The following is a 43,588-nucleotide window of genomic DNA, read 5'->3' as shown; positions in this document are numbered from 1 at the left end:
ATGCCCGCGCGTTCGACGGCCTCCCAGGAGGTCTCCAGCAGCAGGCGCTGCTGCGGGTCCATGGCGGCGGCCTCGCGCGGGGAGACGCCGAAGAACGCGGCGTCGAAGCCCGCCACGTCGTCCAGGAAGCCGCCGTGCCGCGCGTACGAGGTCCCCGGACGCTCAGAGTCGGGGTCGTACAACCGCGCCAGGTCCCAGCCCCGGTCGGCGGGCAGGTCGCCGATCACGTCGCGTCCGGCGGCGACGATGTCCCACAGTTCTTCCGGCGTGGTGACGCCGCCGGGGTAGCGGCAGCCGATCCCGACGATCGCGATCGGCTCGTCCGCGGCCCGGACGGCGGGGGCCGGCACCCCGGTGTCCGGTTCCTCGCCGAGGAGGTGTTCGATCAGGGCGGCGGGGTTCGGGTGGTCATAGACCAGGGTGTTCGGGAGGCGGACGCCGAACGTCTCGGCCAGCCGGGTGCTGAGCTCGACGCCCAGGACCGAGTCGAACCCCAGATCCTTGAACGGCAGCGCGACGTCCAGGGCGTCGGGGTCGTCGTGGCCGAGGACGATCGCGACGTGGGCGCGCACCAGTTCGGCCGTCCGCCGCCGGCGGTCCTCCTCCGGCGGCGCGGCGGCCGCCGGATCCGGCGGGTCCTCGGCGGCCGGCGGGTCCTCGGCCGCAGGATCCTCGGCCGCCGGTTCGGGCGCGCCGTCCAGCCAGAAGCGGCGGCGCTCGAACGCGTGGCCGGGCAGCCGCACCCGCTCGGGCGCGGGGCCCGTGAGATCGTCGAAGACGGTGTCCCAGTCGGGTTCGGCGCCGCTGTTGTGCGCCCGGACGACCGCGTCCAGCAGCGTCTCGAGCTCCGGCCGGTCGCGGCGCGCGGTGGCGATGACCGTGTGCGCGCCGTCCAGCGACGCGTGGGCGAGCGGGGCGAGCACCGAGTCCGGACCGACCTCGACGAACCGGGTGGCGCCCGCCTCGCGCAGCGCGCCGACGCCGTCGTGGAACCGGACTCCGGCGCGGATGTGCCGGACCCAGTAGGCGGGCGTGGCCAGCAGGTCGCCGGCCGCGATCTCGCCGGTCACGTTCGACACGATCGGGATGTCCGGGGCCCGGTAGTCCAGGCGTTCGGCGACGGCCGCGAACTCCTCCAGCACGTCGTCCATGTGCGCGGAGTGGAAGGCGTGGCTCACCCGGAGGCGGCGGGTCCTGACGCCGCGCTCCGCCCACCGCCCGGCGACGGCGAGGACCGCCTCCTCCGCACCGGAGATGACGGTGGCCTCCGGGCCGTTGACCGCCGCCACCGACACCCCCTCGGGCAGGTCGGCGGCCACGTCCGCCTCGGCGGCGCGGATCGAGACCATCGCCCCGCCCGTCCGGGCGGCCTGCATGAGGCGACCGCGCGCCGCGACGAGGACCGCCGCGTCCGGCAGCGACAGGACCCCGCCGACGTGCGCGGCGACGAGCTCGCCGACCGAGTGGCCGATCAGCAGGTCCGGGACCAGCCCCCAGCGCTCCAGGAGCCGGTGCAGCGCGACCTCGTGCGCGAACAGGGCGACCTGCGTCACGGCGGTCTGGTCGAGCCGCGCCGCCTCGGGACTGCCGTCGGGGGCGAAGAGCAGGTCGGTGAGTCCGGGTTCGAGGTGCGCGGCGACCTCGTCGAGCGCGGCGGCGAAGGCGGGCACGGCCGCGTACAGGTCGCGCCCCATGCCGCCGTGCTGCGAGCCCTGCCCGGAGAACAGGAACGCGGTCGCCCCGGCATGGGCCGCGCCGCGCAGCACACCGGCCGCCGGCAGCCCGTCCGCGAGCGCGCCCAGACCGTCCAGCAGCGCCTCCCGGCCGGCCGCCAGGACGGCGGCCCGGTGCTGGAACGCGGTCCTGCCCGTGGCCAGCGAGCGCGCGACGGCGACCGGATCGAGGTCGGGCGTCGCGTCGCCGAACCCGCGCAGCCTGGCGGCCTGCGCGCGCAGCCCGCTCGCGGTCCGCGCGGACACCAGGAACGGCAGCGCCGGGACGGCGGCGGCCGGACGGCCCGTGGCCGCCCGCTCGCGCTCCGGCGGGGCCGACAGCACGACATGGCAGTTCGTGCCGCCCATCCCGAAGGAACTGACACCGGCGACCAGCGGCCGGTCCGGCCGGGGCCAGCCGGTCAGCTCCGTCTGGACGCGCAGGTTGAGCTCGTCCAGGGGGATGCCGGGGTTGGGACGTTCGAAGTTGAGGCTCGGCGGCAGCAGCCGCCGGTCGATGCTCAGCGCGGCCTTGATGAACCCGACGATCCCCGCCGCGCCCTCCAGATGCCCCACGTTCGTCTTGGCGGACCCGACGAGCAGCGGGGACTCCGCCGGGCGGTGCGCGCCGAGCACCGCCCCGAGCGCGGCCGCCTCCACGGGGTCGCCCCGGCGGGTGCCCGTCCCGTGCAGTTCGACGTACTGGACGTCCTCGGGGGCGACCTCGGCGCGCTCGACGGCCAGCCGCAGTGCCTCCTCCTGCCCCCGGACGCCGGGCACGGTCAGCCCGTCGGTCGCCCCGTCGTTGGTGACGGCGGTGCCCCGGACGACGCAGTACACCGGGTCGCCGTCGGCCAGCGCGGCGCGCAGCGGCTTGAGGACGACGATCCCGCCGCCCTCGCCGCGCACGTAGCCGTTGGCGCGGGCGTCGAAGGTGTAGCAGCGGCCGTCCGGGGAGATGCCGCCGAACCGGGCCGTCGTCACGGCGCTCTCGGCGAGCAGGTTGAGGTTGACGCCGCCCGCCAGCGCCAGCGTCGACTCGCCGCGCCGCAGGCTCTCCACCGCGAGGTGCACCGCGACCAGCCCCGACGACTGCCCGGTGTCCACCGCCAGGCTCGGGCCGCGCAGCCCGAGCGCGTAGGAGACCCGGTTCGCGATGACGCTCCGGTGCACGCCGGTGATCGTGTGCGGCGTGATCGCGGACGGCCCGCGCCCGTAGGCGAGCACCCCGTAGTCGTCCCAGATCGCCCCGACGAACACGCCCGTACCGGTGTCGCGCAGCGCGCCGGGCCGCGTCCCGGCGTCCTCCAGCGCCTCCCAGGCGAGCTCGAGCGTGAGCCGCTGCTGCGGGTCCATGACGGCGGCCTCGCGGGGGGAGATCCCGAAGAACGCGGCGTCGAAGGCGTCGACCCCGTCCAGGAACGCGCCGTGCCGGGGAGTGTCCGCGGCCCCGCCCCAACGATCCGGCGGCACCTCCGTCACGGCGTCGCGGCCGTCCCGCAGCAGCCGCCAGAAGGCCCGCGGGTCGGGCGCTCCGGGCAGCCGGCACGCGATCCCGATGACTGCGATGGCGTGGTCGTCGGAGTTCATGCCACCAGGCTGGCGGCGCACCCATAAGGCGCTCTTGCCGCGGTCTAAAGCCGGACCACCCGAGCGCTAAAACCAGGTCACCAGGGCCGGACCAGGCGGGTGCGGGCCCGCTCGGCCCGGATCAGCGTCCCCAGCACCGCCCGGTGCGGCCCGTGCGTGCCGAGTAGCTCCAGCAGCGACCGGACGATCCACAGCCGCGTCTCCCGGAAGTGCCGGGGCGAGCCGTGCACGTCGTCGTTCTCCACCACCCGCAGGTCGGAGACGTGGCGGCGCAGCAGATCGAGGTCCGAGCCGGGGATGATCTCGTCCCGGCGGCTCGCCAGGTAGCGGACCGGGACCGTCACCGCCGCGAGCCGGTCGGCGTCCAGCGCGAGCCCGCCGAGCCGCTCCCGGACGGCGCCGGCCGGGACCCGGCTCAGGTGCGCGAGGGTGTCGACCGTGATGCGGGGGAGCCGGCGCTGCCAGGCGTCGTCGGTGAAGAAGGCGCCGACGGGCGCGCCCACCGTGACGATCCCGCGGATCCGCCGGTCGCCGGCCGCGACGTGCAGCGCCAGGTTGCCGCTGAAGCTGAGCGTCACGGCGATCGTGCGGTCCGCCTCGGCTCGGCCCGCGACCGCGTCCAGGATCGCGGTGATCACCTCGGTGCTGCCGGTCCCGTAGCGCGCGCTGTTCTCCCCGACGCCGGGCAGCTCGGCGACCACGCCCGCCAGCCCGAGCCGGCGGGCCTGGACCAGCACCGGGGCCCACTGCTCCTTGATGCTGACGATGCCGCCCATGACGATCAGCAGCGGGCGGCGGTCGGTCGCCGACAGGCCGCTCGTCCAGCAGCGCATCCGGCCGCCGTCCAGGTCGACCTCGAGCGGCTCGATGCCGGTGTCCGCGCGCCAGCGGTCGAACGCGGCCAGGCACCGGTCGAACGCCTCCTGCCGGGCTGGGCCGTCCACGTAGGGGAACCGGGCCATGTTGAAGCGGCGGCAGGCGTCGAGGAAACGGCCCCTGCGCTCCATCCGCTCGCCCGCGCGCGTCCACCCGGCGACCCAGGAGCCGGGCGCGTCGCCGTCGTCGGTGGTGATCGCGTCCAGCAGCGGCCGGTACTCGCCCGCCGGGATGCCCTGGGCGCGCGCGTGCACCACCACGAACTGCCGCAGTTCGGCGATGTCGTTCATGCGACCGCGGCGGGCTCGGGGACCGACTCCAGCGCGTCCTTGATCTCCGCCAGCACGTCCGCGGCCTCCGCGCCGTCGATCACCCGGTGGTCGAAGGCCAGGCTGAGCCGCAGCGTCGGCGCGGCGAGCACCGCTCCGCCGCGCACGACCGGGCGCTCCCGCACCTGCCCGAGCCCCAGCGTGACCGTGGTGCCGCCGACCGAGTGGAAGCCGTCCACCGGACGGTGCCCCAGCGAGCTGACCGCGAACGTGCCGAACCGGTCCGGCCGGTTGCGCAGCGGCCGGACCACGCGGCGGAACGCCGCCCGCCCGACCGGCACCGGCAGCCGCTGCAGCGTGCGGATCCCGGCGAACTCCGGCATCGTGTCGGCGTCCCCGTCCCGGAAGCGCTCGATCTCCCGCTGGATGTCGTCCAGGCCCGCGTGCTCGACGTCGCGGAGCACGGTGGACAGCACCACCCGGCGGCCGCCCAGCGCCTTGTCCAGCGCGATCTTGGCGTGCACGCCGTCGCACCGCGCGACGCGCGGGCTGAACCGGCCCGCGATGGCGGAGTTCGCGTCCGGATGCCGAGCCAGCACCCGCCCGGCGGCCCAGACCACGTACGTCACGATCGAGCGCCGGCGCTCGGCCCCGGACCGGTGCGCGAGGACCCGGCTCATGTCCGCCTCGGTGTCCAGGAACACCGGCGAGAACCCCCGGATCTCCTCCAGGAAGTGCAGGGTGTGCCGCCGCTGGCGGGGGAAGGCCGTGCCGCTCACGCCCGCACCGCCGCCTTGAAGATGCCCTCCAGGCTGCTCGCCTCCAGCAGGTCGGGCAGCCGGACCCGCCGCCCGGTGGCGCTCTCCAGCGACACCGCCAGCGTCAGCAGCAGGAGCGAGTCCCACCCCTCCACCTCGTCCAGGCTGCGGGCGGCGTCGGCGGCGGTGACCTCCAGCCCGAGTTCGGCGCGGACGAGTTCGAGAAAGTCGTCGATGCTGGTCACAGCCGCCCTCCGCGGGGTAGTCCGGCCGGTCTCACCCGCGCTCCAGCGCGAACCCGGCCTTGATCCACTTGCTGGACTCGATGGCGATCCCGATCGCGCGCTCGCCCCGGTCCAGCTCCGGCAGCAGCCGTTCGAGCTGGAAGAACGCCAGCGCGTTACCGCAGTTGCCGGTCTCGGCCACACAACCGATCTCCTCGGCGAGCAGCTCCGACCCGGCGGCGATCCGGGCGGCGATCCGCTCGCTCATCCGCCCGGACAGCTGCGGCGGGAGCAGGTAGTCCACCTCGGAGTCCTTCCAGCCCAGCTCGTCCAGCAGCGCGCGGAGCGTCTCGGCGGCCATGACCGGAACCCGCTCCTCGATCGCCTTGTAGTCCTCGGCGACGGCGGCCCGGACCACGTCCCGCTCGGCGCGCCCGAACCACTCGACCACCTGGCCCGGCTCGCGCCCCAACCCGACGAACCGGGTCAGGACCGTCCGCAGCGCCACCGCGCCCGGCACCGGATCGGCCGACAGGACGGCCGCTCCCGCCCCGTCCCCGAACACCACCACGTTCACGAGTTCGGCGGGCGGCATCGCCCGCAGGTCCGCGCCGACGTCGAAGTGCTTGGCGCAGCTGTCGCCCGCGATCACCAGGGCGTGCCGGTGCCCGCCGCCCGCCAGGAGCAGCCGCGCCACCTCCAGTGCCTGGACCGCGCCCGTGCACCCGGACTGCAGCTGGTAGGTCGGGATCCCGTCCACGCCCAGCCGGTCGGCGACGACGTTGACCGTGGCGGGCATCAGCGTGTCCGGCGTGGCGGTCCCCATGACGATGACGTCCAGATCGGCCGCCGCCACCCCGGCGGAGTCCAGCGCCCTGCGCGCCGCCCGCTCCGCGAGATCGGCGAGCGTGGTCCGGATCTCCCCGCTGGCGAGATCCACGGACAGATGCCGAGTCCGCGTCCCGACGAACGTCTCGACCCATTCCTCCCACAGCTCGTCCATCCCGAACCGCCGGGCAAGGTCACCGTTGCCGACGGGCGGCCCAGGGAGCGCCGTACCCGCCGCCAGAAGGCGAACTTCCGAAGCTTCCATGCCGCTCCCTCCAACCACCGTCCACCCATGCTCCGGCCCCCGCCTAAAGCCCTCCTAATGCCACAGAAATCCCGACAGAGACGGCAGACTCCCGGCCTCGCTATTTCCAAAGGGTCTGGGTTGCGTCACGGAGGTGGTGTATGAGCTTGCCTGGTCAGAGGGCGTGGCGTCGTGACGTGAGACGGCCACCGCGTGATCCTTCGAATCGACAAGATCAGAAGGAGAGGACCGCGATGGCCGAGGCGCTCATGAGCGCGGAGGCCGATGCGGTGTGCGGCGCCGGCTACGGGCAGCGCTCGGACGAGCCGGTCAACCGCCGCAACGGCTACCGGTCCCGGGACTGGGCACGCAGTTCACGGCATGAACCGTCGGGTTGTCGCCGTCCCGGACGGAGCCATCGTGGGGTTCGGGACCGCTACCCGGCTCCGTCCACGGCAGAACTCACCGCCGTTCTCCCCTTGGTGCCTGCAAGTGACGCGCCGTACGTTGCCCGGCTGATCCAGATCGCTGAGCTGGCCACCGACCAGACCTGAGCCTGTATCACATTCCGGTTCTCGTTCCTCCTGCTGTCTAGGGGAGACTGCGTCGATGTCGAATCCCCAGGGCCTTCGTCCAGCTGCGGAGATCCGTGGCTACCTCGTTGACCGGCTCAACCTGGCGCTGCGCCGACCCGGCATGTACGGCGGCGAGACGGCCATCCGCCTCATCCTCGACCATCTCGAGTACGCGGAGCGCAGGGACGGGGCTGGGCTTCTCCGCCTGCTCGAAGAGCGTGGGGTCTGGACGTCCCTGGGCGTGACCGGCGCCTTCGCACGCGTGATCCCCGGCCGCTATGAATCAGGCATCGCATCTATCTACGCCGAGTACGCCCAAGCACAGGGCTGGCTCAAGATCGACCGGACGCTCACCACAGCGGAGTACTCCTCCCTCGCGACCGAACATCGCCGATGGACGGTGCACGATCGAAGTCTGTCCGACGTCCTCGAGACCTTCGGCCCGCCCTCGATCCACTTCGGCGGAACCAACCCGCTCTACGGCAAGACCCTGAGCTACACGAGCGGGTCGCCTACCGACCCGATGATCTCCTTTTACCTCTGGAACGGCACCGAATCCGACGCCGAACCCACCTGGCCACCCCTCCACAGCGAAGCCGTCCTGCTCGCCGTCCGCTCCAGCGGCCAGACCTTCGAAACGAGTCTCGCCTTCACCCCCGAGGGCATACGCCGCCGCCCTTCGTAACCGTCCGAGCAAAAGGCCGGACAGCCAACGGCCTCTGAGGGCGTCGCCCAGCACGCGCTGACCTGGGTGAGCGTCTATGCGTGTATTTCATGAGAGCTTCGTTACCGACACCCCCGCTCCCGATGCAACGGCGTCTGGCCATTCCGGATGTCGGGCTTTGGGCCGCTGAGGTGGTCATGAGTTGGCGGGTGTCCTCGCTGGGCTCTGCGTCGATCTCGTCGAGGCGGCTTCCCGGGAGCTGGTAGGTGCGCCGGACAGCGTCCGGACGGCCGAGCCGAGCTTGGAGGCGCATGACCTCACGGTAAAGAGGCTCGGAGTACGGGTCGTAAGTGAGTGCTCGTTCGAGGGTGGCGAGTGCTCGATCCGGCCGCTCTTGCTGCATCATCGCCAGGGCCGTCCCGGACGACCCGCGTCCGCGCCCCACCCGAGACGTCGAACGTGCCGCAGAAGACTTCCCGTTCTCCATCAACGAGGCACTGGAGATGAGTGCGGCGCAGTCCGCCCAAGGGGCGACTCAGCGTCGAACGTCGCCCAAGACGCCCGACCGGAACCGCCGACGCAACCTCTGAACTTTCTGAACGCGAAGGACACCAAGAAGATGACCGCCCTTCTGAACAGCCCGTTCTTCTGGCTCGCACTGATCGGCCTGCTGGCCGTCCTCGCGGTACTGCCGACGCTCATCGCGCTCGCCCGCGGTGCGGACGACATCGGCTACATCATCCTGGTCAACGTCATCTGCACCGCCACGGTGTTCGGCTGGCCCATCGCACTGATCGCCGCCATCGCGTGGCCCCGCCGCCACCCACCCCATCCGTGGGGCTCCGCGGATCGATGAAGCCTTGGCTGCCCTGACGGGCCGTCGTCTTGCGCAACCGAGCCCATGCGAGCTCCGTGCCCATTGGTTCAGACGTCGACTTCGCCTGCGCGGACGCGGCCGGCCAGCTCACGCCAGTTGCTGTGAGCGAGGAGGAGCTTGGGGCCGTCGGGGTCCTTGGAATCGCGGAGGGCGACCACCCCCGGGACCCGTGCGATTTCGACGCAGTCGCTGCCACTGGCGCTGCTCCGGCTGGCCTTGCGCCAACGAGCCTTGGACAGATCATCGTGGAGGCTCATGGGATTGCTGGTGCTCCTTGGCGATGTCGGCGATCAGGGCGAGCGAGTCCTCCTCGGCAAGGGCTTGCTCGCAAATGCGGTCAAATCTCACGTTACCGCGCGCTACCTGGCCGACGTCTTCGACATAGATCTCTCCGCCCATACCTTCCAGGTAGATGACGTCCTGGTCGAGTTCCCCTGCGAAGCTCAGCGCGACGAAGGGGCCGTCCATCCCCGCGTGCTCACCCACCGAGATGGGCATGACGCGAATGCTGATGTTGGGTTTGGCGGAGGCGCTCGCGAGCGCCTCAAGCTGCCGCGCCATGATCTGCGGCCCGCCCACCGCGCGTCTAAGCACGGATTCGTCCAGGACGACCGTGTACGACGGAGCGTTCTCCCGCTCCAGGATCGCACGGCGTGCCATACGCGCCTGGAGGCGTCGTAGCAGCACATCTTCGGAGTCTTCTGGACTCAGGACCCGGATGAGAGCCATCGCGTAGTCGCTGGTTTGCAGCAGACCGGGTATGAACTGGACCTGCCAACTGCGGATCGCGATGGCGTCATCCTCAAGCTCGGCGAACGATCCGGTCAGTACGTCGTTGAACGCCGACCACCAGCCCCGCTTGCGGATGTCTCGTGCCAACTGCATGAGCGCGAGCTTGATGCCCTCGTCCCCTCCGTAGAGGTCGAGCATCTCCTCGACGTCCGAGGGCTTGGGTCGCGTTTTGGCCGTTTCGAAGCGGAGCAGCTTCGGACGACTCCAACCCAGCGCGGCGGCTGCCCCCTCCATCGTCAGCCCCGCCTTCTCACGCTGCTGGCGGAGTTGGCGAGCAAGCCGACGGTGCCTGACTGTCGGACTCTGCGCGTTCGGCATGTCGCTCAGTGTCGCACGACGATCTAGGTGCTTAGCGCCGATCACCTGAAACAGCGCCACAGAAATCTGAACAAGTACATAGACAGATGCGCTACGTGTAGGCATGATGGCCCTGGGTTACTCCGCTGGGTGATCCTTTCGCGCCTGTGTGTGAGCGCGCAGAGGTCATGCAGATGCCAGCGGGGATACCCGGCCGGGGCCTGGCAGGCCCCACCTGACCGGAAGGTTGGGCGGTCTCGGACCGGTGCTGGCACACCGGTCCGAGACCTTGATCGGACGCTGGAGGTCCAACCCATGCATGATCGTACGAATCCATCACCGGTTCAGGTGATGCCACCCACCGCAAAGTGCGGACCCATTGTCGAAGGGGCGCCTGTCCGTACCCCGACACCGCCTGCGATGCCGCCCGACCCTTGGGTCACGTCCGCCCAGGACTCCGACCGAGCCACCGCCGACCTCAGCGGCCGGTTCCCGTCCGCCACCATCTGGTTCGGCGAATACACGGGGAGCTACTGGGCCTTCATCCAGTTCGAGGACTGCGCACCGCGACTCATCGAGGCCGCCACGCCCGCTGACCTGGAGCGGCAACTCGACTCGTTTACCCCCTGCCCGCTGCGGCGGCCGTCGCCCAGCCTGCTCCACAGCAACATCACGAAGCCCACGACCCCCTGCCCGTCGCCGGACGAACCGCCCTCGCGGCTTCGCAGGGCCTCACGAGGACGCGTCCGATGCTGCGGCCGTCACTCCATGCCCAGGACCCTGAGCCGGAGCGGTCGATGCTGACCGGTGGCCCGGCAGACATCCCGGCCGGCGGCGCCTGCGCCTTCCAACTCCCCGGCGACCGGAGCGCCGCCTCCCACGCGCGGTCCCTCGTCGCGGCGACTATGCGCCAGTTGAACTTCGCCCCTGACCCGATCGAAGACGCCAGGCTCGCGGTCTCCGAACTGGCCACCAACGCACTCGCCCACGCATCCTCGACCACGCGGCCCGAATTGTGGATCTGGGCGCGCACCCGCCCAACCCCGCAACTGGTCGTCTCGGTCTTCGACGCCCACCGCGACGCCTGGCCGAGCCTCTCCCACAATGACCTGCTCGACGAACACGGCAGGGGCTTGTCCATCGTCTTGGCCTTGGCCGTCCACGCTGGTGCGAGCTTCACTCGCTCCCGGTTGGCCGTATCGACGGGCAAGCGTGTCTGGTTCACGCTCCCGCTGCCGGCTGCGTGGTCGGCTGCGGGCCATGTCATAGCCCCGGGCTTGGCGGCGAACCGGCTCTGCGAGGCGCTTGCGGCTCGCGGCATTCCCACCTCGTGCCGCAGCGACGACAAGGGCATCTCGGTCGTCACCGCAGGAGCCTTGGACGTCTGGGTCGAGCCGAAGGCGTTCTCCTGGCGTGACGGGCAGGGCTACTCCCGCCAGCCCCTCATTGATCTACAAGAGACCGCCGAACGCATCGTCGGCCACCACGAAACACACGCCTCGAAAACGTCGACCTGACAACCGTCCCCGGCGTCCAGCCGGCCCCGTCCCCGGGGACGTGGTGGCCACCTCCCGTCCACCGCGTCCCCGGCTGCCGCCGCCACCCATCAGGACAAAACGCCATGCCCGCTGCCACCGACCGCCACGCCCACATCCTTCGTGGAGCCGAGAGCATCCAGCGACTCGCCGAACGAGCCGACCCTCAAGCCATCGAGCGCCTGCTCACCCAACCGGCCGCCGCCCACCTCGACGATGACACCCTCGATTTCCTTCACCGCGCCCGCAACCTGGTCTCCATCACCGCACAGGCCCTGGTCACGGTCCTAGAGAGCACGGCCTCGTCCACCATGCGCGGCTACGAGCAAGAACAGACCTCCGCCAACTGCCCCACCCCTTCGCTGGCTGCCCAGCATCCAGGCCCCCTCGACGCTGCGGAGGCCTGGCGTCGCGCTCGCCTCTACTTCTCGCGCCAGCATGAAGACCCGATCCTGGTCCACATTGAGGAGTTCGATCACGGCTACCAAGCGATGCCAATCGTGCTATCCCTGCCCGAGTTGCCATCCAGCCCCACCATCGAGACTCCGACAACCCTTGTCTTTGACAAGACCACCGGGGCTGCAACCCTCTGGCCACTGCTTCGCCTTGACGTCCTAGCCAGTCACTACCGAAGCTACAAGCGCCAAGCACCCATAACCTGCGAAAGCCAGTCCTGATGACGGACCTTGCGCGCTCTCGCACACCTCCTCGCGGGCGACTACCCGTAGGCGCGAGCCCGGGACGAGTTTCGACGGCTCGGCACGGACTAGGAGGGAAGCGCGGCCGCCGCCTTTGCCCGATGTCTGATTTGTCCGAACCTGCAAAAGTGCTCCAAATTCGCCTTCCCGCTGTCTAAACTCCCAGGTCAGCGAGTGTGCTCCCCGCGCACGCGGGGATGGTCCCCTCCCGTGCGTCGGGGGACGTGATCGACCGTAGTGCTCCCCGCGCACGCGGGGATGGTCCCTCGTCACACCGGCACTGCCAGGCGTGCATGAGGTGCTCCCCGCGCACGCGGGGATGGTCCCCCGAGGAGCGTGCCCTGTGGGACCGGTCGCTGTGATCCCTGCGCACGCGGGGATGATCCGCAGAACGCGGCGAGCTCATGCGAGTTGCGGATGTGTTTTCCGTCAGGAGTGGTCCCTACGGGTGGGTCTGTGGGTTGTGTCCACGGAGGTGGTGTGTGAGTTTGACCTGGTCTCGCCTGGGGGTCAGTTTTCACTTGCCGCCGACAGCACCGTCCCGGGTTGTGACGCGCACGGGATCCCGGGGACCATCCTCGCGTGCGCGGGGAGCACCGACCTTCCTCCCGCGCCGCGCGGACCTCGGCGGGACCATCCCCGCACAGGACGCCTGGATTTGAACCAGGGGCCTCCGGGGGACCATCCCCGCGTGCGCGGGGAGCACTGCGGCGCCGGTCCGGCAACTCGCGGACGACTGGGACCATCCCCGCGTGCGCGGGGAGCACGCCTGCGCCGTCACGGGGACGTACCGGACCGGGGGACCATTCCCGCGTGCGCGGGGAGCACCCGCTACCCGCGGGACGCCGACCAGCTCTGCGAGGGATCATCCCCGGGTGCGCGGGGAGCACGAATTGCTGGACGGGTTCGACGGGTGGTGGCGGGGACCATCCCCGCGTGCGCGGGGAGCACCGGACCGCCGTGCCCGCGTACGCGGTCGTGCCGGGACCATCCCCGCGTGCGCGGGGAGCACCAGCCCCGCCCCGGCGGCGAGGCGCTGGAAGCGGGACCATCCCCGCGTGCGCGGGGAGCACTGGTCCGGCGGCTGGTGGTCCAGGACCGTGACGGGACCATCCCCGCGTGCGCGGGGAGCACAGGTCGCCACGTTGAATTTTGACGGCCACGTGGGGACCATCCCCGCGTGCGCGGGGAGCACTCTGGCTGACCTGCGGGTTTATCGGCCGGCGGCGCTGTTGGAAGCACTTTGTGAGATTCCGACATTTCGGGCGTCGGTCAGCGTTTGCCGTAGCGGCGGCGTTTGGAGGCTTTGCTCCAGCCGGCTGCTGGGGGCTTCGAGGAGACGACCGGCTTCGCCTTGGGGCGGCGGATCAGTGTGAGTCCGTCGTGATCGATGGGTTGCCATTTGTGGTCGCGGGTTTCGAAGGTGAAGCCCTGCTCGTTGTTCGTCGTGTAAGCGAGCAGCGCGCGGCCGGTGTCGGCGTACTGGTGCACTTCGTCCCAGAGGGCTTGCCTGATCCGGGCGGACGGGCCGCCGATGAAGACGCCGGGTGAGATCTCCATCATCCAGCGGGTGAGGAAGCCGCGCAGGCCGGCGGGGCAGTTCGTGAGGACGATGATGGTCACCAGTGCACGTCTTCGGCGTAGTTGCGTCCGGATTCGATGTTCATGCCATGGTCGCTTTGCAGTGTGACCTGGTCGGTGTCGTCGGCGGTCGGGTCGCCTGCCGCGTCGTCGGGGAGGAGGAGCCGCTTGATGTCGTGGACACAGCGTCGGAGTAGGCCGACCTCGTTGACGCGGTCTCGGATGGCGCGGCGGGTACGAGAGCCGATGTCTTCTGGACTGTCAGTGGCGGTCTCGAAGGCGACGGGGATGGCGATCTCGGTCTTGTAGAGGTCGGCGATGTCCAGGACGAAGGCGAGTTCGTGTCCGGAGTGGATGAATCCTAGGCCGGGGGAGCAGCCGAGAGCCGCGACGGTGGTCTGGGCGATGCCGTACATGCATTGTGCGGCGGCCGTGACCGCCTGGTTGGCGGCGTCGCCTGAGTCGAAGTCGCCAGGGACGTAGTGCCTGCCGTTCCAGGCCAGGCCCACTCGGGCGGCCTCGTAGCGGTAGCGCTCTTTGACGCGCCGCCCCTCGCGGCCGAGGAGTTCGTGGCGGCTGAGGCCGGACGGGTCTTCGCCCGGGAAGCGCATCCGGTACATGGCGCGGGCGACGTTCAGGCGGGTTCGGCGGTTCGCCCATGCGGTGGCTTGCGCTTCGACGAGTGCGGAGGAGCGGTTGAGGGACCGGCCGCCGGAGTAGAAGCGGACTCCTTGCTCGCCGACCCAGACGACCCCGGCGCCGCTGTCGCCCAGGACGCTCATGGCCTGGTGCGTGACGCGGGTGCCGGGCCCGAGCAGGAGCGTGCCGATGGTCGCGGACGGGATATGGGTGATGCCGTCCGCGTCCTCGGCGGTGATGGCGTTGTCCTCGCGTGCAGTGTGCAGCGTTCGAGGTAGATGAAGGACAGCCGGTCGCTCATCCGGGTGAGTTCCCGGGGTGAGGACGCACCTCGCTTGCCGACGGTCGACATGGTTACGGCTTCGCGAGGGTCATCAGCCCGCACCCGTATGCCTTGGCCTTGCCTATGCCGTGAGTGAGCGCTCGGCGGAAGGCGTCGGGGTCGGTGACTTCGAGACGGCCGTCAAAGGTGGCAGTGACCAGCGTGACCGGTTTGCCACCCCCCTTCTTCTTGAAGGCGAGGTCGCGACGGCTGTGGACGATCAACTGGTGCCGGTCCAACTCGTCTTGGGTGCCCGATGGTGCGGGCTTTCTGGCGACGGCGAACCCGGCGCCTTCCTGGCGTTGCAGGAGCCAGCGCGCCTGGTTGCGCGGGCCGATGTGCGCGGTCGTCTTCGTCGGTGCACCGTCCTTGTTGCGGACGGAGTGCACGGGGTTGGCGGTCAGGCGGAACGCCCACTGGTCGCCGGTACTGAGACGGTCGAGGAAGGGCCCGTAGTCGTAGGTTTCCCAGCGTGCGGTCGTCGGCCAGCCGGCCTGCTCGACCAGATGCGTCAGGTCGGGCTTGTAGGGACTGACGATGCACAGGTGGGTGCGGGATTGGCTGTCGCGGTCGAGCCGCCAGAGCACCCGCGGGCCGTCCTGCCGGTCGACGGGGAGTTCGGCGAAGGAGGACATGACGGCCGCGTGCAGCACCTGCGGAGACGACAGCATCTTGCGGGCGCCGATCCGTTGCGGATTGATGCGAAAGCGCGTCAGGTACATCACTGGCCTCGTAGGACGGCGGTCGGGTCGTGGTCGACGGCGGCGCGTCGGGTGGTCGGCGCGGGGATCTCCACTCGTTGGTGAAGGACCCCGCGCAGTGCGTACCGGCGGTGGCGGGGGTCGAAGCTGAGCGGCTGGTCGCGCAAGGTGTCGATGCGGCCGTCTCCGCCCCTGCCTTCGACGATCGTCTCCAGGGTCACCTTCGGTTGGCGGTTTCTGCGCTGGTGCCATGCGGCGGCGCGCCAGGGTTCGTCCTTCAGACGCTCGTCGAGGGTCTGGTCATGGTGCACGGCGAGTTCGATCGGCCGGGACGGCGGGCATGACCGGCGCCCGAGATACGGCAGGAAGGCCGGGCTGCGTACCGCGTCGTGTAGCCGGTCGATCAGGTCGCCGTCTCCTTCGAGCACGGCGACGAACACCGCGTCGGCCAGGTAGAACCGTTCGGAGACCGGCATGGAGGTGCCGTTCTCGAAGTGGTGTGCGGTCTGGTAGTCGCGGACGAGTGTGCCGCGCTGGTCGACGCGGACGCCGAAGCGCAGGGCGGCCAGGTCGGCGATGTCGTCGCTGCGCCGGCGGCCGAGCGCCGCGGCGAGGAGGCCCACCACGCCGCTCTTGGTGGGCGCATGCTCGGTGGTGCGCCGTGCGAACCGCGCCGATGCGCCCCACGCCTGGAGGGGGCCGGCGAGCTGCAGTGTCAGGACGCTCACTGCGCGGCTTCCTGGCGGCGCGCGACCTCCTCGCCGACCGCGTCGACCAACTCGGGCAGCGAGACCTGGGTGCCCAGGCCGGACAGGTGCTCAGCGTTCTTGCCGAAGCTCAGGACCCACGTCTGGGCGTCTTCGCCGACGCCGTAGGCGGCCTCGATCTCCGGGATGTAGCGGGCCAGCCGTGCCGCCGCCTCCTGCACGTATCCGCCGCTGTCCTGGGCCTTGCGGCAGGGCTCCTCGAACGCCCCGACGAAGCTGATCGGGCGGGACGAGCGCACCTTGACCACCACCGCGTCGGGGAGCGTGTGGTTGCCGAAGGTGTTGACCTTCCCGGTGGGCATCGAGGTGATGAATCCCTGCACGAACGCCTCTACGGCACGTCGAGTGGGTTCGGTGACCGGCTCGTCCTCACGCAGTCCCTTGCCCAGGTTGGCGCGCAGGAGGTCGACGTCCAGGGCCGCGTACCGGTAGAGGGTCGCGGAGTTGAACTCCACCGTTCCGATCATGCCCGCGCCGAGGTCGTCGTCCTCGCGCTCTTTGTGGTCGTCGACGGCGGTGTAGTAGTCGGACTCGTTCTCCACCTGGTGGACGCTGAGGGCATGGGCGACCTGGGTGGCGGCGTCGACGTTGATGTCGGCGCCGTCGGCGACCATGCGCCCGAACAGTGCGATGTCGACCGAGTGGCGGGCGTTGGCCACCTGCCTGGCTCGCGCCTTGTTGTCCTTGTCCTTGAAGAAGGCCTTGATGTCGTCGCGGCCTTCGACGGCGAGTTCGGCAAGGCCGTCGAGCTGGCGCGCGCTGAGGAACATCAGGTACTTCGACTCCGGCGCCGCGGCCGGCTCGTCGTCCTTGGCGGCTCCGCGGCGCTTGGGCACCTCGATCTTGGAGCCGGTCGCGGTCTGCACGGTCTCCGCCGCGAGGTCCCATGCCTGGGACTCGTCGATGGAGTCGTCCAGTCCCCGGATGCGGTCGGCGAGCAGCTCGGCGACCCGCTTGGTCCGCACACCGAGTTCGCTCGGGTCGAGCAGGTCGTGGAAGCTCTTGCGCGTGGCGCGCTTCCACGCCTGGCTGGAGACGCGGGCGCGCCGCACGCCACCGTAGACGGCGGTCTTGGGAGTGCCGGTGTCGTCGCGGTTCAGGTTGCTCGGCGGGACGCTCTGCAGCACGTGCAGGTCGATGATGGTGCGAGTCATGTGACGTCCTTGTCGCTCGTGTCCTCGCCCGGCGCCGTCCGTCCAGGCTGTGCTTGATCGCCCTCGCTCTGCGGCGGGCGGTAGGTATGGAAGCTGCGGCCCCACTCCCGCCGGACCCGGGCGAGGCCGTCGGGAGTGTGGGCGTCGTAGAGCCGCTTTGCGAGCAACGCGTAGTCGAGGGGGACGGACTCGCGCCGCAGCAGAGAGACGATCTCCCGGAGGCGGTAGGCGAGGACGTCCAGGCTTCCGGCCGTCCCCACGCGTACGAAGCGCCGCCGGATCGGCTCGTCGATCTCACCCGGCGGCATCAGCCGGCGGACGGCCGCGCCGAGGTCGACGCCGGGGACGTGCATCCGCTGGTTGGGTCGCGACTGCTGGTGCAGGGCGAACAGCGTGACTGCCAGGAACGCCGCGTTCTCCGCGCGCGTGGCCTGGATCTCGCTGAGCATCGTCTCCTGGTAGAGCTGGTCGGCGCCGGTCAACCCCCACAGTTCCGGGACGTCCTGGGGCAGCTTTCCGGCCCCGCGACGCAGCTGGGCCAGGCGTCCCACGGCCGAGCTGGTGTCGCGCAGGTAGCCGTCCTGAAGCTGAGAGACGAACTCGCCGACGACTTTGCCGACGAGATCGGATGCGTACTGCCGTTCTTCGGGAACGGTGGCGGTCATGAGCTGGCCTCCGCAAGCTCCTGGTGAGCCGCTTCGTCGGGATCGGGAAGGGCGCCGGGCAATGCCTTGCGGAGCCGGTACCGGAAGGTCGCGTCGGCACGCGAGGCCGTCAGCCAGAGCTCCTGGCCCTTGCCGGTCTGGATGACGCGGCCTTCCCACGCGGCGTCTCCCGCGTCTTGGACCTCTTGAGCGCCCAGCCGGGCGATGATCAGTCTTGCTCGGTCCTGCCAGGCCGCCCGCTGCGATCGCGGTGCCGCGGTCGGGCGCAGGTCGGCGAGCCATTCACGGAATGGGCCGTCCAGCATGCTGTAGCCGAGACGCGTCGCATGTGTGCGGGCCGGATCGGCAGCGGCTCCGATCGTCCGCGCGAGGTCGGCCGCCAGGTCGCCGAGCACTCTGACCGCCGCGTCGGCGTCGCCCACGGCATCGATCGCCTCCTGGCCGAGCCGCGTGTCCCGCTCGTGCAGGAGCACCACGGGCATCGCGACGGCGTCGTCGATCATCTCGTCGATCACCGACTGCTGCGTGCCGTACACGGCTCCCACGAGCCGCGCCCGCACGAGGAAGTCCACGGGGAAGTCGCCCTCGACCGTCAGCCGGGCCACCCAGTCCAGGATGCGAGGACGTACGATCTCCGCGGCCTCCTTGCGCTGCTCCGCGCCGGGCGTCCGGCCGGCGACCAGCGCGCCGAGTCCCCGCCAGGCGCTCATGCCCGGATCGTGCTCCCGCGGCAGATACACCTGCGGCAGGTTCTGCTTCTTCTCCTGAGCGGGGCTGCGCCTCCACCCGGTCATCGGCTCACGCATGTGCTGGTTGCGCGGACTCAGCGGGTCGCCATATGCCAGGACGACGCCGTGGACGCCCTCGCCGTCGGACACCAGCCGGATCCGTCTCGACTGCCAGGTGTACAGGTCGCGCACGCCCGCCGGGCGCCGGCTCAGTTCCACCGGGTCCATTTCGGCCGGACCCGTGACCGGATGCCGCCAGGCCGGACGATCTCCGTCGCCGTCACCGAGCAGATTCGCGGTGTCGAAGGCCACGAGGTTCAGCAGGAGCGTCTCGCGCAGGTTGTCGCCTTCGACGAAAACCCCGCCGAGGTTCCCCGACCAGCCGACCCCCAGCGGATAGACGCGGCCTCCCTTGACCCTGGGATCGCCTACCGCCCCTGTCTTGATTCCCGACGTGTCGAAGGCGTGCGCGTGCACGAGCCAGCGGGCGGCCTCCGCGTACGACAGACGTTCGGCACCACGGGCGCGCATGGTGAAGAACTGCGTGCCGTTCGGGACGTCCGCGACCAACCGGTCCAGAGAGGCGATCTCGTCCTTGGCGGTCCGCAGACCGGGCGTCTGGAAGAACGGGCTCTCAGGGTGGAGCAGATCGAAGCGGTCACGATGCCGGTCGAGATACGAGGCGATTCCCTGAGGACCGTCCAATGGAAGCCCGGCATCCCAGAGCTCCTGCCAAGCGTCGAGATCGACCGGCCCCTCCACCACGTCGTGCAGGACGGCGAGCAAGAGCCGCAGCAGTGCGAACTCCTGCGTGGGCACGTCCCCGACGAGCCGCTGCACCTCGTCCGCATGGACGAAGACATCGAGCAGGGAAAGCTCGGCTTCGGTGCCGTCAGCACGCAGCACCGGAAGCCACGGCTCCCGCGTCAGGTCGAAGGAAGGACGAAGATCACTCGGCACGTGTCACCTCAAGACCGTCGGCACGGGTGTAGCGCAGGTCGAAGCCCGCCAGGCCGGCCTCGCAATTCTCATCGAGCATCAAAATCAACTCACCGGCCAGCCAATGGCTCTCCTTGGACTGCCATGCCGGGACGCACTCGGCCTCCAACTCCTCGATCGCCTGATCGAGGACTTCCGGGATGGAGAACTGGAACGGCAGCCGCAGCCCGCACGCCGCCACGGTTCGCGCCACATCCCAGGGCGGAGCCGTATCTGTGGGCACCTCGCGGGCTCCTCGCCCTTCGTCGAGCCACGGCAGCGTACGGATGGTCCCGTCCGGCAGCCGCTGGACCACCAGAACCTCCAGCGACTCGCGGGTGTCGCGCACCTGCGCGCGGCCCGCCCGGGTGTCGTCGGTGTCGCCCACCCCGGCATCGATCCAGCCGACCAGCGCCCGGCCAGGACGGCCCACCGTTCCGAGCTGGAAGTCCCGAGCCTTCTCACGTTGCCGCTGCTGGTGGACGAGGTGCTCCTTGTACGCCAGCTCCATCGCGTCCTGCCAGGACGGTGGCCCCAGCCGCTCCGTCCCGTAGGCGCTCTGCACCAGCCGGCTGATGTCCTCCGGCAGCCTCACCACTGACCCGTCGGACAGGTACGGTTCGAGCGCTGCTGCCGCTCGTAGCAGCGCATACAGCCGGTAGACACGCTGCGAGCCCTTGACGGGCTCGGCCGGAACCGCGTCCCAGTCGGCGCCGGTGATGAGGCATCGGGCGACGCGTAGCCGTTCGGGCCGTTCACACTGCCCGTTGCCTCGCTGGTGCCGATGCAGCCGCCCCATGCGCTGAAGCAGCAGGTCAATAGGACACAGATCTGTGACCAGCAGGTCGAAGTCGATGTCCAGAGACTGCTCGGCGACTTGGCTGGCCACCACGATGTGCTTCGCGGGACGGCGCCCGGCGCACTTGTCCGGAGGCCCGAACAGGTCCAGCAGCTCGGAGTCCCTGCGCGTCCGATCGAGATCGACGAACCGGGCGTGCGCCACGGTGACGCCCACCCCTGGGAGCCGTTCCCGCAAGAACTGGGCGGTGTCCAGCACCCGGCCCACCGTATTGCGAACCACCAGCGCGCAACCGCCGTCGGCGAGCTCGTGCTCCAGCCGTTCCGCCAGCTCGTCCAGCCCATCACCAAGGCGCTCGACGTGCACATCCGTGCGCCGTCCAGAAGGCAGGACCTCCTCGACTACCGGAGGCTTCCCCGGCTCTACAGCCGTCAGCAGCGGATACCCCTCAGCCTCCTGAACCTTGGCCAGCTCGCTCGATGCCTTCCCGAGATAAGCCTCAGCGAGTTCGCGGCGCCGCTCAGCCGGCAACGTCGCCGACAAGACGACGACGGGAACCCCGTACGCACCCAGCCAGGACAACACCCGGTCCAAGTAGGAGTTCATATAGGTGTCGTAGGCATGCGCCTCGTCGATGATGACGACCTTGCCTGCCAGTGCGAGATGACGCAGCGCCAGATGACGGCTCTTCAGGCCCATGAAGAGCAACTGATCGACCGTCCCTACAACGAACGACGACAGCATCGCCTTCTTGCGGCCGTGCAACCATTGATGCGCGACCAGTTCGGCGGAGGAGGCCGCCCGATCCCCGCGCGGACGCCACTCGGCCTCATCGCCATCAACGTCGACGCTGGCGACGGCCCGCCGACCAGCCTTCACCAGCTCACCGAACTCGTCGTTCAACGCCGCTTTGGAGTGGGCCAGCATCACCGACCGGAGTGCCGTCCCTCGGGCGTCGGGAACCCGCCGCAGCCACCGCAACATCCGCGGGAACATCGCGTTGCCCGTTGCCATCGTCGGGAGCGCGACGAACACGCCGCCGGCTCCGGAACGCGGCGCGAAGACCTCCGCGACCGCCAGCGCCGCCTCCGTCTTCCCCTCACCCATCGGTGCCTCGATCACCATGAGCCCCGGAGTCGACATGCCTCTCGCCACCGCGACCGCGCGCTCTTGGACGGGACGGATGCTGGCGTCGGCCGGCAAATCGAAGCGAGCGGAGAATAGCTCTGCTACATCCGCCGTCGTCTCAATTGGCCGCCATGGCGCTGGAAGAGCAAGATTTTGCCATGCCGCCTTCACCCGTTCCGTTTCGCTCGCACCCGAGGCTTCGGGGAAGTACGGAAAAAGATCAGAGTTACTGGCGATCCAGTCGGCCACGATAACAAGACCTGTCAACGCCGCCTGCGCCGACTGAGAGAGCTTTACATCTCGCCATGCGTCGAGGCGATCATCCACGCCGCACATGACCGCACACCCGCCCAGAATCTCATTCTGCACACCGCGCCACGTCGATTCACAGCCGACCGTGCGCAGAAGGTCTGGGTGTACGTTCAACTGACGTATGTCTTCGAAAGTAGGCGGTACCCCGTGATGCCCGCCGGCGATGATCGAGAACGACAACGCCGCCGGGCGCGACCAGCCCCGCTCGGCCAGCCACTCCTGCAGTAGTGCCTGCCCAGCCAGGCCGTGAGGGGCGAGCCGACGATCCAGCAGCCGCTTGTAGGGCGGCATGTCCAGTCCGGCCTCCCGCATCCTCTCTGCTAGAGAATCGACCTGACAGGCGAACGCCGGTGTTGCCTTTCCTGTGTCATGAGTCGCCGCCAACCACGCCACAAGCCTTGACGCATCTTCAAAGTCGCGGGGGAGATCTCGTGCTACGGCAGCCTGTATTTGACGCGGAATCCAATGGTCCCACAAGAGCCTCGCGACAGCGCAACTATCCGCCAGATGGCGCCACAGGGGCAACCACCCGTCGGTTTTACGATCATGCTTGGCCCAAACCGTTCGAGCCGCAGACGACAAGCGCTTATGAAGCCACGCTCCATCGGTCCCCGCCTCGGTCATGGGAAAGGTGTAACACGAAGGGCTGACGGTCACCGTCAAAACCCGCGAGCGCGGCCACATGGGGCCACCGCAAGGTGATGGCCCCAACCCCGCGTGCGCGGGGAGCACTTCAATGAGGGCGTGACGCTAAACCCGGCTGTGGGGTCAACCCCGCATGCGCGGGGAGCGATGGGCCGTGACCACAGGCTACCTACGCCTGGGCGGCGACAGTTCCACCAGTGTGTGGCGTTGAGGTGAGTTGGCATGAACATCAGTCCGTGCCTGGCGGACCGATCTGTGAGTTGGCCCATGCGAAGGCGGCGCCCGCCGCCCCGGCGCCGACAAGTAGGGACTGCGGATGAGAGAGCGTGGACAGGTAGGTCAGACCGCCGGCAGCGCTTCCTGCCAGAGCGGCGAACAGTAAGAGTACGAACGTGTGGAGGTCGAGAGGGGGGGCGACTGGGACTGCTCATGTAACTCCTCATCCATGAAGGGACCAAACGCTTAATCCTGCTGTGTTCAGTGGATGGGCAAGAGGGTAGCGTGTCGGTCGTTTGGTCGCCACCGCACCTGCCGATGGATTGCATCCGTGATGCTGGCTTCCCTGGTCGGCAGGGCCGGGTGGCCGCGTAATACAACAAGCCGGAGTCTGGTTGGTCCGAGTCTCTATGAATGCACCGAGATGGCTCTTGCGTTACTCAAACTGCCAGGTCAGAAGGTGCGCGCTACCCGCGTATGTTGGATGGTCCCATGAGCGCGCCGACCGTGAGGCCGACGCCGAAGTGCTCCCCGCGCAAGCGGCCACATGGGGCCACTCTGCAGAAGATGCTTCGAGTGCGCGCTCAGGCGAGCACCTTCGAAGGTGAAGTCCATGATCGCCGCAAGGAGTCCGATTTGTCCGTATCAGCAGAAGTGCTCTCAATTGGCCCCGCTGCCGCCTAGAATCCCAGGTCAGGCAGGGTGCTCCCCGTGCACGCGGGGATGGTCCCAGTATGTTCGCCTCGAACTGGATCGACGCCGGGTGCTCCCCGTGCACGCGGGGATGGTCCCCACGCGCGCAGGGGTAGTCGTGATCATGCTCAGTGCTCCCCGTGCACGCGGGGATGGTCCCCGTGGCACCCGGTGGTCCGGATCAAGCAGCGCGTGCTCCCCGTGCACGCGGGGATGGTCCCGCCCTGTCCAACCCCTCCCGGTACGTGTGCCAGTGCTCCCCGTGCACGCGGGGATGGTCCCGCCACGAGCTGCCCCGGCTCGGTGCTGCGGGCGTGCTCCCCGTGCACGCGGGGATGGTCCCCGCCGGCGGAGGTCCAAGAACCAGCAGCGTGAGTGCTCCCCGTGCACGCGGGGATGGTCCCTACACGACCGACGGGAAGCCGGCACCGGCCGGGTGCTCCCCGTGCACGCGGGGATGGTCCCCCGGACGGAAAGATGTTCCGCACGTCCCGATGAGTGCTCCCCGTGCACGCGGGGATGGTCCCAGGGTCGGGCGCACGTGCGGGGCCATGGTGAAGTGCTCCCCGCGCACGCGGGGATGGTCCCTACGTCAAGTTGATCAACATGCTTGTCCAGCAGTGCTCCCCGCGCACGCGGGGGTGGTCCCCAACTCGGCAGCTTCGCCTCCGTGCGGGGAAGGTGCTCCCCGCGCCTGGGGGTGGTCCGACCGTGCTTCGAGGTGGGGCGGCCGGGATCAGTGTTCCCCGCGTACGCGGGGATGGTGGAAGGTGCGTAACGTGTGTTCTGATCCCAATCATGCCGTCGCGATGGGAGACCTCTGGCATGGCGGGCGGCCAGGTCTGGTGGGAGCGCGATGCCGCATTCGGAATGGACGAGGACGGTCACCCTTCAGGGGCCTCAGCACTGACCCTTCGCATCCTCTTTTCGCTGGCCGGAGTCGATACACGCAGGGCCAAGGAGATAAAGCAGCCTGACCGCGAGGCCGCGCGTCACGGTGACCGCGGTTAGGTCACGGCGGTGACCGGCTGGCCGTCCGCGATGACGTGGTTCGTCGCGCAGCGCCAGTGGGCCAGGGGCTCGCCCTTCGGCGTGGTGATTGTGTCCGCGAGAAGCGACAACGTTTGTGCGCCAGGGGGAGCGACGGTTGAGGGTCTGCTGGATGCGGTGATGTCGATGAGATTCAGTAACGGTGTCGCGGGAAGGTGAGTCGACCTGGGGCGTGGGTGGAGGGTTGATGCCGAGGGGCCGACAGGCTTTGCAGCCCGAGATGACGCACCCGCTCGCGGATGTGTCATTCTGTTCTGCGCTGTCGGCGAATCCGGGCAACTCCAGCATCGAGGTCGACAGAGTTCGTGGGTGGCGCGCCGTCGTACTCTTCGTCACGGAGCATGTACTCGATCTCGCGTTGCTCCTGCTCCAGGCGTTTCGAGCCGTAGAACATGGCTGTCAGTTCTTCGAGGCCGGCCGCCGATGCCGACTGGTCGGACTTGTGCACACCGCGTGCCCACCGCCAGAGCCGTTCGGCCACGAACACTATGACCAGCAAGATCGCCAACGGCCATGCCAGCATCCCGTCCATGATCGGTCAACGCGCCTGTGCGAGGTTTGGTTGCCTCTGGACACCGAGGGCACGCCTGTTGAGGTACGAAGTGGCGTGGTCTGTGTGGTCAGCTTGCAGCGTGGGTAGGAGTCGGTGCCGGTCTCGATGATGGTGCCGCCGAAGGTGAGGCGGTCGACGATGGCGGCGCAGAGACGGGGGTCGGTGAAGGTCTTGGCCCAGCCGCTGAAGGCTTCGTTGGAGGCGATGGCCAGGCTGTTCTTCTCTTTGCGTTCGGTGAGGACCTGGAACAGCAGTTCGGCGCCGCGGCGGTCGAGTTCCATGTAGCCGAGTTCGTCGATGCAGAGCAGGTCGACGCGGCCGTAGCGGGTGATGGTCTTGTTGAGCTGCTTGTCGTCGGCGGCTTCGACAAGCTCGTTCACCAGCTTGGTGGCCAGGGTGTATTTCACCCGGTATCCGGCCATGGCTGCTTCGATGCCCAGCGCGATGAGCAGGTGGGACTTGCCGGTCCCGGAGTCGCCGATCAGGCAGAGCGGTTCGCCCTTCTTCACCCATTCGCTGGAGGCCAGGGTGTGGATGGTGGCGGGGTCGATGTTGGGGTTGGCCTCGTAGTCGAACTCGCGCAGCGTCTTCTGCCGGGGGAAGGCGGCGGCTTTGATGCGGCGTTCGGAGCGGCGGCGGTTGCGGTCGTCGCACTCGGCCATGAGCAGCTCAGCCAGGAACCCGCGGTAGGTCATCTGGTCGCGGGCGGCCGTTTCGGCCAGTTCGGGAACTTGGCGCGGACGGTGGGCAGCCGCAGCATCCGGCAGGCGCTGTCGACGGCGGTTTCGGCGGCCTGCTCGGTTCCGACTAACCGGAGGGCGCTGCTCCTGCAGTCGCCAGATAGGGGCGGAGAGGTCGGTCGAGCGCTGGAGGTACAGCATCGACCAGCTCTAAGGAGAGGGGTCGAGCGATGGCGGTCTCAGCGCGCCGGAGGTAAGGGTGAGCGCTGGCGATAGGGGGCCGGAGCAGGCAAACCCGGCCCCCCGGGCCAGCGATCGCTGGCCCGGGGGCGCTGCTGCTCTGTGCGGCCGCGACGGACTGGGCCTGATGGCTCGGGTCCGGTTGAACACCGGGACAGAGCTCGAGGCGGTTCGCGGCTCTTCTGGTCCTGTGTGAACCATCCGGGTGCCGGGGCGGACGGCTCAGTTCGCTAACGAACTGCTAACAAATGATCAAGAGGCCGGTCCTCCGGATGGAGGAAACGGCCTCTGAGCTGGTGTTTCTCTGTCGGGACGGCGGGATTTGAACCCACGACCCCTTGACCCCCAGTCAAGTGCGCTGCCAAACTGCGCTACGTCCCGGTGCCCGTTGCGAGCGGGCTTGATTACTGTAGCGCAGTCCGCGGGGTCGTGCGTACCGGGATTGCGCGCCCCGCCGGTCGCTGGGCGGGGCGGATGGGGTCTGTGCGCGTTCTGGTCGGTGGGGTCTTGTGTCTGGGGATGCTGTGCGGTTGCGGGGGTGGGGTGCGGCCTGTGGGCGGTAGTCCCGAGCCTGAGGTGTCGGCGACGAGCACGGCGCCCAGTGCGGAGCCGAGGAAGGTCGTGCCTCGGGTGCCCAAGGGGGTTCGGGCCTCTTATGTGGTCTTCGATACTCGTGCTGGGCGGGTGCTCTTGGAGCGGCAGGGGCGGCGGGTGTTCCGGTCGGCGTCCGTGGTGAAGATCCTCATCGCGCTGGACTACCTGGAGCGGCACCGGGCCTCGGGGGCGGATCGCACGTTGCTGCAGGCGATGTTGCGGGCCAGTGATGACGGGGCCGCCACCGAGTTCTGGCGGCGGGGCGGCCGGGGAGAGATCATCGAGCGGATGGCGCGGCGGCTGGGGTTGGCGGAGACGGCGCCGCCGCCCGCGGAGAAGCCGGGGTTCTGGGGGTACACGGCGTTGAGCGCCCGGGACGTCGTGACGATGTACCGACATGTGGACGGGTTCGTGCTGGAGCAGTTGCGGCGGGCGACGCCGCGCGGGGCGGACGGGTTCGACCAGACGTTCGGGATCCCGCGGGTGGCGGACGGGGCGGCCGTCAAGCAGGGGTGGTCGGGGTTCGAGACCGGGGCGCGGCCGGCCGCGGTGCGGGCCCCCGATCTGGGGCTCGGGAGGCCCGTGCTGCACACGACCGGGATGGTCGGGGACAAGATCGTGGTGGTGCTGACGCTGTGGCCGGCGGGGACGTCGTTCCGGGCGGCGTCGCGGGGCATCACGGCGCTGACCGGGGACGTTCTGCGGGCGGCGTGACGGGCGTCACAGGGTCGGGCAGGGTTCCGTGCGGGTCGGGTCATCGGAAGTGGTCGGGTTCGGGCGGGAACGGAAAACCCGGGCAAAGATCTGGGTCGTTTACCCGGTTGTGGGCGAATAGTCCTTCGCTGGCGTATGTAGCTTTTTTCTCCCAGGGGCAGTGACGCCGAACGGGGGACAGGGTTGGCGGAACCGGAAGGCACCCAGCCCGGGGTGCACGTCGCGGATGTGGAGGACCTCCGGGGGGCCGCGCACGACCGCGCGGTCGTGTCCGAGGCCCGGGTCGTGCTGGCCCGGCGGCTCGGCGTCCCGCCGGGGGAGGCCCTGCAGCATCTGATCTGGCTCGCGCGCGACCTGGAGATGGACCTGGCGGAGGCGGCGTCCCTGCTGGTCAAGGACAGCGGCGGCGGGCCGGTCGGGGCCGTGCTCGCCGGGCGGCGGGCGCCCCGGGCCGAGGACGACCCCGCGGAGCGCCGGGCGATGCTGTCGGAGGCGGAGGAGGTCCTGCGCCGGGTGACGGCGGAGGACACGGCGGGGGACGCGCAGATCCTCGCCGAGGTGGAGGACGACCCCGTGGCGCGGGCGCTGCTGGAGGGGACGCTCGACTCATGCGCCCACCTGGTGCCGGTCACGGGCCCCGAGGGTGACGTGGTGGACTTCCTGTTCGCCGACCTCAATCCCGTCGCGAAGGACATGTTCGGGCGCGGCAGGGAGGAGCTGACCGGCCTCCGGCTGCTGCGCACCGATCCGGGAGCCGTCCTCAGCGGGCTGTTCGACCAGTACGCGGAGGTATGGCAGACCGGGACGCCGCTGGAGCGCGACTCGTTCCCCTACACCACGGCGCAGCGGGGGCTGTCCCGGTCGTCGCGGATGAGCGTGCGGTGCGTGCGGGTGTCGACCGGGGTGTGCGTCACGTGGCGGTACCACGCCGCCGAGGACCGCGTCGCGCGGCGGCTGGAGCGGGTGGAGCGGCTGGCGCTGATCGGGTTCGGGGAGTGGGACCTCGCGACCGGGGAGGCGGACTGGACGCCGCAGATGCTGGCGAACTACGGCCTCAGCCCCGAGGAGGTGCCGCCGATGCCGCACGACCTGCCGAAGGTCGTGGCGGACGACGACCTCCCGCTGATGGAGGAGGCCGTCCAGACGATGTTCTCCCGCAAGGAGCCGGTGGAGGCCGAGCACCGGGTGATCGCGCCGGACGGGACGCCGCGGCACCTGTGGCTGTTCGCCGAGCCGGTGCTGGGGGAGTCCGGGCTGCCGGTCTCGATCAACATCGTCTCGCAGGACATCACCCGGCGGCGCGGGGTGGAGCGGGCGCTGGCGGAGACCCGCCGGCAGATGCTGAAGCAGCAGGAGCGGACGGCGCAGGAGCGGCGGGTCGCGGTGACTCTGCGCCGCGCGATCCTGCCGGACGAGGACGAGCTTGAGGAGCTGCCGGGCCTGACGGTGGCGCTGCGCAGCCTGGCGGCGGAGTCCACGGCCCGGATCGGCGGGGACTGGTTCGCTACGCGGGTGCTGCCGGACGGGCGGGCCGTGTTCGCGATCGGCGACGCGGCCGGGCACGGGCTGCCCGCGGCGGCCGCGATGGCGCGCACGCGGAACGGGCTGCTCGGCCTCGCGTGCACGGGCGAGCCGGCGGGGCGGCTGGTGGGCTGGCTGAACGAGCTGGTCGGCAACATGGACCCGCCGGCGACGGGCACCGCGATCGTGGGGCATTTCGACCCGGACCGGCGGGTGCTGGAGTGGACGTGCGCGGGCCATCTGCCGCCGATCCTGGTCCGGGGCGACCGGGCTTCGCCGCTGGAGGTCGTCCGCGATCCGATGCTCGGCGCGATGCCCGGCTGGCAGTACACGACGATCACCACGGAATTGGATCCCGGGGACCTGCTGTTCCTCTACACCGACGGTCTGGTGGAGCGCCGGGACGCGGACCTGGACGAGCGCATCGAGCGCCTCACCGGCATCCTCCAGGACGCCTCGCGGCGCCCCGACCGGGTACTGGACGAGGTCCTGGCGCGGATGGAGCACGACCGGGCTGCGGACGACACCACGCTGTTCGCCCTGCGCGTCGAGTGACGGACCCCACCTGGATCCGGTGAGGGCCGGGCCCTGTGAGCCAGGACGCACAGAATGGCCCCGAGGGCCCCGTGAAGGGGGTGGCGGGGCATGTGCCCCCCGGGCCGTCCCGAGGTTTCTTTACCCTTTGGTCAGGGCTGGTAAGTCCTACGGGCAAAGGGATCTGGGGCACTTCGGTAAAGATCGGGAAGATGCCGGGGCCTGACGGTGTTGAAGGATCCTTGGAAGGGCTTTGAGCAGGCAAGACAGAAGTTTGTGCCTGGTTTGCTTTTCCTGAGAAGGTTGGTACCTTCTATGCGGAAACCCGCAGCGCACCCCATGCGTTGCCGCCGGTCGTCCCGTTCCTGAGGGCGGCCGAGGATCGCGGAGCGGTAGCCGCACGCGATGCGCGCCACACGATGCGCGCCCCCTCAGAGATCAGTCACTGAGTCACATCCGAAAAGTCTGCGCCGCAGATCGCGGTGCGAGGCCGAGTCCGTGCCGGTCCCAGCGACCGGACGGAGCCGGGGACCCAATGTTCCAGGGGTGAATCGGCGCGACCCAGAGCCGCGCCGTAGGGCTGCTTCCATGCCCGAATCCGTCAGCTAACCCGGTAGGCGTCATGGAAGATAGGAGATTCCCTGCATGACCGGTCGTTTCGATCGACTTTCGCTCAACCGCTTCTCGTCCGAGGACAAGGCCGTCGGCGTCGCCGTGGGCGCCGTGGTCGCCGGAGCCGTCGGGCTCGCGGCCCTCAACCCGCTCGCCGGCGGCAGCGCCGCGGCCGAGACCCCGGCCCAGGCGAAGGCGGCCGTGGTGGCCGAGCAGGGCACCGCGTCGAAGCAGTCCTCGCAGTCCGCGGGCATGACCCAGGCCGAGGCCCGCGAGGCCGGCTGGGGCGTCGCGCCGCGTCCGGTCAAGGCCTCCGAGGTCATCAGCCTCGCCAAGAAGCAGGTCGGGATCAGCGAGGGCAAGGGCGGCCAGACCAAGTTCCACAAGTGGTACACCTCGACCCCGCACGCCAAGGCCACCGCCCAGCGCGACGGCGGCTTCTCGGTCAAGGCCTACAACGGCGCCCAGTGGTGCGACATGTTCGTCTCCTGGGTCGGGGCCCACACCGGCGTGAAGAACATGGGCTGGGACGCCTACACCGTCCAGCACGCCACCTGGTTCAAGAAGACCGACCGCTGGGGCCACAAGCCCAAGCCCGGCGCCGTGGTGTTCTTCGACTGGAAGGACGGCTCCAAGGGGAGCATCGGCGACATCGACCACGTCGGCCTCGTCGTGAAGGACAACGGCAACGGCACGATCAGCACGGTCGAGGGCAACAGCAACAACAAGGTGCAGAAGAAGGTCCGCGACACGTCCGAGGTCGTCGGCTACGGCTACCCGGACTACGCGTCCTGACGCACCTCCCGCGAACGCGCGCATCGAAGGCGCCCGGCCCCCGGCCGGGCGCCTTCGGGCGTTCCTAGGGGAGTGTCCAGAGCCTAGGGGGAGTGTCCAGAGTCTCCGCCGAAGGCGAGTAATGGGAAGCATTGACAGCCTTTGATGCTCCTTGGACCTCACTGGGGCGTTCCTGGATAGGAATCCCTGGCAACGCGTCCGACCGGTCTCCGGCCCCGGCGGCCGGCCCGGTGCGGGAACCGGTGAGGGGAGGCCAAGCGGGTGCGCCCGGATGTCAGCGTGGTGGTGATCGCCTACAACGACGCCCGGCGGCTTCCCCATGCGGTCGCCTCGACGCTGGAGCAGTCCCTGGGCGGTGTCGAGACCGTGATCGTCGACGACGCCAGCACCGACGGCACCGGGGAGGTCGCCGATCGGTTCGCCGCTGCGCGGCCGGGCCGGGTCCGGGCCGTGCACCTGCCGGTGAACTCCGGCGGCTGCGGCGGGCCCCGCAACGCGGGCGTCGACGCCTCGTCCGGCCGGTACGTGATGTTCCTCGACAGCGACGACCTGCTGGACCGGCACGCCTGCCTCAACATGCTCGCCACCGCCGAGGACACCGGCGCCGACCTGGTCTCCGGGCTGTGCGAGCGGGTGTTCCTGGACCTGCCCGAGGGCGCGAAGGGGCGCGTCCGGCCCTGGTACCCGTGGCTGTACGAGCGCAGCGCCGTGTACGGTTCGCTGCGCGAGAACCCCGACCTCCTCTACGACACCCTCTCCACCAACAAGGCGTACCGGCGCGGCTTCCTGGAGGAGCACGGGCTCCGGTTCGTCGAGCGGCTGCACTACGAGGACCTGCTGTTCACCGCCGAGGCGTACCTGGCGGCGGAGCGGACCGCGGTGATCCCGCACCGCGTCTACCGCTGGCTCGTCCGGCGGCGGACGGGGGCGCCGTCGATCTCCAACCGGCGGTTCGATCCGGCGAACTTCGCCGACCGGCTGGAGATCCACCGCCGCATCGACATGCTGTTCGCGCTGCGCGGCGCGCACGACCTGCGGCGCGCCAAGGACGTGAAGTTCGTCAACCACGACCTGCTGCTCTACCTGCGGGAACTGCGCGGGCGCGACCCCGCCGACCGGGACCGGTTCCTCGAACTGGCGGCGGGCTACCTCGCCGAGCTGGACCCGCGGGTGTTCGAGCTGGCCAATCCGCTGCCCGCGATCGCCGCGTACCTGGTCCGCGAGGGCGACCACGCGGGGGCGCTGGCCGCCGCGGAGTACCGGCCGTCGCGGCGGCCCGTGCTCCGCACCCGGCTGGTGGAGCGGGACGGGCGGGTCTTCTGGGGCGACGGAGGCCCGCGGGGGCGGCTCGGCCGCCGGGTGCTGGACGTCACCGGCCTCGGTTTCCACGTCCGGCCGCTGAAGGAGCTGCGCCCGGCCGGGACCGTGACGCGGCTGGAGGCGCGCGGCGACCGCGCCCTGATCGCCGGGCACGTCCCGAACCCGCTGCGCCGGATCCCGCCGGACGCCGCGCTCGCCGGGACGCTGGAGTTCCGCGACCGGCGCCGAGGGGCGCGCAGGGCGCGGATCCGCGCCGCCGTGCGGCACGAGGGGGACAGGCTGGCCTGGCGCGCGGAGTTCGACCCGGTGCGGAAGATCAGGCCGGTCGGCTTCGTCGACCCCGTCTGGGACGCCTGGCTCCGCGTCCGGGCGGGCGGCGAGGAGATGGTCTGCCGCCTCGGCGAGGGCGCCGGATCGCCGCCGCTGGAGGGCGTCGCGCTGCCCGTCCGGCCCCGGCTGACCCGGCTCGCCGGAGACCGCCTCCGCTCCCGCCTCACCGGGCGGGGGGACCTGGCGTTCCGGCTGGAGGCGGCGAGCCCGTGGGCGCGGCTCGCCGGGGCCGCCGCGCTGCGCGCCGCGCGCTCGGCGGCGGCGCGGTTCGCGCGGCGGCGCGTGCGGGCGGTACGGCGGGCGGCGGTCCGGCGGCTCACCGCCCGGCGGACCAAGATCGCCGTGTTCAACCGGGTGCTCAGCCGGCTGCCCGTCCGGACCGGCCTGGTGGTCTTCGAGAGCCATCTCGGACGCCACTACTCCGACAACCCGAAGTACCTCTACCGGGAGCTGCGCAGGTCGGGGCGGCCGATCACGGCGGTGTGGGCGTACGCGTCCTCCCCGAAGGGCTTCCCCGAGGACGCCGTGCTCGTCCGCCGGGGCTCGTGGAGGTACTTCCTGGCGCTCGCGCGCGCCCAGTTCTGGGTGGACAACCAGGGCTTCCCCGATGGCCTCCGCAAACGCCGCGAGACCACCTACATCCAGACCTGGCATGGCTCGGCGGTCAAGCCGATGGGCCTCGACCAGCCCCGCCTGAAGAGGGCCTCCGCCGGTGAGAGGGCGCGGCTGCGGCGGATGGTGGAGCGCTACGACTGCTTCCTGGTGCGCTCCGATCACGACGTCGAGACCCTGTGCGCCGGCCTCGGGGTGCGCGCGGAGCTGCTCCGGGCCGGGTATCCCCGCAACGACCCCCTGGTCAACGGGGTGGACGGCGACCCGGAGCTGGCCGCCGAGGTCGAGGCGCTCCGGGCGTCCCTCGGCCTGGACGGCGGGCGCCGCACCGTCCTGTACGCGCCGACCTTCTCCACCGGGCCGGACGGGCGCCCCGGCGGGCTGCTGGAGCCGCCCGTCGACCCCGAGGTGTTCGCGCGGGAGCTGGGGGAGGAGTTCGTGCTGCTCGTCCGGCCCCACTACCTGTGCAAGGCCGGCGTCCCGCCCGGCGCCCGCGCGGTCATGCGGGACGCCGGCGCGGTGCCCGACGCGACCCCGCTGCTGCTGCTCGCGGACGTGCTCGTCACCGACCACTCCTCGATCATGTTCGACTTCGCGCTGCTGGACCGGCCGATCGTCCTGCACCTCCCGGACGGCCGCGACGCCGCCCCCGGATACCTCGACCTGAGCCGGGACGGGCCCGGGCCGGTCACCCGCACCGAGCGGGAGCTCGTCGCCGTGCTGGCCGGGCTGGACGCGGCCGAGGCCGTCCACGGCCCCCGGCGCCGCGCGTTCGCCGCGCGCTTCGGCGAGCACGACCGCGGCACCGCCGCCCGCACGGTGGCGGACCGCTACTTCCCGGCCGCACGGCCGGACCGCAGCAGGAAACGCCTGAGCCGCAGGGGGAGCAGCCATGGCAGCACCGCGTGACGTCTTCATCGTGTGCAACAACGCCGACGACATGGGCGGGTTGCAGCGCTGGGCCCACCACATGGCGCGACTGCTGGCCGGGCGCGGCGACCGCGTCACCCTCGTCGGGATCACCGGCGGCGCGGAGCCGTACCACCACGACCGCGACGGCTCCTACGCCGTCGAGGTGCTGCACCGGAACTGGCAGTCGCCGGTGCTGGCCTGGCGGCCGAAGAGGACGCTGCAGAAGGTGAACGTGGCGGCGCGCGCGCGAGATGTACGGCGGAGCGCGGCCCAGCGGCGCGGCGCCGCCCGGCTGTCGCAGCTGTTCGCGGCCGCCCGGCCCGAGGCGGTGGTCATCGTGGCGCAGGTGTGGGCGATGGAGTGGGTGCGGCTGGCCGACACGTCCGGGCTGCGGGTCGTGGCGATGAGCCACGAGTCGTACGAGGCCACCCGCAGGTCGAGCCGGTACCGGCGGGTCAGGGAGCACTACGCCGGCGCCGACCGGATGCTGGTGCTGACCGCCGAGGACGCCGACGCCTGGGCCAGGGACGGCATGACCAACGTCGACCACATCCCGAACCCGCTGCACGTCACGCCGGCCGTGCATCCCACGCTGGACCTCCCGGTCGTCGCCTGCGTCGGGCGCCTCTCCCACGAGAAGGGCATCGACCTGCTGCTGGAGGCGTGGGAGGCGGTGCGCGCGCGCCACCGGGACTGGCGTCTCCACATCTACGGCGGCGGCCCGAAGGAGGCCGAGCTGCGCGCGAGGGCGGCCGCCGCCGGGCTGTCGGACTCCGTGGAGTTCCGGGGGGTCGTCACCGACGTCGAGCAGGCGCTCGTCGAGGCGTCGGTGCTCGCGCTGCCGTCGCGGGCCGAGGGGTTCCCGATGTCGGTGCTGGAGGCCATGGCCTACGGGCTGCCGACCGTGGCGTTCGACTGCGCGCCGGGCGTCCGCGTCCTGCTCGGGGACGGCGAGGAGGGCGGTGTCCTGGTCGAACCGGGCGACACGGCCGCGTTCGCCGCGGCGCTCGGCCGCCTCATGGCGGACCCGGAGGAGCGCCGCCTCCGCGGCGCCGCGGCCCGCGCGTCGGTGCTGCGCTTCCACCCGGACGCCGTCCTGGCCCGCTGGGACCGGCTGTTCGACCTGCTCCACCGGGAGCCGCCCGCGGTCGTGCCCGAGCGCGCGCCCGCGCCCGCCCGCGAGCGGCCGGCGCGCCCGGCGCCGCCCGCGCCGGAGCGGGCGGCGGAACCCGCCCTGGGGGGAGATTCTTTCTAACAACTGTTTGGTAGAGTCCCTGGCGTGAAGCAGAACGAGTCGCCGGCGGACCGCGCGTTCCGCGCCGAGGTCCGCGACTGGCTCCAGACGAACCTCTCGGGCGAGTTCGCGCACGCCCGCGGGCTCGGCGGCCCCGGCCGCGAGCACGAGGCGTTCGAGGAGCGGCTGGCCTGGGAGCGGCACATGGCCGCCGCCGGCTGGACGTGCGTCGGCTGGCCGGCCGAGTACGGCGGACGCGGCGCCACCGTCGAGCAGCAGGTGATCTTCCACGAGGAGTACGCGCTCGCCGACGGCCCCGCCCGCGTCAACCACATCGGCGAGAACCTCCTCGGCCCCACGATCATCGCGTTCGGCACCGACGAGCAGCGCGCCCGGTTCCTCCCGCCGATCGTCGCGGTCGAGGAGCTGTGGTGCCAGGGCTACTCCGAGCCCGGCGCCGGCTCCGACCTCGCCAACGTGCAGACCCGCGCCGAGCTGTCCGGCGACCACTGGACGGTCAACGGCCAGAAGGTGTGGACGTCGCTCGCCCTCGAAGCGGCCTGGTGCTTCGTCGTCTGCCGCACCGAGCCCGGCTCGTCCCGCCACAGGGGACTGTCGTACCTGCTCGTCCCGATGCGGCAGGACGGCGTCGACATCCGGCCGATCGTCCAGCTCACCGGCACCTCCGAGTTCAACGAGGTCTTCTTCGACGGCGCCCGCACCGACGCCGGCAACATCGTCGGCGCCCCCGGCGAGGGCTGGAAGATCGCGATGGCCACCCTCGGCTTCGAGCGGGGCGTCGCCACCCTCGGCCAGCAGGTCGGGTTCGCCCGCGAGTTCCAGGGCGTCGCCGACCTCGCCCGCCGCACCGGCGCCATCGACGACCCGCTGCTGCGCGACCGGCTGACCCGGTCCTACATGGGCCTGGAGATCATGCGGCTGAACGCGGTGCGGACCATGGCGGGCGTCGCCGCCGGCGCCCCCGGACCCGAGTCGTCCATCTCCAAGCTCGTCTGGGGCACCTGGCACCGCGAGCTGGGCGAGCTCGCCATGGACGTCCTCGGCGCCGCCGGGCTGGTCGCCGACGGCGAGCCCTGCAACCTCAATGACTGGCAGCGGCTGTTCCTGTTCTCCCGCTCCGACACGATCTACGCCGGGTCGAACGAGATCCAGCGCAACATCATCGCCGAGCGCGTGCTCGGGCTCCCGAGAGAGGCACGCGGATGACGCCCCCGCCCTACGTCCCCGGCCACGGCCTGCTGAAGGACCGCGCCGTCGTGATCACCGCCGCCGCCGGCGCCGGGATCGGCGGTGCCACCGCCCGCCGCTGCCTGGAGGAGGGCGCCCGCGTCCTGATCTCCGACACCCACGAGCGGCGGCTCACCGCGTCCGCGCGGGACCTGGAGAAGGAGTTCGGCGCCGACCGCGTCGCCGCGCTGCCCTGCGACGTCACCTCCGAGGAGCAGGTCCGGGCCCTGTACGCGCTGGCCGTCGAGCGCTTCGGCCGCGTCGACGTCGCCGTCAACAACGCCGGCCTCGGCGGGACGGCCGACCTCGTCGACATGGCCGACGAGCAGTGGGACCGCGTCATCGACATCACCCTCAACGGCACCATGCGCTGCACCCGCGCCGCCCTGCGCCTCATGCGGGACCAGGGCCACGGCGTCATCGTCAACAACGCCTCCGTGATCGGCTGGCGGGCGCAGAAGGGCCAGTCCCACTACGCCGCCGCCAAGGCCGGCGTCATGGCGCTCACCCGCTGCGCCGCGCTGGAGGCCGCCGACCACGGCGTCCGGATCAACGCCGTGTCGCCGTCCCTCGCCATGCACCCGCACCTGGTGAAGGTGACCTCGGAGGAACTGCTGGACGAACTGACGCGCCGGGAGGCGTTCGGGCGCTACGCCGAGCCGTGGGAGGTGGCCAACGTTATCGTCTTCCTGGCCAGCGACTACTCGTCCTACATGACGGGCGAGGTCGTCTCCGTCTCCTCCCAGCACGCATAGGAACCCGATGAGTCCACGACGGCGCGACGCCGAGGGCACCGCCGCCGCCCGCGCGGAACGGCGGGCGGAACTGCTCGCCACGGCCGCGGAGGTGTTCGCCTCCCAGGGCTACTCCGCCACCACCGTCCGGAAGGTCGCCGACGCCGCCGGCATCCTCGGCGGCAGCCTCTACTACCACTTCGACTCCAAGGAGTCGATGGCAGACGAGATCCTCCGCACCTTCCTGGACGAGATGTGGGCCGGGTACGAGCGGGTCCTCAAGGCGGGCCTCAGCGCCCGCGACACCCTCGAGGGCATCGTCACGGAGTCGTTCCGCTCCATCGACCGGCACCGGCCCGCCGTCGTCCTCTACCAGAACGAGTCCAAGCACCTCGCCACCAGCGAACGGTTCCACTACCTCCTCGACTCGCAGCGCCGGTTCGAGGAGATGTGGCTGTCGCTGCTGGACCGCGGCGTCAAGGAGGGCGCGTTCCGCGCCGACCTCGACCGGACCCTCGTCTACCGGTTCATCCGCGACACCGTCTGGGTCGCGGCCAACTGGTACCAGCACGGCGGGCGGCTGTCCGCCGACGACATCGCCAAGCAGTACCTCGCCATGGTCCTCGAAGGCATCCAGGCGAGCTAGCCCCCCGTACGAAGGAGAAGACCATGGCCGAGGCGTACATCGTCGACGCGGTCCGGGCCCCGGTGGGCCGGCGCAACGGCGGGCTCGCCGGCGCGCACCCCGCCGACCTCGGCGCGCACGTCCTCACCGCCCTCATGGACCGGACGAAGATCGACCCCGCCGCCGTCGAGGACGTCGTGTTCGGCTGCGTCGACACCATCGGCCCGCAGGCCGGCGACATCGCCCGCACCTGCTGGCTCGCCGCCGGGCTCCCCGAAGAGGTCCCCGGCGTCACCGTCGACCGGCAGTGCGGCTCGTCCCAGCAGGCCGTCCACTTCGCCGCCCAGGCCGTCCTGTCCGGGACGTCCGACCTGGTCGTCGCGGGCGGCGTGCAGAACATGTCGCAGATCCCGATCGCGTCCGCGATGACCGCCGCCGCGCCGCTCGGCTTCACCGCCGGTCCCTTCGCCGGCTCCGCCGGATGGGCGCGCCGCTACGGTGACCAGGAGGTCTCCCAGTTCCACGGCGCCGAGATGATCGCCCGCGACTGGGACCTGTCCCGCGAGGACATGGAGCGGTTCGCCTACGAATCGCACCAGCGCGCCATCCGCGCCATCGACGAGGGCCGCTTCGAGCGCGAGATCGCCCCCTACGAGGGCGTCACCACCGACGAGGGCCCCCGCCGCGACACCACCCTGGAGAAGATGGCCGGCCTGAAGACCCTCGTGGACGGCGGCCGCCTCACCGCCGCCGTGTCGTCCCAGATCTCCGACGGCTCCGCGGCGCTGCTCATCGCCTCCGAGCAGGCCGTCAAGGACCACGGCCTCACCCCCCGCGCCCGCATCCACCACATCTCCGCCCGCGGCGAAGACCCCATCCGGATGCTGTCCGCCCCCATCCCCGCCACGGCCCACGCCTTCAAGAAGACCGGCATGACGATGGACGACATCGACGCCGTCGAGATCAACGAGGCGTTCGCGTCCGTCGTGCTCGCCTGGCTGAAGGAGACCGGCGCCGACCCCGCCAAGGTCAACCCCAACGGCGGCGCCATCGCCCTCGGCCACCCCCTCGGCGCCACCGGCGCCCGCCTCATGACCACGCTCCTGCACGAACTGGAGCGCACCGGCGGCCGCTACGGCCTCCAGACCATGTGCGAAGGCGGCGGCCAGGCCAACGTCACGATCATCGAAAAGTTGTAGGTGTCGGTTAAGGGGGGTGAAACGGAGGCTGGTGTGGACGTGTTCGAACCGGCTCGGCTGGGGCCGCTGACGTTGCGGAACCGGGTGATCAAGGCGGCCACCTTCGAGGGGATGGCGCCCGAGTCCCTGGTCACCGACGAGCTGATCGAGTACCACCGGCGGCCCGCCGCCGGGGGAGTGGGCATGACGACCGTCGCGTACTGCGCGGTGGCGCCCGAGGGCCGGACCGAGCGGGGGCAGATCTGGATGCGGCCCGAGGCCGTCCCGGGGCTGCGCCGGCTCACCGACGCCGTGCACGCCGAGGGCGCCGCCGCGTCCGCGCAGCTCGGGCACGCCGGGCCGGTCTCCGACGCCAGCTCCACCAAGCTGCCCGCGATCTCGGCGGGACGCTTCTTCAACCCCCTCGGCATGGCGTTCACCAAGGTCGCCACCGCCGAGGACATCGCGCGCATCACCCGCGCGCACGCCGAGGCCGCGCGGCTGGCGATCGAGTCCGGCTTCGACGCCGTGGAGATCCACCTCGGGCACAACTACCTCGCCAGCTCGTTCCTCAGCCCGCGCCTCAACAAGCGCAAGGACGAGTACGGCGGCCCGATCGAGAACCGCGCCAAGGTCGCGCTCGGCATCGCCCGCGCCGTCCGGGACGAGGTCGGCGACCGCATCGCGGTCACCGCCAAGCTCAACATGCGGGACGGCGTCCGCGGCGGCCTGGAGATCGACGACAGCCTGTACGTGGCCCGCGCGCTGCAGGACGACGGCAGCGTCGACGCCCTCGAACTGACCGCGGGCAGTTCGCTGCTCAACCCGATGTACCTGTTCCGCGGCGAGATGCCCATCCCGGAGTTCGCCGCCGGGTACAAGCTGCCCATGCGCATCGGGCTGCGCATGTTCGGCAAGCAGTTCCTGCGCTCCTACCCCTACGAGGACGCCTACCTGCTGGAGCACGCCCGCAGGTTCCGCGCCGAACTGGACCTGCCGCTCGTCCTGCTGGGCGGCATCACCACCCGGGAGACGATGGACAAGGCGATGGAGGAGGGCTTCCAGTTCGTCGCCATGGCGCGCGCCCTGCTCCGCGAGCCCGACCTCGTGAACCGGATCGCCGCCGACCCGTCCACCCCGTCGCTGTGCATCCACTGCAACCGGTGCGTCCCCACCATCTACAAGGGCACCCACTGCCCCGTCATCCCGGCCTGACCCGCCGGCTGGGACGATGGGGCGATGATCGACATCACGGGATGGGCGCCCGAGCCGCAGGAGGCGACGGAGGTCATCGACGCGGCGCCGTCGGCGGCGCTCGCCGGGGTGCTCGACGTCGAGCCGCCCCGGGACGAGCTGCCGCCGCTGTGGCAGTGGCTCCATTTCCTGGAGCGGCCCGCGCAGCGGGAGCTCGGGCCCGACGGGCACCCGCGCGACGGGCGGTTCCTGCCGCCGATGCCCGAGCGGCGCCGCATGTTCGCCGGGGGACGGTTCCGGATCCGGGAGCCGCTGCGGGTCGGTGACACGGTCACCCGGAGGGCGGAGCTCGCCTCGACGGCGGTGAAGCACGGCCGCAGCGGCGAGATGCTGTTCGTGACCGTCCGGCACACGTTCCTGCGGGGCGGCACCGAGATCGCGGTGGAGGAGCAGGACCTCGTCTACCGCAGTGGCGGCACCGCGTCCCGTCCGGGGGAGGTGCCGCTCACCGCGCCCGAGGTGAAGGCGCCGTGGACGCTGGAGGTCACCGCCGACCCGGTGCTGCTGTTCCGGTTCAGCGCGCTCACCTACAACCCCCACCGCATCCACTACGACGAGGCGTACGCGACCGGAGTGGAGGGGCACGGCGGGCTCGTCGTGCACGGGCCGCTGCTCGCGATCCTCTGCCTCGAACTGCCGCGCCGGGCGGGCCGGACGGTGCGCGAGCTGTCGTTCCGCGCCCGCCGGCCCGTCTACGCCCGGCAGCCGTTCGTCGCGGCCGGTTCACCGGACGGGGAACTGGCCATCGAAGCGCCAGGCGGGGTCACCGCGATGACCGCCGCGTTCGCCTAAGCCGCGGGCTCGGCGTTCGCGGCGCCGCCGCGGCGCTCCTCGGCCGTCCGCCGGACGAACCGCTTGATCTCGTCGTTGGCGTCCTCCTCGTCCCAGCCGAGGACGGGCGCCACCAGCTCGGCGACGCGGGACGCCGCGGCCACCCCGCCGTCCCACTCCTCGATCGCCACCCGCAGCCGCCGCGCCAGGACGTCCTCCAGGTGCAGGGCGCCCTCGTGCGTCACCGCGTAGACGGCCTCGGCGCACAGGTAGTCCTCGGCGCCGGGGATGGGCGCGCCGAGCGCCGGGTCGCCGGCCACCGTCCGCAGGACCTCCAGGGCGCACGCGCCGTAGCGGCGCAGCAGGTGCTCGACCCGCGCGACGTGCAGCCCCGACTCGGCGGCGAGGCGGCGCCGCTCGTTCCACAGCACCTCGAAGCCGGTCGCGCCGAGGATCGGCAGCCGCGCGGTGACGGACGCGGGCACGGACTCGTCCAGGCCCTCGGCGACGACGTCCAGCGCGTCCTGCGCCATCACGCGGTAGGTGGTGAACTTGCCGCCGGTGACGACGACGAGGCCCGGGACCGGCTCGGCGACCGCGTGCTCGCGCGACAGCCGCGTCGTGTCGTCGAACTCGCCGGACAGCAGCGGCCGCAACCCCGCGTAGACGCCCTCGATGTCGTCGTGGGTGAGCGGCGTCCGCAGGACGGCGTTCGCCTGGTCGAGGAGGTAGCCGACGTCGGTGTGGTCGGCCACGGGCTCGTCCGGCCCCTCGTCGTGCGGGGTGTCGGTGGTGCCGACCAGCCAGTGCCGCCCCCACGGGATGATGAACAGCACGCTCTTGGCCGTCCGCGTGATCAGGCCGGTCTCCATCGGGATCCGGTCCCGCGGCACCACCAGGTGGACGCCCTTGGACGCGCGGACCCCGAACGCGGCCCGGGAGCCGGTCATCGCCTGCGCGCCGTCCGTCCACACGCCGGTCGCGCACACCACCCGTCGGGCCCGCACGGCGATCTCCCGGCCGCCCTCCAGGTCGACGACCGTGGCGCCGGTGACCCGCTCGCCCTCGCGCAGGAATCCCGTCGCCTCGGCGCGGGTGACGACCTTGGCGCCGTACTGGGCGGCGGTGCGCGCGACCATCATCGTGTACCGGGCGTCGTCCACCTGCGCGTCGTAGTACTGGACGGCACCGACCAGCGCGTCCGAGCGCAGCGCGGGAGCCTGGCGCAGCGCGCCGCGCCGCGTCAGCTGCCGGTGGCGGGGGAGCGCCCGGCTGCCGCCCATCGTGTCGTACAGGGTGACGCCCGCGCTGACGTAGGCCCGCTCCCACACCCGGTTGCGCAGCGGATACAGGAACGGGACGGGACGCACCAGGTGCGGCGCGAGCCGGTGCAGCAGCAGGCCGCGTTCCCGCAGCGCCTCCCGCACCAGCCCGAAGTCGCGCTGCTCGAGGTAGCGCAGGCCGCCGTGGATGAGCTTGCTGGAGCGGCTGGACGTCCCCGCCGCCCAGTCCCGCGCCTCCACCAGGGCGACGGACAGCCCCCGCGAGATCGCGTCGAGGGCCGCGCCGGCGCCGACGATGCCGCCGCCGACCACCAGCACGTCGAACTCGGCCTCGGCGAGGGCGCGCAGCGCGTCCTCGCGGTACCGCGGACCGAGGGCTACGGATGTCACTGCTCTCTCCCGAATGGTGGTGGGTGGGGGCTGGAGGGCCCCGGGCCGCGGGTGTGCCGCGGCCCGGGGGGCGGGTCAGTCGACGTCGACCCAGTCGAGGGTGCGGGTGACGGCCTTCTTCCAGCCGGCGTATCCGGTCTGGCGCTGGTCGTCGTCCCAGGTGGGGTGCCAGCGTTTGTCCTCGTTCCAGTTCTGGCGGAGTTCGTCGGTGTTGTTCCAGAAGCCGACGGCGAGGCCGGCGGCGTAGGCGGCGCCGAGGGCGGTGGTCTCGGCGACGACGGGGCGCGAGACCGGGACGCCGAGGATGTCGGCCTGGAGCTGCATGCACAGCTCGTTGGCGGTGACGCCGCCGTCCACCTTCAGGACGTCCAGGGCGACGCCGGAGTCCTCCCTCATCGCCTCCACCACGTCGCGGGACTGGTAGCAGATGGCTTCGAGGGTGGCGCGGGCGACGTGGGCGTTGGTGTTGAAGCGGGACAGGCCGACGATGGCGCCGCGGGCGTCCGAGCGCCAGTAGGGCGCGAACAGGCCGGAGAAGGCCGGGACGAAGTAGACGCCGCCGTTGTCGCCGACCTGCCGGGCCAGGGACTCGCTCTCGGCGGCGCCGGAGATGATGCCGAGCTGGTCGCGCAGCCACTGCACGGCCGACCCGGTCACCGCGATCGAGCCCTCCAGCGCGTAGACCGGCCTTTCGGCCCCGAACTGGTAGCAGACGGTCGTCAGCAGGCCGCTCTTGGACCGGACGAGTTCCTCGCCGGTGTTGAGCAGCAGGAAGTTGCCGGTGCCGTAGGTGTTCTTGGCCTCGCCGGGCGCGAAGCACACCTGCCCTACGGTCGCGGCCTGCTGGTCGCCGAGGGCGGCGGTCAGCGGGACCTCGCCGCCGAGCGGGCCGTCCGGGCGGGTGACCCCGTAGCCGCCGGGCGCCGAGGACGGTCGGATCTCCGGCAGCATCGAGCGGGGGATGCCGAAGAACGACAGCAGCTCGTCGTCCCAGTCGAGGGTCTCCAGGTCCATCAGCATGGTCCGGCTGGCGTTGGTCGGATCGGTGACGTGCACGCCGCCGTCCACGCCGCCGGTCAGGTTCCACAGCACCCAGGTGTCGGTCGTGCCGAAGATCGCGTCGCCGTTCTCGGCGGC

General features: G+C 71.0%; 34 protein-coding genes, 1 tRNA gene, 2 pseudogenes, 1 CRISPR repeat array and 1 riboswitch. Of the genes and pseudogenes, 16 read left to right on the top strand and 21 right to left on the bottom strand.

Going from position 1 to position 43,588, the window contains the following annotated elements:
• The 5 genes from CHF16_RS36360 to CHF16_RS36340 all read right to left on the bottom strand — a co-directional run.
• Positions 1 to 3,302 (bottom strand): type I polyketide synthase (locus CHF16_RS36360; RefSeq protein ID WP_143228270.1); only part of this gene is annotated, 3,302 nt, incomplete at its 3' end.
• A 77-nt stretch (positions 3,303 to 3,379) separates the two neighbouring features.
• Positions 3,380 to 4,468, bottom strand: a complete 1,089-nt coding sequence (locus CHF16_RS36355; protein ID WP_089330730.1) for an alpha/beta fold hydrolase — start codon at positions 4,466 to 4,468, stop codon at positions 3,380 to 3,382.
• Positions 4,465 to 5,226 carry a 2-oxo acid dehydrogenase subunit E2 gene (locus CHF16_RS36350; RefSeq protein WP_089330729.1) on the bottom strand — a complete coding sequence of 254 codons (762 nt, stop codon included), beginning with the start codon at positions 5,224 to 5,226 and terminating at the stop codon, positions 4,465 to 4,467. Before CHF16_RS36350 ends, CHF16_RS36355 begins: the two co-directional genes overlap by 4 nt.
• Positions 5,223 to 5,450 carry a phosphopantetheine-binding protein gene (locus CHF16_RS36345; protein WP_089330728.1) on the bottom strand — a complete coding sequence of 76 codons (228 nt, stop codon included), beginning with the start codon at positions 5,448 to 5,450 and terminating at the stop codon, positions 5,223 to 5,225. The genes CHF16_RS36350 and CHF16_RS36345 overlap by 4 nt, the downstream gene beginning before the upstream one ends.
• A 31-nt stretch (positions 5,451 to 5,481) precedes the next feature.
• Positions 5,482 to 6,522: a 3-oxoacyl-ACP synthase III family protein gene (locus CHF16_RS36340; RefSeq protein ID WP_089330727.1), complete on the bottom strand. Its 1,041-nt coding sequence runs from the start codon at positions 6,520 to 6,522 to the stop codon at positions 5,482 to 5,484.
• Positions 6,523 to 6,761: 239 nt separating this feature from the next.
• On the opposite strand from CHF16_RS36340, the pseudogene CHF16_RS39915 reads away from it, so the two are divergent.
• Together CHF16_RS39915 and CHF16_RS36330 are read left to right on the top strand one after the other, a co-directional pair.
• A pseudogene (locus CHF16_RS39915) lies at positions 6,762 to 6,866 on the top strand (transposase); the annotation flags it as partial.
• Positions 6,867 to 7,110: 244 nt separating this feature from the next.
• Positions 7,111 to 7,761, top strand: a complete 651-nt coding sequence (locus tag CHF16_RS36330; RefSeq protein WP_089330725.1) for a hypothetical protein — start codon at positions 7,111 to 7,113, stop codon at positions 7,759 to 7,761.
• On the opposite strand, the gene CHF16_RS42245 is transcribed toward CHF16_RS36330, so the two are convergent.
• A complete protein-coding gene (locus tag CHF16_RS42245) occupies positions 7,727 to 8,143 on the bottom strand; it encodes a bacterial transcriptional activator domain-containing protein (protein ID WP_425427542.1) in 417 nt (138 codons plus the stop codon). The genes CHF16_RS36330 and CHF16_RS42245 overlap by 35 nt on opposite strands.
• A 216-nt stretch (positions 8,144 to 8,359) precedes the next feature.
• On the opposite strand from CHF16_RS42245, the gene CHF16_RS36320 reads away from it, so the two are divergent.
• Entirely contained in the window at positions 8,360 to 8,596 is a 237-nt protein-coding gene (locus CHF16_RS36320) for a superinfection immunity protein (protein ID WP_089330723.1), read from the top strand.
• Between the two features lie 68 nt (positions 8,597 to 8,664).
• Here the strand turns inward: CHF16_RS36320 and CHF16_RS36315 are convergent, their stop codons facing one another.
• Both CHF16_RS36315 and CHF16_RS36310 read right to left on the bottom strand, forming a co-directional pair.
• A complete protein-coding gene (locus tag CHF16_RS36315) occupies positions 8,665 to 8,874 on the bottom strand; it encodes a DUF397 domain-containing protein (RefSeq protein WP_089330722.1) in 210 nt (69 codons plus the stop codon).
• Positions 8,858 to 9,727: a helix-turn-helix domain-containing protein gene (locus CHF16_RS36310; RefSeq protein WP_089330721.1), complete on the bottom strand. Its 870-nt coding sequence runs from the start codon at positions 9,725 to 9,727 to the stop codon at positions 8,858 to 8,860. Before CHF16_RS36310 ends, CHF16_RS36315 begins: the two co-directional genes overlap by 17 nt.
• 776 nt (positions 9,728 to 10,503) lie before the next feature.
• On the opposite strand from CHF16_RS36310, the gene CHF16_RS36305 reads away from it, so the two are divergent.
• Together CHF16_RS36305 and CHF16_RS36300 are read left to right on the top strand one after the other, a co-directional pair.
• Positions 10,504 to 11,223, top strand: coding sequence for an ATP-binding protein (locus CHF16_RS36305; RefSeq protein ID WP_179271871.1), 720 nt, complete (start codon positions 10,504 to 10,506; stop codon positions 11,221 to 11,223).
• A gap of 104 nt (positions 11,224 to 11,327) precedes the next feature.
• Positions 11,328 to 11,918 (top strand): hypothetical protein, encoded by a 591-nt coding sequence (locus tag CHF16_RS36300; protein WP_089330719.1) that lies wholly within the window; start codon positions 11,328 to 11,330, stop codon positions 11,916 to 11,918.
• 1,293 nt (positions 11,919 to 13,211) lie between these two features.
• Here CHF16_RS36300 and cas2e read toward each other — a convergent pair.
• From cas2e to CHF16_RS36245, 11 genes and pseudogenes are all read right to left on the bottom strand, one after another.
• Positions 13,212 to 13,562: a type I-E CRISPR-associated endoribonuclease Cas2e gene (gene cas2e, locus CHF16_RS36295; RefSeq protein WP_089330718.1), complete on the bottom strand. Its 351-nt coding sequence runs from the start codon at positions 13,560 to 13,562 to the stop codon at positions 13,212 to 13,214.
• A pseudogene (cas1e, locus tag CHF16_RS36290) lies at positions 13,559 to 14,511 on the bottom strand (type I-E CRISPR-associated endonuclease Cas1e). The gene cas2e and the pseudogene cas1e overlap by 4 nt, the downstream one beginning before the upstream one ends.
• A gap of 2 nt (positions 14,512 to 14,513) precedes the next feature.
• Entirely contained in the window at positions 14,514 to 15,203 is a 690-nt protein-coding gene (gene cas6e, locus CHF16_RS36285; protein ID WP_089330717.1) for a type I-E CRISPR-associated protein Cas6/Cse3/CasE, read from the bottom strand.
• Entirely contained in the window at positions 15,203 to 15,910 is a 708-nt protein-coding gene (cas5e, locus tag CHF16_RS36280) for a type I-E CRISPR-associated protein Cas5/CasD (protein WP_089330716.1), read from the bottom strand. The genes cas6e and cas5e overlap by 1 nt, the downstream gene beginning before the upstream one ends.
• Positions 15,907 to 17,103, bottom strand: a complete 1,197-nt coding sequence (gene cas7e / locus CHF16_RS36275) for a type I-E CRISPR-associated protein Cas7/Cse4/CasC (protein ID WP_089330715.1) — start codon at positions 17,101 to 17,103, stop codon at positions 15,907 to 15,909. Before cas7e ends, cas5e begins: the two co-directional genes overlap by 4 nt.
• Positions 17,100 to 17,768: a type I-E CRISPR-associated protein Cse2/CasB gene (gene casB / locus CHF16_RS36270; RefSeq protein ID WP_089330714.1), complete on the bottom strand. Its 669-nt coding sequence runs from the start codon at positions 17,766 to 17,768 to the stop codon at positions 17,100 to 17,102. The genes cas7e and casB overlap by 4 nt, the downstream gene beginning before the upstream one ends.
• Positions 17,765 to 19,456, bottom strand: a complete 1,692-nt coding sequence (gene casA / locus CHF16_RS36265; protein WP_089330713.1) for a type I-E CRISPR-associated protein Cse1/CasA — start codon at positions 19,454 to 19,456, stop codon at positions 17,765 to 17,767. Before casA ends, casB begins: the two co-directional genes overlap by 4 nt.
• Entirely contained in the window at positions 19,446 to 22,337 is a 2,892-nt protein-coding gene (locus tag CHF16_RS36260) for a CRISPR-associated helicase/endonuclease Cas3 (RefSeq protein WP_089330712.1), read from the bottom strand. Before CHF16_RS36260 ends, casA begins: the two co-directional genes overlap by 11 nt.
• Before the next feature lie 939 nt (positions 22,338 to 23,276).
• Positions 23,277 to 23,916: direct repeats of the CRISPR family, unit length 29 nt; unit sequence GTGCTCCCCGTGCACGCGGGGATGGTCCC.
• Positions 23,917 to 24,561: 645 nt separating this feature from the next.
• Positions 24,562 to 24,849: a DUF6191 domain-containing protein gene (locus CHF16_RS36255; RefSeq protein WP_143228269.1), complete on the bottom strand. Its 288-nt coding sequence runs from the start codon at positions 24,847 to 24,849 to the stop codon at positions 24,562 to 24,564.
• Positions 24,804 to 25,751: an IS21-like element helper ATPase IstB gene (gene istB / locus CHF16_RS36250; protein WP_281259436.1), complete on the bottom strand. Its 948-nt coding sequence runs from the start codon at positions 25,749 to 25,751 to the stop codon at positions 24,804 to 24,806. Before istB ends, CHF16_RS36255 begins: the two co-directional genes overlap by 46 nt.
• A 346-nt stretch (positions 25,752 to 26,097) precedes the next feature.
• Positions 26,098 to 26,171, bottom strand: a tRNA-Pro gene (locus CHF16_RS36245).
• 303 nt (positions 26,172 to 26,474) lie between these two features.
• Here CHF16_RS36245 and CHF16_RS36240 point away from each other — a divergent pair.
• The 11 genes from CHF16_RS36240 (at position 26,475) to CHF16_RS36190 (ending at position 40,799) form a co-directional block, all read left to right on the top strand.
• Positions 26,475 to 27,098, top strand: a complete 624-nt coding sequence (locus CHF16_RS36240; protein WP_245869754.1) for a hypothetical protein — start codon at positions 26,475 to 26,477, stop codon at positions 27,096 to 27,098.
• Between the two features lie 183 nt (positions 27,099 to 27,281).
• On the top strand, positions 27,282 to 29,174 hold the full coding sequence (locus CHF16_RS36235) for a SpoIIE family protein phosphatase (RefSeq protein ID WP_089330709.1): 1,893 nt from the start codon (positions 27,282 to 27,284) through the stop codon (positions 29,172 to 29,174).
• Between the two features lie 468 nt (positions 29,175 to 29,642).
• Positions 29,643 to 29,788: riboswitch (cyclic di-AMP (ydaO/yuaA leader) on the top strand.
• Between the two features lie 10 nt (positions 29,789 to 29,798).
• The gene (locus CHF16_RS36230) at positions 29,799 to 30,560 is read left to right on the top strand and encodes a CHAP domain-containing protein (protein WP_089330708.1); all 762 of its coding nucleotides are present in this window, start codon (positions 29,799 to 29,801) and stop codon (positions 30,558 to 30,560) included.
• Between the two features lie 261 nt (positions 30,561 to 30,821).
• Positions 30,822 to 33,731 carry a bifunctional glycosyltransferase/CDP-glycerol:glycerophosphate glycerophosphotransferase gene (locus CHF16_RS36225; RefSeq protein WP_089330707.1) on the top strand — a complete coding sequence of 970 codons (2,910 nt, stop codon included), beginning with the start codon at positions 30,822 to 30,824 and terminating at the stop codon, positions 33,729 to 33,731.
• Positions 33,715 to 34,989 (top strand): glycosyltransferase, encoded by a 1,275-nt coding sequence (locus tag CHF16_RS36220; protein WP_089330706.1) that lies wholly within the window; start codon positions 33,715 to 33,717, stop codon positions 34,987 to 34,989. The genes CHF16_RS36225 and CHF16_RS36220 overlap by 17 nt, the downstream gene beginning before the upstream one ends.
• Before the next feature lie 24 nt (positions 34,990 to 35,013).
• The gene (locus tag CHF16_RS36215) at positions 35,014 to 36,195 is read left to right on the top strand and encodes an acyl-CoA dehydrogenase family protein (protein WP_089330705.1); all 1,182 of its coding nucleotides are present in this window, start codon (positions 35,014 to 35,016) and stop codon (positions 36,193 to 36,195) included.
• Positions 36,192 to 36,971 (top strand): SDR family oxidoreductase, encoded by a 780-nt coding sequence (locus CHF16_RS36210; RefSeq protein WP_089330704.1) that lies wholly within the window; start codon positions 36,192 to 36,194, stop codon positions 36,969 to 36,971. The genes CHF16_RS36215 and CHF16_RS36210 overlap by 4 nt, the downstream gene beginning before the upstream one ends.
• Positions 36,972 to 36,978: 7 nt before the next feature.
• Complete coding sequence (locus tag CHF16_RS36205) at positions 36,979 to 37,596, top strand: TetR/AcrR family transcriptional regulator (RefSeq protein ID WP_089330703.1); 618 nt, start codon at positions 36,979 to 36,981, stop codon at positions 37,594 to 37,596.
• 23 nt (positions 37,597 to 37,619) lie between these two features.
• The gene (locus tag CHF16_RS36200) at positions 37,620 to 38,774 is read left to right on the top strand and encodes an acetyl-CoA C-acetyltransferase (RefSeq protein ID WP_089330702.1); all 1,155 of its coding nucleotides are present in this window, start codon (positions 37,620 to 37,622) and stop codon (positions 38,772 to 38,774) included.
• Between the two features lie 33 nt (positions 38,775 to 38,807).
• On the top strand, positions 38,808 to 39,968 hold the full coding sequence (locus tag CHF16_RS36195; protein WP_089330701.1) for an NADH:flavin oxidoreductase: 1,161 nt from the start codon (positions 38,808 to 38,810) through the stop codon (positions 39,966 to 39,968).
• A gap of 24 nt (positions 39,969 to 39,992) precedes the next feature.
• Entirely contained in the window at positions 39,993 to 40,799 is an 807-nt protein-coding gene (locus CHF16_RS36190) for an HTD2 family dehydratase (protein WP_089330700.1), read from the top strand.
• Here the strand turns inward: CHF16_RS36190 and CHF16_RS36185 are convergent.
• Positions 40,796 to 42,451, bottom strand: a complete 1,656-nt coding sequence (locus CHF16_RS36185) for a glycerol-3-phosphate dehydrogenase/oxidase (protein ID WP_089330699.1) — start codon at positions 42,449 to 42,451, stop codon at positions 40,796 to 40,798. The two genes, CHF16_RS36190 and CHF16_RS36185, sit on opposite strands and share 4 nt — an antisense overlap.
• Before the next feature lie 75 nt (positions 42,452 to 42,526).
• Positions 42,527 to 43,588, bottom strand: a 1,062-nt coding sequence (gene glpK, locus CHF16_RS36180) for a glycerol kinase GlpK (protein WP_089330731.1), incomplete at its 5' end; no start/stop codon positions are given.

The organism is Actinomadura meyerae (assembly GCF_900188445.1).
GTDB lineage: Bacteria > Actinomycetota > Actinomycetes > Streptosporangiales > Streptosporangiaceae > Spirillospora > Spirillospora meyerae.
This window is presented reverse-complemented; position numbering and strand designations above follow the sequence as displayed.

What these genes read in the sequence shown, in the direction of transcription:
- CHF16_RS36355 (WP_089330730.1), bottom strand. Translation starts at nt 4,468, where the DNA reads ATGAACGACATCGCCGAACTGCGGCAGTTCGTGGTGGTGCACGCGCGC.
- CHF16_RS36340 (WP_089330727.1), bottom strand. Translation starts at nt 6,522, where the DNA reads ATGGAAGCTTCGGAAGTTCGCCTTCTGGCGGCGGGTACGGCGCTCCCT.
- CHF16_RS36330 (WP_089330725.1), top strand. Translation starts at nt 7,111, where the DNA reads ATGTCGAATCCCCAGGGCCTTCGTCCAGCTGCGGAGATCCGTGGCTAC.
- CHF16_RS42245 (WP_425427542.1), bottom strand. Translation starts at nt 8,143, where the DNA reads ATGCAGCAAGAGCGGCCGGATCGAGCACTCGCCACCCTCGAACGAGCA.
- CHF16_RS36320 (WP_089330723.1), top strand. Translation starts at nt 8,360, where the DNA reads ATGACCGCCCTTCTGAACAGCCCGTTCTTCTGGCTCGCACTGATCGGC.
- CHF16_RS36315 (WP_089330722.1), bottom strand. Translation starts at nt 8,874, where the DNA reads ATGAGCCTCCACGATGATCTGTCCAAGGCTCGTTGGCGCAAGGCCAGC.
- CHF16_RS36310 (WP_089330721.1), bottom strand. Translation starts at nt 9,727, where the DNA reads ATGCCGAACGCGCAGAGTCCGACAGTCAGGCACCGTCGGCTTGCTCGC.
- CHF16_RS36305 (WP_179271871.1), top strand. Translation starts at nt 10,504, where the DNA reads ATGCTGACCGGTGGCCCGGCAGACATCCCGGCCGGCGGCGCCTGCGCC.
- CHF16_RS36300 (WP_089330719.1), top strand. Translation starts at nt 11,328, where the DNA reads ATGCCCGCTGCCACCGACCGCCACGCCCACATCCTTCGTGGAGCCGAG.
- cas6e (WP_089330717.1), bottom strand. Translation starts at nt 15,203, where the DNA reads ATGTACCTGACGCGCTTTCGCATCAATCCGCAACGGATCGGCGCCCGC.
- cas7e (WP_089330715.1), bottom strand. Translation starts at nt 17,103, where the DNA reads ATGACTCGCACCATCATCGACCTGCACGTGCTGCAGAGCGTCCCGCCG.
- casB (WP_089330714.1), bottom strand. Translation starts at nt 17,768, where the DNA reads ATGACCGCCACCGTTCCCGAAGAACGGCAGTACGCATCCGATCTCGTC.
- CHF16_RS36260 (WP_089330712.1), bottom strand. Translation starts at nt 22,337, where the DNA reads ATGACCGAGGCGGGGACCGATGGAGCGTGGCTTCATAAGCGCTTGTCG.
- CHF16_RS36255 (WP_143228269.1), bottom strand. Translation starts at nt 24,849, where the DNA reads ATGGACGGGATGCTGGCATGGCCGTTGGCGATCTTGCTGGTCATAGTG.
- istB (WP_281259436.1), bottom strand. Translation starts at nt 25,751, where the DNA reads ATGCTGTACCTCCAGCGCTCGACCGACCTCTCCGCCCCTATCTGGCGA.
- CHF16_RS36230 (WP_089330708.1), top strand. Translation starts at nt 29,799, where the DNA reads ATGACCGGTCGTTTCGATCGACTTTCGCTCAACCGCTTCTCGTCCGAG.
- CHF16_RS36220 (WP_089330706.1), top strand. Translation starts at nt 33,715, where the DNA reads ATGGCAGCACCGCGTGACGTCTTCATCGTGTGCAACAACGCCGACGAC.
- CHF16_RS36210 (WP_089330704.1), top strand. Translation starts at nt 36,192, where the DNA reads ATGACGCCCCCGCCCTACGTCCCCGGCCACGGCCTGCTGAAGGACCGC.
- CHF16_RS36205 (WP_089330703.1), top strand. Translation starts at nt 36,979, where the DNA reads ATGAGTCCACGACGGCGCGACGCCGAGGGCACCGCCGCCGCCCGCGCG.
- CHF16_RS36200 (WP_089330702.1), top strand. Translation starts at nt 37,620, where the DNA reads ATGGCCGAGGCGTACATCGTCGACGCGGTCCGGGCCCCGGTGGGCCGG.
- CHF16_RS36190 (WP_089330700.1), top strand. Translation starts at nt 39,993, where the DNA reads ATGATCGACATCACGGGATGGGCGCCCGAGCCGCAGGAGGCGACGGAG.